Source organism: Pseudoalteromonas luteoviolacea CPMOR-1, assembly GCF_001625685.1.
Taxonomy (GTDB): domain Bacteria; phylum Pseudomonadota; class Gammaproteobacteria; order Enterobacterales; family Alteromonadaceae; genus Pseudoalteromonas; species Pseudoalteromonas luteoviolacea_K.
Map to the genome: position 1 here is coordinate 1 of NZ_AUYC01000038.1, position 57,671 is coordinate 57,671.

At 40.5% G+C, this 57,671-nt stretch carries 47 protein-coding genes (1 of these 47 running past the window's edge); 32 read left to right on the top strand and 15 right to left on the bottom strand.

Features of this window, described 5'->3' with window-relative positions; all coding sequences use genetic code 11:
• Nucleotides 1-86: 86 nt before the first annotated feature.
• On the bottom strand, nucleotides 87-1,532 hold the full coding sequence (gene dgt, locus N473_RS16480; RefSeq protein WP_063368886.1) for a dGTPase: 1,446 nt from the start codon (nucleotides 1,530-1,532) through the stop codon (nucleotides 87-89).
• A 198-nt stretch (nucleotides 1,533-1,730) separates the two neighbouring features.
• Between dgt and N473_RS16485 the strand changes: the two genes are divergently transcribed.
• Nucleotides 1,731-4,529, top strand: coding sequence for a tetratricopeptide repeat protein (locus tag N473_RS16485; protein ID WP_063368887.1), 2,799 nt, complete (start codon nucleotides 1,731-1,733; stop codon nucleotides 4,527-4,529).
• A gap of 390 nt (nucleotides 4,530-4,919) precedes the next feature.
• Entirely contained in the window at nucleotides 4,920-6,092 is a 1,173-nt protein-coding gene (locus tag N473_RS16490) for a hypothetical protein (protein WP_063368888.1), read from the top strand.
• Nucleotides 6,093-6,160: 68 nt separating this feature from the next.
• Here the strand turns inward: N473_RS16490 and N473_RS16495 are convergent, their stop codons facing one another.
• From N473_RS16495 to N473_RS16505, 3 genes are all read right to left on the bottom strand, one after another.
• Complete coding sequence (locus N473_RS16495) at nucleotides 6,161-7,579, bottom strand: EAL domain-containing protein (protein ID WP_063368889.1); 1,419 nt, start codon at nucleotides 7,577-7,579, stop codon at nucleotides 6,161-6,163.
• 163 nt (nucleotides 7,580-7,742) lie between these two features.
• Nucleotides 7,743-8,201 carry a BLUF domain-containing protein gene (locus N473_RS16500; RefSeq protein WP_063368890.1) on the bottom strand — a complete coding sequence of 153 codons (459 nt, stop codon included), beginning with the start codon at nucleotides 8,199-8,201 and terminating at the stop codon, nucleotides 7,743-7,745.
• A 99-nt stretch (nucleotides 8,202-8,300) separates the two neighbouring features.
• Entirely contained in the window at nucleotides 8,301-8,735 is a 435-nt protein-coding gene (locus tag N473_RS16505; protein ID WP_063368891.1) for a hypothetical protein, read from the bottom strand.
• Nucleotides 8,736-9,040: 305 nt separating this feature from the next.
• Between N473_RS16505 and N473_RS16510 the strand changes: the two genes are divergently transcribed.
• The 8 genes from N473_RS16510 (at nucleotide 9,041) to N473_RS16545 (ending at nucleotide 18,267) form a co-directional block, all read left to right on the top strand.
• Entirely contained in the window at nucleotides 9,041-11,290 is a 2,250-nt protein-coding gene (locus tag N473_RS16510; protein WP_063368892.1) for a response regulator, read from the top strand.
• A gap of 161 nt (nucleotides 11,291-11,451) precedes the next feature.
• Entirely contained in the window at nucleotides 11,452-11,961 is a 510-nt protein-coding gene (locus N473_RS16515) for a DUF2938 domain-containing protein (RefSeq protein ID WP_081221234.1), read from the top strand.
• 40 nt (nucleotides 11,962-12,001) lie between these two features.
• Nucleotides 12,002-12,493, top strand: coding sequence for a cupin domain-containing protein (locus tag N473_RS16520; protein ID WP_081221235.1), 492 nt, complete (start codon nucleotides 12,002-12,004; stop codon nucleotides 12,491-12,493).
• A 118-nt stretch (nucleotides 12,494-12,611) separates the two neighbouring features.
• Nucleotides 12,612-13,631, top strand: coding sequence for a low-specificity L-threonine aldolase (ltaE, locus tag N473_RS16525; protein ID WP_063368894.1), 1,020 nt, complete (start codon nucleotides 12,612-12,614; stop codon nucleotides 13,629-13,631).
• Between the two features lie 484 nt (nucleotides 13,632-14,115).
• The gene (locus N473_RS16530; protein ID WP_063368895.1) at nucleotides 14,116-14,727 is read left to right on the top strand and encodes an outer membrane beta-barrel protein; all 612 of its coding nucleotides are present in this window, start codon (nucleotides 14,116-14,118) and stop codon (nucleotides 14,725-14,727) included.
• A 213-nt stretch (nucleotides 14,728-14,940) separates the two neighbouring features.
• Nucleotides 14,941-15,534: a hypothetical protein gene (locus tag N473_RS16535; RefSeq protein WP_063368896.1), complete on the top strand. Its 594-nt coding sequence runs from the start codon at nucleotides 14,941-14,943 to the stop codon at nucleotides 15,532-15,534.
• Between the two features lie 199 nt (nucleotides 15,535-15,733).
• Nucleotides 15,734-16,426, top strand: a complete 693-nt coding sequence (locus tag N473_RS16540) for an aspartate/glutamate racemase family protein (protein WP_063368897.1) — start codon at nucleotides 15,734-15,736, stop codon at nucleotides 16,424-16,426.
• A gap of 146 nt (nucleotides 16,427-16,572) precedes the next feature.
• On the top strand, nucleotides 16,573-18,267 hold the full coding sequence (locus tag N473_RS16545) for a hypothetical protein (protein WP_063368898.1): 1,695 nt from the start codon (nucleotides 16,573-16,575) through the stop codon (nucleotides 18,265-18,267).
• A 46-nt stretch (nucleotides 18,268-18,313) separates the two neighbouring features.
• On the opposite strand, the gene N473_RS16550 is transcribed toward N473_RS16545, so the two are convergent.
• Together N473_RS16550 and N473_RS16555 are read right to left on the bottom strand one after the other, a co-directional pair.
• Nucleotides 18,314-18,505 carry a hypothetical protein gene (locus N473_RS16550; RefSeq protein WP_039610262.1) on the bottom strand — a complete coding sequence of 64 codons (192 nt, stop codon included), beginning with the start codon at nucleotides 18,503-18,505 and terminating at the stop codon, nucleotides 18,314-18,316.
• Between the two features lie 257 nt (nucleotides 18,506-18,762).
• On the bottom strand, nucleotides 18,763-20,982 hold the full coding sequence (locus N473_RS16555; RefSeq protein WP_063368999.1) for a TonB-dependent receptor: 2,220 nt from the start codon (nucleotides 20,980-20,982) through the stop codon (nucleotides 18,763-18,765).
• 478 nt (nucleotides 20,983-21,460) lie between these two features.
• On the opposite strand from N473_RS16555, the gene N473_RS16560 reads away from it, so the two are divergent.
• From N473_RS16560 to N473_RS16570, 3 genes are all read left to right on the top strand, one after another.
• A complete protein-coding gene (locus N473_RS16560) occupies nucleotides 21,461-22,468 on the top strand; it encodes a LacI family DNA-binding transcriptional regulator (protein ID WP_063368899.1) in 1,008 nt (335 codons plus the stop codon).
• Nucleotides 22,469-22,617: 149 nt separating this feature from the next.
• Nucleotides 22,618-23,859, top strand: a complete 1,242-nt coding sequence (locus tag N473_RS16565) for an MFS transporter (protein ID WP_063368900.1) — start codon at nucleotides 22,618-22,620, stop codon at nucleotides 23,857-23,859.
• Nucleotides 23,860-23,873: 14 nt separating this feature from the next.
• The gene (locus tag N473_RS16570; protein WP_063368901.1) at nucleotides 23,874-25,364 is read left to right on the top strand and encodes a trehalase family glycosidase; all 1,491 of its coding nucleotides are present in this window, start codon (nucleotides 23,874-23,876) and stop codon (nucleotides 25,362-25,364) included.
• 263 nt (nucleotides 25,365-25,627) lie between these two features.
• Here N473_RS16570 and N473_RS16575 read toward each other — a convergent pair whose 3' ends face one another.
• Together N473_RS16575 and N473_RS16580 are read right to left on the bottom strand one after the other, a co-directional pair.
• On the bottom strand, nucleotides 25,628-26,992 hold the full coding sequence (locus tag N473_RS16575; RefSeq protein ID WP_063368902.1) for a hypothetical protein: 1,365 nt from the start codon (nucleotides 26,990-26,992) through the stop codon (nucleotides 25,628-25,630).
• 290 nt (nucleotides 26,993-27,282) lie between these two features.
• The gene (locus tag N473_RS16580; RefSeq protein ID WP_152614556.1) at nucleotides 27,283-27,519 is read right to left on the bottom strand and encodes a hypothetical protein; all 237 of its coding nucleotides are present in this window, start codon (nucleotides 27,517-27,519) and stop codon (nucleotides 27,283-27,285) included.
• 268 nt (nucleotides 27,520-27,787) lie between these two features.
• Between N473_RS16580 and N473_RS16585 the strand changes: the two genes are divergently transcribed.
• From N473_RS16585 to N473_RS16610, 6 genes are all read left to right on the top strand, one after another.
• Nucleotides 27,788-28,786, top strand: a complete 999-nt coding sequence (locus N473_RS16585; RefSeq protein WP_063368903.1) for a WD40 repeat domain-containing protein — start codon at nucleotides 27,788-27,790, stop codon at nucleotides 28,784-28,786.
• Nucleotides 28,787-28,933: 147 nt separating this feature from the next.
• Entirely contained in the window at nucleotides 28,934-29,923 is a 990-nt protein-coding gene (locus tag N473_RS16590; RefSeq protein ID WP_063368904.1) for a WD40 repeat domain-containing protein, read from the top strand.
• 54 nt (nucleotides 29,924-29,977) lie between these two features.
• On the top strand, nucleotides 29,978-31,150 hold the full coding sequence (locus tag N473_RS16595) for an NERD domain-containing protein (protein ID WP_063368905.1): 1,173 nt from the start codon (nucleotides 29,978-29,980) through the stop codon (nucleotides 31,148-31,150).
• 147 nt (nucleotides 31,151-31,297) lie between these two features.
• Nucleotides 31,298-32,188: a cation diffusion facilitator family transporter gene (locus tag N473_RS16600; RefSeq protein WP_063368906.1), complete on the top strand. Its 891-nt coding sequence runs from the start codon at nucleotides 31,298-31,300 to the stop codon at nucleotides 32,186-32,188.
• A gap of 58 nt (nucleotides 32,189-32,246) precedes the next feature.
• A complete protein-coding gene (locus N473_RS16605) occupies nucleotides 32,247-35,024 on the top strand; it encodes a response regulator (protein ID WP_231099584.1) in 2,778 nt (925 codons plus the stop codon).
• A gap of 505 nt (nucleotides 35,025-35,529) precedes the next feature.
• Entirely contained in the window at nucleotides 35,530-35,724 is a 195-nt protein-coding gene (locus tag N473_RS16610; protein ID WP_023397915.1) for a (2Fe-2S)-binding protein, read from the top strand.
• 55 nt (nucleotides 35,725-35,779) lie between these two features.
• Here N473_RS16610 and bfr (N473_RS16615) read toward each other — a convergent pair whose 3' ends face one another.
• Nucleotides 35,780-36,244: a bacterioferritin gene (gene bfr / locus N473_RS16615; protein ID WP_063368907.1), complete on the bottom strand. Its 465-nt coding sequence runs from the start codon at nucleotides 36,242-36,244 to the stop codon at nucleotides 35,780-35,782.
• A gap of 12 nt (nucleotides 36,245-36,256) precedes the next feature.
• Complete coding sequence (gene bfr / locus N473_RS16620; protein ID WP_063368908.1) at nucleotides 36,257-36,727, bottom strand: bacterioferritin; 471 nt, start codon at nucleotides 36,725-36,727, stop codon at nucleotides 36,257-36,259.
• A 297-nt stretch (nucleotides 36,728-37,024) separates the two neighbouring features.
• Between bfr (N473_RS16620) and N473_RS16625 the strand changes: the two genes are divergently transcribed.
• The 6 genes from N473_RS16625 (at nucleotide 37,025) to N473_RS16650 (ending at nucleotide 43,700) form a co-directional block, all read left to right on the top strand.
• Entirely contained in the window at nucleotides 37,025-37,531 is a 507-nt protein-coding gene (locus N473_RS16625; protein WP_063368909.1) for a hypothetical protein, read from the top strand.
• A gap of 18 nt (nucleotides 37,532-37,549) precedes the next feature.
• Nucleotides 37,550-38,158 carry a superoxide dismutase gene (locus tag N473_RS16630; protein ID WP_063368910.1) on the top strand — a complete coding sequence of 203 codons (609 nt, stop codon included), beginning with the start codon at nucleotides 37,550-37,552 and terminating at the stop codon, nucleotides 38,156-38,158.
• A 187-nt stretch (nucleotides 38,159-38,345) separates the two neighbouring features.
• Nucleotides 38,346-39,131 (top strand): substrate-binding periplasmic protein, encoded by a 786-nt coding sequence (locus N473_RS16635; protein ID WP_063368911.1) that lies wholly within the window; start codon nucleotides 38,346-38,348, stop codon nucleotides 39,129-39,131.
• 63 nt (nucleotides 39,132-39,194) lie between these two features.
• Nucleotides 39,195-39,776, top strand: a complete 582-nt coding sequence (locus tag N473_RS16640) for a thymidine kinase (RefSeq protein ID WP_063368912.1) — start codon at nucleotides 39,195-39,197, stop codon at nucleotides 39,774-39,776.
• Nucleotides 39,777-39,828: 52 nt separating this feature from the next.
• On the top strand, nucleotides 39,829-41,169 hold the full coding sequence (locus N473_RS16645; RefSeq protein WP_063368913.1) for an ATP-binding protein: 1,341 nt from the start codon (nucleotides 39,829-39,831) through the stop codon (nucleotides 41,167-41,169).
• Nucleotides 41,170-41,276: 107 nt separating this feature from the next.
• Nucleotides 41,277-43,700, top strand: coding sequence for a PAS domain S-box protein (locus N473_RS16650; RefSeq protein WP_063368914.1), 2,424 nt, complete (start codon nucleotides 41,277-41,279; stop codon nucleotides 43,698-43,700).
• Between the two features lie 27 nt (nucleotides 43,701-43,727).
• On the opposite strand, the gene rlmF is transcribed toward N473_RS16650, so the two are convergent.
• Entirely contained in the window at nucleotides 43,728-44,594 is an 867-nt protein-coding gene (rlmF, locus tag N473_RS16655) for a 23S rRNA (adenine(1618)-N(6))-methyltransferase RlmF (protein WP_063368915.1), read from the bottom strand.
• A 121-nt stretch (nucleotides 44,595-44,715) separates the two neighbouring features.
• On the opposite strand from rlmF, the gene N473_RS16660 reads away from it, so the two are divergent.
• Nucleotides 44,716-45,621, top strand: a complete 906-nt coding sequence (locus tag N473_RS16660) for an alpha/beta fold hydrolase (protein ID WP_063368916.1) — start codon at nucleotides 44,716-44,718, stop codon at nucleotides 45,619-45,621.
• A 15-nt stretch (nucleotides 45,622-45,636) separates the two neighbouring features.
• Here the strand turns inward: N473_RS16660 and N473_RS16665 are convergent, their stop codons facing one another.
• The gene (locus N473_RS16665; protein ID WP_063368917.1) at nucleotides 45,637-47,076 is read right to left on the bottom strand and encodes a tetratricopeptide repeat-containing sulfotransferase family protein; all 1,440 of its coding nucleotides are present in this window, start codon (nucleotides 47,074-47,076) and stop codon (nucleotides 45,637-45,639) included.
• 89 nt (nucleotides 47,077-47,165) lie between these two features.
• The gene (locus N473_RS16670; protein WP_063368918.1) at nucleotides 47,166-49,787 is read right to left on the bottom strand and encodes a TonB-dependent receptor plug domain-containing protein; all 2,622 of its coding nucleotides are present in this window, start codon (nucleotides 49,785-49,787) and stop codon (nucleotides 47,166-47,168) included.
• 438 nt (nucleotides 49,788-50,225) lie between these two features.
• Here N473_RS16670 and N473_RS16675 point away from each other — a divergent pair, with 438 nt between their 5' ends.
• Together N473_RS16675 and N473_RS16680 are read left to right on the top strand one after the other, a co-directional pair.
• Nucleotides 50,226-50,591: a hypothetical protein gene (locus N473_RS16675; protein WP_063368919.1), complete on the top strand. Its 366-nt coding sequence runs from the start codon at nucleotides 50,226-50,228 to the stop codon at nucleotides 50,589-50,591.
• Between the two features lie 170 nt (nucleotides 50,592-50,761).
• Nucleotides 50,762-52,126 carry a leucyl aminopeptidase family protein gene (locus tag N473_RS16680; RefSeq protein WP_063368920.1) on the top strand — a complete coding sequence of 455 codons (1,365 nt, stop codon included), beginning with the start codon at nucleotides 50,762-50,764 and terminating at the stop codon, nucleotides 52,124-52,126.
• Nucleotides 52,127-52,171: 45 nt separating this feature from the next.
• Here the strand turns inward: N473_RS16680 and N473_RS16685 are convergent, their stop codons facing one another.
• Complete coding sequence (locus N473_RS16685; RefSeq protein WP_063369001.1) at nucleotides 52,172-53,647, bottom strand: aminoacyl-histidine dipeptidase; 1,476 nt, start codon at nucleotides 53,645-53,647, stop codon at nucleotides 52,172-52,174.
• Nucleotides 53,648-53,921: 274 nt separating this feature from the next.
• Nucleotides 53,922-54,995 (bottom strand): ketoacyl-ACP synthase III, encoded by a 1,074-nt coding sequence (locus N473_RS16690; RefSeq protein WP_063368921.1) that lies wholly within the window; start codon nucleotides 54,993-54,995, stop codon nucleotides 53,922-53,924.
• A gap of 138 nt (nucleotides 54,996-55,133) precedes the next feature.
• Between N473_RS16690 and N473_RS16695 the strand changes: the two genes are divergently transcribed.
• From N473_RS16695 to N473_RS16710, 4 genes are all read left to right on the top strand, one after another.
• Nucleotides 55,134-55,532, top strand: a complete 399-nt coding sequence (locus tag N473_RS16695) for a DUF4440 domain-containing protein (RefSeq protein WP_039610280.1) — start codon at nucleotides 55,134-55,136, stop codon at nucleotides 55,530-55,532.
• 78 nt (nucleotides 55,533-55,610) lie between these two features.
• Nucleotides 55,611-56,846 carry an ATP-binding protein gene (locus N473_RS16700; protein ID WP_063368922.1) on the top strand — a complete coding sequence of 412 codons (1,236 nt, stop codon included), beginning with the start codon at nucleotides 55,611-55,613 and terminating at the stop codon, nucleotides 56,844-56,846.
• Nucleotides 56,843-57,364, top strand: coding sequence for a response regulator transcription factor (locus N473_RS16705; protein WP_063368923.1), 522 nt, complete (start codon nucleotides 56,843-56,845; stop codon nucleotides 57,362-57,364). The genes N473_RS16700 and N473_RS16705 overlap by 4 nt, the downstream gene beginning before the upstream one ends.
• 62 nt (nucleotides 57,365-57,426) lie before the next feature.
• Nucleotides 57,427-57,671 carry the 5' portion of a DUF1761 domain-containing protein gene (locus tag N473_RS16710; protein WP_231099585.1) on the top strand. The gene runs 175 nt beyond the window's last position, so 245 of the gene's 420 nt are visible here — the first part of the coding sequence; its start codon is at nucleotides 57,427-57,429; its stop codon lies off the right edge, out of view.

The following is a 57,671-nucleotide window of genomic DNA, read 5'->3' on the forward strand; positions in this document are numbered from 1 at the left end:
ACAAGTCGTACTATCTTACCTTCGTCGTTGCGGGCTTGCCCCGCAATCCATGTTTGATGAGGCCTTAGCCCTAGATGATAGTTTATTTAATCTGCAACCAATAACGTGCGATATGTGTCATAGGCAAGCTGATCTGTCATGCCACTGACATAATCTTGAAGCAGTCTGCAGCGGTAATAAAACTCATAAATAGGTTGTGTTTGTTGTTCTAAGTGTAGTTTTGTAGTGGCTTTTTGGTAAACCGAAACATACTGACCGGGTATGCGCTTAAGGAGCCTAACTTCAACGGGGTAATCATGACTGTGTTCAATAATACGTTTAAAAGCGGATTCAGAGACATCCAGTAAGCGGCGGTATTCATTTAAAATCCCCGAGGTGATTTTATAACCTTGTAGCTCCAACTCTTCTACTTCAGGGTGACAAAAAACATGTTTTAAAGCGACCTGCTTTAACGCGCGAGTAATCGCATGTTGATGACTGTTATCTTCTAATAATGCTTGATTAAAGCTGCCTTCAAAGATTTCTTCTATATTGTCAATAAAACGCTTTGTCGCATGTTTAACTAACGGGTGAATGAGCTCGACTCGTAAATATATGAAAAACTCGGTACTTAAATTGGCTGGGTTTTGATTCGCTCTTTTTAGGGCTTTGCTGCACGCATGCTCTATCAGGTCTTCATGGCAGCTCAATTGCATGTCTCTTAGTTGATGACGATACTCTTGTTGTAAAAGTATAATCACTTGACCAACACTGAGAAAATTTTTAACTACAGCGTCTTCGATATCTGCTAAGCAGTAGGCGATGTCGTCAGCTGCTTCCATGATATACGCTGCTAAATGGCGATTACCTAAAGGAATTTCTAATTTGTCGCACAGCTGTTTTACAATGGATTGCTCACTAAAATAATACCCCACCTTTTTATTTAAGTAGTTGTTTTTATTGCCACTTAGCTTAGCTGTAGTACCACAGCGCGTGTATTTCAAAATAGCAGCAATTTGAGAATAAGTTAAATTCAAATTAGCCAAAGTGGTTACAATACGAATAGCTTGCGCATTACCCTCAAAGCTGCAAATATCTAGGATCAATGCTGATTGTTGGTTAGTCGGGTTTGTTACGTAATCATACGTTGAATGGGCGGTAAAGTACCGCTTAAACCAATCATTGATTGCGGCTTCGCCAAAGTGACCAAATGCCGGGTTGCCTATATCATGCATTAGGCAAGCCATCTCAACCAAACTTACCAAGGCATTAGCGGTGTCTGTTGTTAAACTGCATTGTAAATCGTTATTTGAATTCAATATCTTAACAATAGACTGAGCAATAAATCGGCCGTTTTGTTGTACTTCAAGGGAGTGAGTGAGGCGGGAGCGCACGGCAGCGTTTCGCTCAAGCGGAAATACCTGTGTTTTTTGTTGCAGACGTCTTAGTGCTGCGCAATTAATGATACGCCCTCTATCGCTTTCTATGCCGATAGAGAGGTCTTGTTGCTCCTTATAAGCACGCATCGCATTTATTCTTTTATTAAAATCCATTTTGTTACCCGCTATCCACAGAGAAGACTTTATTGTAAACAGATTGTTTAACGATGCAAACATATGACCTTTTGTAGATAAGAAAGCGTAGTTAGATGTCAAATAGATTAACCTTGACTAATATTAAGTGTGACGACTTGCAAGTGATTACCTATGCTGGCAGTCTTGGCCTTAGCATCATCATGATTAGATTTTTGTATGAAATTCTTAGTATTAGCTGTTCTTATCACGTTTTTATCTGGCTGCATGGTCAACCAAAACAGCGTCGAACCTCACTTGCTTTTTCATAAACCAAATGATGTGCCCAACGACGCCTTAGTAGCACAAAGCTACTTCTTGCTATCGCAAGAGGCATATCGGTTACAGGACTTTGATTATGAGTTTGAAATACTCAATGAGTTAGCTGAGTATGAATATGGACCAGCCCAATTACAGATCGCAAAAAACCTCTTAAAAGGTCATGGTCAAGACTATGTGCAAGGCAATGCACTCGAGTGGGCGACTAAAGCTGCAGAGCGAGACTATATACCTGCAATTTTATTTTTAGCAAAATGGTATCGCTTCGGTGGCAATGGTGTGAAATCCGATCTTAAAGAGTCAATGACTCTATACGCGCGTGCAATTGAGTTGGGTGAGCCATCGGCTGCGACTGAGCTTGGTTACATCTTTATCAGGCACTGGAAAGAAGAGAAGGGGTACGAAACTGCGCAGCAACTATTTGCTAATGCCGCTTACCAAGGAGATACAAAAGCACTGTGCGGTTTAGGTGTTGTTTACCGAGAGTCAAAAAAGCTAGGTGATTTAGAGAAAGCTAAGGATTACTTTCAAGTGAGTTATGCTCGGGGCTATCAGGAGTGTGCTTTTGAACTTGGGTATTTATATCACAGGTATGTACCTGACACTGCTCAAGCACTAACTTGGTACACAACAGCAGCCAAGCTTGGCTCTAGTGATGCGTTAAATAATTTAGGAATGATGTACAACAATGGAGATGGTGTTGCTATTAATTATGCATTGGCAAAAATGTATTTTGAGCAAGCGATTGAGCATGGCAGTAAATTAAGCTATGGGAACTTAGGTCGTTTGTATGAAGTAGGGAATGGCGTCGTTCAAAACTATGATCAAGCTATTTCGTTATACAAACAAGGCGCACAGAGTCAAGATGCACAATCGATACATAATCTGGGTTCTATGTATAATTTGGGCACAGGGATAGAAAAAGACCGCGATAAAGCACTGACTCTATTTGAGCAAGCTGCGAATTTAGGAAACCGATTTTCTGCATTTAATTTAGCTAATGCATACCTGTATGGTGATGGGAAAGCGCAAAGTAACGAATTAGCGCTTGAGTATTACTTGTTGTCGGCTAAGGCGGGGCATGCGCCTAGCTATTGTTATGCCGCTGATGCTGTATTGGCTGAGAGTTGGACATTAGCAAAGTCTTATTATTTCGAAGGTGCAAAATTAGGACAACAAAATTGCTTAATTAATTTAGTCAGAGGGATGCGCGTAAATCGAGAACAAGATCTGCCAATTGTTGAGTTGTTAAAGTCGTTTGCAAGTCGCAAAGATGTATCTGCCATAGAGGAACTTGGCAGAACTTACCAAAACGGAGACTTTGGCGAGCTGGTTAATTTCGATGCTGCAAAATCATATTACTTACAAGCAGGCGCGCTGGGTGCTGGCGGTGCATTTGCGCATTTGGGCTTTTTATACGAACAAGGTGAGTTGGTTGAGCAAGATCTAGAGAAAGCCGCTTCTTTATATATTCAAGCTGCGGAGGCCGACTCGGCGCTGGGCAAGAATAATCTAGCCACATTTTATCTCAACGGCGTGAGCGTAAAAAAGAATAAGGCGAAAGCTGTGGCGTTATATCAGCAAGCAGTTGAACAAAATCATGCGATTGCAATGATCAACCTTGGTGATTTGTATTTGGCCGAACGTACGAGTGAATCATCACACAAGGCATGTACATTGTTTTCGCGGGCATATGAGCAAGGCGCTGTGAGTGCAATTATACGCTACAGTAATTGCGTGATAGAACAATCGGGCGATGCGATTCTTGCATTTAAATTGCTTGGCCAAGGCGCAGTTGAGGGGTGTCAACTTTGTATCGTAAAACAAGCCGAGTTGATCCGAACCAATAAGATCCCGAGCAATACGGTCGAAGATGCGTTGGTATTGCTCAAAGATGCGGTCAAGTCAGGCAATTCCGCTGCGGCATACAAAATTGCGAATTGGTATGAGTCTGGCGTGTTACACCCTAAAAATATGCAGTTGGCACTGGATTGGTATCGCACTGCGGTCACGCTAGGCAAAATTGATGCTTTAAACAAAGTGGCTGAATTTTATTGGTCTGGAAAAGGCGTTGAAAAAAATGAAGGCAAAGCGTTAGAGGCCATTTCCCAATTGGCCAAAGCTAAAGACTTTAATGTTGCATCTTTTATTGGTGAACACTTTTATCATGGCATAAATGTTGACAATGACTTTATTAAGGCTCGACATTATTTTATAGAGGCGGCTGAACAAAATGATGGTATCGCACTTAACTCATTGGGCGTGATATATCGTGATGGTTTGCATGTGGCTGTTAATACTAAACTAGCACTGAGCTTTTTCGAACGGTCTGCAAATTTGGGGTTACCTGACGCCATGCATAATTTAGGGGCTTTAAAATTATCATTGGACAAAGAAAAAGATGGCTTAACGTGGTTGCTGCGGGCTGCTGATAGGCAGTTTGTACAAAGTTACATTTTACTTGGCGATTATTATACAAGACTAGAGTCCAGTGAAGAATCAGTCCGTCAAGCGCTAAAGTGGTTGCAGTTAGCTGCGAGGGAAGAAGAACCTGAAGGGATGTATAAATTAGCCATATTACTAAAGAAGCAAAATAGCGATGTATACACATCAGAAGCAAAAAAGTTACTCAGAGCTGCGGCTTCAGGCGGTCATGAAAAAGCTGAGTCGATCATTAAAGAGTTTGATGCAGAGCCTTAATGAGGGGGAGGGGGCACTTTTGTTTGTGTACCAGCGAAAAAGAAAATGTATTTGCTAATGTTATTTTTTGCAGTTTCTATCGTTTAATCATAAAGAAGATAAAAAAAGAATAATCTCGCAAAGTAATAATATTAAATATGTCAATTATCTTTGTTAATGGCTTGCTGCTTTATACAAGGCCAGTACTCGATATGGGGGGACATGTTTAAGTAAAGATAGTCCTTTTTTATTGCACTTTTATATGGTTTTATATTCTATAGATGAGAAGCTGTGGAAACAGTACGTTATTTTTATGTATAAATAATGCGGTTACTCATGTATGATATTAATATAAACATAAAGTTAAGTGGCTTTTAAGGATTACGAAGCATTAAGAAAGTTATAGATGAGTTGTCTTTTTTATCGGAAGAACAGCCTGATCCATTTTTCATTGAAGGGTATATAACAGGGTTAGGTTTGACGCCACAAACAGTTTTGCCAAGTGTTTGGATCCCACACCTCTTTGCAGAAAAAGTACCGGAAGACGAATTAGAATTAAAAGCTATAATGGCGTTTTACAATCTTTGTATGGATAAAATCATACAAGGAGTTTTTTCGTTACCAGAAGAATGTAACCTCACTCAGTCTCACCTTAAGAATGCTTTGCTAAATGGTATGCCTTTACCAAGCTATTGTTCTGGCATGCTTTGCTCACTTTCTTTTATAGAACAGGCAGATTTAACTAGCGAGCAATACAACCAATTAAAGGCGTTGCAAACTGTCTTAGAGGGGTTTCAAGGGTATTTAAACGCGTTTAGAGCCTTTCCATCAAATGAACAAGACTTTACAACTGAACTTATCGCTGCTTATCAAAGTCTTGAACCATGCATAAGTAAAACAGCATATGAATTACGGTTTTCGGAGCAATGTATATCGCAAGCCGATGAAGTCAGCTCACTATCTGGTTTTGACCGCAAACAAATAGAAAATCACCTTAATGAAATATTAAGCAAAAATAATGCATCGACACTGAAGTTTATTGATGAACTTATTAGTGTGCTCGAAAGAGAGCTCATTACAACGCATTTTATTGAACAATATGGGAGTGAACTAGAAAATCTCAGTGAGATACAGCCATACCTCATATTGAAAGCGCGTAAAGCACAAATACATTTTAATTTAGAGCATTATGATATAGCACAGAAAGAACTAGAAGAACTGCTTAATCTTGCGCCTAATGACTATTATGAAAACCGCTATCAACTTTATAACTGCTACATTAAACAAGGTAATTGGCATTGTTTGACAACGCTTTTAAACAAGTATAAATCTAACTTATATAGTGAAAACAAGTTAATGGATAGTGCAACGATTCTTCTCAATGAGTATGCTCAACACGGTAGCAATCCAAAAACGAATGCTTTAAAAGAAAAAGTGAAAGGCTTATTTCCTGATATCGTGTCCATTAGTGGTTCTAGCGTTGAAGAAAAGTCTGATTGTGTAAATGAGTATATTAATAAAGGTGGACTAACAGCCTGGTGCTCAGTAGAAGGTAGTTTATTTTGGCTTAAGTCTAGGTATTGAGGCTTCAAGTTAGCCGGCTTCTCCCACATAATGAAAAACCGGCTAAGCACATCTTTTAGAAAAATTAATTAAGCTGCATCTTGTTCTTGCGATAAAAATTCATTCATTGTTAGCGGTACAGATGCGAAGTAACCTTGAATATAGATATTCGGGTAGCGTTTCATATACTCATACTGAAATCTATTCTCGACGCCTTCAACTATCACCGTTTTTCTACTCTGCTGTGCAGTTTTGATCACTGAGTCTAACCTCGGTGCTTGTGCTGCCTTGTCTTGAACATGTGTGATGAACGTTTTGTCAATTTTTACAGCGTTGAAATAACGGCTACTTAGGAGCTCATTGCCATTTTCACCCTTACCAAAATCGTCAATAGCAAAACTAAAGCCTAAGTTAGACATTTTTCTTAACGTGTTAATCGCATTATCACTTAGCTTTAGATCGCTGCCTTCGGTGAGTTCAAAAGTGATGAATGCAGCGATAGATGGCGTGTCCCTAATCACTTTTTTCAAATAAGCAAGTAGGCTTTCATCCTCCAGTAACTTAGCGGATATATTCATGTGAATGGGTTTAAGCTTTTCGTGTGCATCCAGTTTGATCTTCAACATGGAGTAAATTTGGTTGATCACGATTTTGGTGAGCTCGCTATGTAGCTCCGGTTTATCCTCAATCATTGGCATAAAAGCTTTGGGGCCGAGGTTTTTAGTATTTCTCCAACGTATCAGGGCCTCATAGCGCTTCGGGTTGTCAATGTCAGAAGATTTGAATATCGGTTGGAAAACAAGATAAAAGTCATCAGGATTAAATGAGATACTATTCATGAGCTTCAGCAATACATGCTTTCGATACATCTCTGCCTGATAAAGCTTTTCATTATGGAAGAATGTCCCCGTTTGAGACTCCAAAGCATACTTCATTGAAAAAGTTAGCCTTCTTTGTACTTTATCTATGCCATATAAAGACGATTGTCCGGTAAGACTCATAGATGATATTGCGTAATCAATGGGTACTTGCGTGTTATTTACCCACACTTGCTTTGGTAATTTATCGAGGATTTCTTTTTGCTTCGCTTCAGCTTCTTGTTGATCTGAGCCCGTGTCATGCGTAACAAATGCCATCACCATATAATCAGAGTCATGCAGTGCAAGCGCAAACGGCTGACAGGCTTTGCCTACCTCTTTAAACAATTGAGTTAAGGTGTCTTGGTTACTTTCAATGGAGTCAAAAACCGGTGTTTTTCCAAGTTTAATGAGAGAAACGTGGAATTGAGAAAATTTTCTGTCTACCTTCATTAGTTTTTGCATGAAAAACAGATAATTAGGTATGTCGCTTGTGCCATGATACAAAACAGACTTGCTCAGCGCTTCCTTTGCTTTTTTCAGTTCATTTAAGATTTTTAAATCCTTTTTACGCAGTTGGTTTGTTTTTATCAGTGCGATTAAACTAATTGCAGCAATAACGATTGCGATGCTTAAATATAAATTGTCCATAAAAGATAAATAGTTGAGAAATGTGCATTTAAGATTTAAATACACAAAAATGGACGAATTATGTGTTTTTCGGTGTTTATCAGCTTTTTATATTACAGTCCATTACACTACCACGTGAATAGACGTCTATGATTGGTGATAAAGGTGCAACATTAATTCGGAGCTAAGCGCCAAAAGAGCGCTTGATATGTTCTTCAATTTCAAACTCATGATTACGAAATGACTTTAGCAGTTTATAACTTAGCGGCAGGCGACGATGAGGTCTAGTCTCTTTAATCTTGCGGTAAGAGGGTTCTTTGTCTAGGTCAATTAAGCCCATCGCCCATTTTCTAAAGTTACGCTTTCCAATGGGATTACAAATTAGCGCCTCGACTTCTTTGTGCCTTTTATCTTGCTTTATATGCTCAAACAACTGTTCTACCTTAGATTTATCTCCCTCAATGACTTGCATGAAGTGATGTCTATCGTAGAGTAGCATGCCAGATATACTGCTTATTTGATTTGCGGCAGCACATTGTCTTCTTAGTGTTTCTAACTCTGCATCGCTCAGTGGTGTCGTGACGGTGCTGATATAAATGAGCTCAATTAATTCCATAGTACGATTGAGGTTATTGCGATACATACAAAGATAGTCGCAAATATATTGGTTCGCACGAAAACTAGGCATATTTATGGTAGGGAAAAAATTGAGGGAAACGTTCCCTCAATTTTACTGGACGAATTATAGTCCAATCTTGTGAGATACAGTGACTTCACAAGATGCTGAGTTTTGACCAAATGCAGACTGTACAAATAATTGATCGCCTTGCTTAAGGTTTGACAATATTAACTTGGTTGTATCGTAGCGACGTTTAGCAACTTGATCATTCCAAGCAGTAGAATTGTCTTTGTTTACGTCATAGTAAATACTACAGCCACCTACCGCACCGTCATTCGTTACCCAATCAAAATTGATTGTGTAGTTAGAAATGCTGTAGTTGAATTTTGCATTGTTATGTTGGCCATAGCTATCTGTGATATCAATGTAGGTCCATCGTGCTTGAGGTACACCTGGACGAGGTTTCTCGGTAATGTTCACACCTAAACCTGAGTCTGCATATACCGCTGATGTTGCCGATAGCGCTGCTAAAATTAAGGCCACTTTTGTAATTTTCATTCTAAAACTTCCTTTTTAATTTTTAATTAATTTATGCAATTAAAATATTTCATTGCTGATATATTAAATCACGTCGCTAAGGTATCACTTAAAAATTAAATTTTCATTTGTGGATTTGTAACTTTATATTTAATTGTATCAATAGGTCGATTCTCTATACTGAGAAAAATAATCGCTGGGCAGTCCAATTAGACTAGATGCAATAATTTATTGAAGTTTCTAGATATATTTCTTTACTTTGATGCTGCTCTCTCCTACTTTTTTAGTAATCGAATTGATACTTCACTATATTCAAGCGAGGGCTGATGCTGGCGCTATCGACACAAACAATATTGTTGATGTGTGCAGTTGGCATTGTTGCATCGGCAACTGCACTTACCTTTTTATGGATGGCAAATCGCAATATTAAAGCCACGGCTTTTTGGGCAATAGGGCCTTGGTTGCTTGTAGCTAATTTCGGCCTTTTTGCAGCCCAAAATGCACTACCTTATTTTTTTAAACATATTGCGTCTAATTTATGTGGTCAGCTGTCCTTAATCATGATGTTAATCGGTTTGTATTATGCAGTAGATAAGCGTCCTCCCTGGCGAATATTGGCTGCATATATAGCCGGATTCTTAGTGTTGTTAACGGCGTTTACGTTTTGGTTCGACTCCTACGAGTATCGTTTGAAGCTCGCTGTGTTCACAATTTTGTGCACATCCATATGGATGGTGGTTTTTATGCTTGAACATAGAAGAAATCGCTTTGAAGTTTCGGGTGCGCTGGTTGTTTTGGGCTTAGGTTGCCTAAACACCGCGGGCTTTTTTAGGATCAGCGCTCCAATTAATGATGGCGCAACCAGTATCATGACGGATACCAGCATTTATATTCAGTTATTTTTTATTACCATTATGGTCGCGCAACTGGTGTTTAACTTCGGTTTTGCGATCATGGTGGGTGAGTTACATAACTTTGCGATTAAACAAGCGCAGCAAGCATTACTAAATACGAATCATGAATTAGCGATTGCGAAAAAACGAGCGGAAGAAGCCTCTCGACATAAATCAGAATTTTTAGCAAATATGAGCCATGAGATCCGCACCCCTATGAATGGGGTGATCGGTATGTTAGATCTTGTTGAGAAAGAAGGCCTTAATGAGATCCAACATAATTATGTGATGACAGCAAAGTCCAGTGCAGACGCGTTGATGGTGGTGATTAATGATATTCTAGATTTTTCGAAGATAGAAGCGGGTCGACTAGAAATAGAAAAAACAGAATTTGACCTGATCACTGAAAGCGCATCGCTACTACAAACGCATGCACATGCCGCTCATGGGAAAGGACTAGAGCTGGTATTAGATACAGCCAATTTGACGACGCGTTGTGTCAAAGGGGATCCGGTTCGTTTTAAGCAGGTACTTGGTAATTTAATTGGCAATGCATTGAAGTTCACACACAAAGGAGAAGTGGTTGTTACCCTGAGCACTGAAAATCACAATGAAAAAGAAAAAGTGAAGCTGATTGGGCATGTGAAAGATACAGGTATTGGAATTGAATTAGAAAAGCAGAAAAAATTATTTCAGTCATTTTCACAAGTGGATTCAACCACAACAAGGCGGTTTGGTGGAACAGGGCTTGGTTTAGCGATTGTCAAAACCCTGTGTAAATTGATGGAAGGGAATGCATCTTTGCGCAGTGAGTTGGGCGTTGGGAGTATTTTTAGTTTTGAAATCATGCTGGAGCCCGTGGATGTTGAACATACACAGCTAAGTACCCAATTCAATTCAGTGTTAATCATTGAAAGCAATGTTTCAGCTGCGAATGCACTCAAGGGCATAGTCTGTCGGCATGCATCAACGGTTAATATTGCGAGTGAATTAAAAGCGGCTGAATCTTTTATAAATACACAAACAGATCTGGTCATTTTAAGCCGCTATATAAACGGTAAAAAGTCGGAACAGTGGCTTAAAAAAATGAATCTCCAGCCTAATGCGAAAGCCGTGATTTTGACGCTTTTAAAAGATACGGAGAGTAGCCACTATTTTAATGAATGTGGGTTTTACCGCCGGTTTAATAAACCATTCTCACAAAGTGAATTTGAAGGGTTTATGATGTCTATTAAAGGCACTGAGCAAGCACCTTCAATAAATGAAAATGTCTCTTCAAAGGCGTTTGAACAACAGGTCGTGCTACTTGTTGAGGATAACCCAGTTAATCAGCTGGTTGCTAAAAAAATGCTTGATTCGTTAGGGCTAAAAACAGAGCTAGCAAATAACGGACAGGAGGCATTGGATACACTATTAGCAGCTAAACACCAATATCAACTGGTATTAATGGACTGTCAAATGCCTTGCATGGATGGATTTGAAGCAACTCGACGTATCCGCCGCGGTGAAGGTGGGCAGACCTTTTTAAACATTCCAATATTAGCATTAACGGCAAATGCAATGAAAGGAGACAGGGAAGCTTGTATTGAAGCGGGGATGAATGACTACATCACAAAGCCAATTTTGTTAGAACACTTGACTAACGCTCTGTTGCGATTTTTGACTCCGACTAAAGTATATTAGTTTTCTTAACTAACAGTCTGTTTTTTCTTATTGCTCCTTCTTTAAAAATGATTGGGTCATCCATTTTCTATTTTTCCCCTTGACTTAAAGTCGACTTTAAGTGGCATAGTCTTCTTCCTTCTAAATGTCTTATTAACAATGTTGAGGATGAGGAGATTTGTATGTATTTGGAAGAGGGGATGCTTCAAATGATAGGACTATCTATCATCGCAGGCCTTGGGGCTACTGTGTTTATGGATATATGGAGTGAGTGTTTAAAGCGTATTTTTGGTGTTCAATCATTAAATTACGGTTTAGTTGGTCGCTGGGTATTACACTGCCTGCAAGGCAAGGTACTCCATCGCAATATTATGAGTGCTAAGCCTAAAAACCTAGAGGGAGTGGTCGGCTGGATTGCCCATTATCTGATAGGTGTTTTGTTTGCACTTTCTTTTATATTTCTCTCGCACATGGTCAGTAGCTCATTATTAAACCCATGGCTCGCGATATTATTTGGCACATTAACGGTATGTTTTCCTTTTTTTGTGATGCAGCCATGTTTTGGTATGGGCATCGCAGCAAGCAAAGTGCCAAAAGCCAATATAGCGAGGTTAAAGAGTCTTGGGGCGCATGTTTCTTTTGGTGTTGGCTTGTATCTAACACTGTTATGTATCTCGATATTTTATAAGTAATTTTTAATTTTTCCCTAATGTATTTAAGGTAAAGGAATGAATGATGGATAAAGCAGAGAATAAGATACTAGTAAATGGCCCAAATAGCGGATGCTACGTGAAATCGGCTGGCAACTTATACCGCGAAGTTATCAATGGTGAACAGACGGATGGTCAGTTTTCTCTAATTGAGTCAATTATTGAGCCCGGACAAGGTGGGCCATTTCATACTCATGCCAATGAACAGGAGTCCTTTTTGGTATTGAATGGCACATTAACCATATTTGATGGCTCTGATCGGTATGATGCAACCCCTGGCACATTTGTTTTTTGTCCACCAGGTACACTGCGAGGATTTCGAAATGAGACCGATGAGCGAGTTAAGGTATTGATTTTATATACGCCTCCGGGTATTGAAAAAATGATACAGATGGAAGGGGAGGTTTTGAATTCTGCTGAAGATTTTAATTTTGAAGCCACCGAGCAGAGCTTAACATGTCCGAGGTTAAATAAAGCGTTTGGCATTGTTGAAGATAGCCGCCCGTTACCTTAGTTTTTTCGCTCGTGTGCAGTAGGGCTAGTACATTGATTTGTGTGGTTTCATAGTAGGTTTAAAATGATATATTCTACAGTCGATAGTGCAAGTATAACGGACTTAATAGGGAAGCTTTATGATTGATTTTCGCTCTGATACGGTGACATTGCCTTGTAAAGATATGAGGCGTTTAATGAGTAATGCTATGGTGGGTGATGACGTGTATGGTGATGACCCCACAGTGAATGAACTAGAGCAATATAGCTCAGTAAAACATGGATTTGAGGCCTCTCTATTTGTTAGTTCGGGTACGCAGGCTAACTTACTAGCGATCCTTGCACATTGTGAAAGGGGAGATGAATACATTTGTGGCCAAAATGCACATAACTATAAGTATGAAGCTGGTGGGGCTGCTGTGCTTGGTTCTGTGCAGCCCCAACCGATTGAGAACCTGCCTGATGGACGTATTTGTTTAGATAAAGTTGCAGCTGCTATCAAGCCCAACGACTTTCATTTTGCGAGAACTAAAATGTTAAGTCTAGAAAATACCATCGGTGGTAAGGTCTTAGACCTAGGTTACTTAAAAGAAGCGAGGGCATGTACTAAAAAGTATGCGCTTAAGCTTCACCTAGATGGTGCGAGGGTGTATAACGCAGCGATTGCACTAGGAGTGGATGTAAAAGAGATCAGCCAATATTTTGATTCAATGACAGTATGTTTATCGAAAGGGCTAGGTGCACCCGTTGGATCGTTGTTAATGGGCGATCGTGAGTTTATAGAAAAAGCACGGCGACTCAGAAAAATGCTCGGTGGTGGTATGCGACAAGCTGGTATTTTAGCTGCTGCAGGCATATATGCACTGAAAAATAACGTTGATAGGTTGGCTGAAGACCATGATAATGCGCGCTACTTGGCACAGCGCCTTAATGAACTTCCTGGGTTTGACAGTTCATCATATGATGTTCAAACAAATTTAGTGTTTTTAAATGTCGATGAGAGTATCGATATGCAAGCGTTTTCTGAGGTCATGTTTAGCAAAGGCATCAACTTAAGAGCTGGGTATCAAGGTATGCGTTTAGTTACGCATTTAGGCATAAATAAAGACAAAATTGATGTTTTTATAGAGACTGCTAAATCATATTTTAATATTGACTAATCTATCACTTTCAACCAAAACTTCCTCTATAGGGCTTATGTATTTAACAACATAGGCCCTGCGTTCAATATTCTCGATGAATTATTCAACCAATCAACTACGACACTGCCTTTCTGAAGAGAGTGGGATGTGCTTATTAGCGTGTATGCAAGCCAACAATCGAGGCCTAAATTAGTAAAAGTAAATAGCGACATAAATCGCTGAAGACTGTTTTTTATATTTAAGTAATGGTCATTGAGAATGTATTGGAATTTTAAATTAACGTGATTATGTTTTTTAAGATTATGATTTATATGCTTATAATTTATTTCATTCGTCGTCTTGGTTGGTTTTTTTGATGTGATTTTTGTAAATGAATGTAAATGGTAAGTCTGATTTTTTTTAATATTTGGCTTATTTTTGATGTGCCTTTAGACAGTTTGAAACGGTTTTTCTCAGTAAAGAGGTTTAGCATGAATACCAATACTTTAAGGAGTCACTTTACATGAAAAAACAATTATTAATGGCTGCAGTCGCAGCATGTAGTATTAATGCCCAAGCTGCGGATCTGAGCAACACTTATATTGAACTAGGCTATTCAAAATCAGATTTTAAAGATGACATGTATTTTGATAATAAAACAGATTTAGACTTGGTTGGCCATCAAGTTAGCTTAAGCTATGAATTTGAAAATGGCATATATGCTGGTATACATACTAAAAGGCATAAAGATACGTTTCTAATCGCGTTTTTTGACCGAGACATTGACCTCAACGAAAATTTGTTGGAGCTAGGCTATGTAGCTCATGAAACTGAGAACGGGCGACTTTCTGTTGGGGCATTTGCCGGAGAGCTTGAGCTTGAAATTGAAGATAGCAGTAATGATGCAGATCTGTATCGTTTATATACGGGGTATGACTATCGATTTAATCAGTATTTTTCGGCGTTTGCCAAGCTTGGATATGAATCCCTAGATGGCAAGGAAGCGAGCAGTGAAAATGGAATTTGGACCGAAGTGGGTATTCGCGCACATTGGGGCGCATCGAGTTTTTCTTGGGAGTTTTCAGAAGGCAAGCGCATTGAGCAAGTTGCTTTTGTATACCGCTATTCATTCTAACGATTTATCTTAGATTTCTCCTCTGGGTTGGTACACACCATATCAGCCCATTTCTTTATTTCTTCTCAGATAATTGGGTACTCATTATTGAGTCAACAATTTTGACCTAGCAGCTAAGTTATATAGCTTGATAACGATTGAAACACTTTGATACAGACCCTTTGTTGTATCTTCTATACCATTTTTCCTAGCGTTAAATGAAGGAATAAAGTAATGAAAAAAGTGTTATGTATGATGATGTTATCGATTTCAGGGCTAAACGTACAAGCAGCTGATTTGAGCAAAAAATTCATTGAGTTTGGATATGTACAAAGTGATTTTGGAGATAAATCAAAAGTCGAGCCAGATGGTATTAAGCTGGGTTTTGGCTATGAATTTGAGAACGGGCTCTACACCAGTTTCTCGGTAAAACGTCAAGGAGATACGATAGAAAGTGGCCCAAGACAACTAGATATAGACATAGACGAAAATTATTTTGAGCTCGGTTATATTGCATATGAAACAAGTGATGGTCGATTCTCATTTGGTGGAGGTCTTGGGGAAATGGACTGGCATCTGAAACACTACACACTGGAAGGGGATTTTTATCGCTTTTTTACCGAATACGAACACCGCTTTAATGAATATTTTTCGGGATATGCTCGGCTAGGCTATGAGTACTTTGACCCTAAAGGGGCGAAAAATAATGAGGGTGCGTGGGCTGAACTGAGCGTGCAAGCTCACATGGGCGAATCAAGCATTGTGCTGAGTTATTTTGATAGTCAGGGGGTTGATCAACTAGGTTTAACGTATCGTTACGCATTTTAGCTAAATAAAGTAACAGCTTGAACCTGTTCTCTGGGATTGAGGCTTAGTATGGAACACAAAATAATGAGTAAATGCTAAAGATCGTCTTATATTTTTTATTATCGATTGCGGTGTATTCTATCAAGTGTATGTTTATAGTAGTACTGTTTTAATCATGGTTGCAACGTCGCTTAAAACATACATCTAAAAGGAATAAAAAATGAAAACAATAGGTTTGCTTGGTGGCATGAGTTGGGAATCAACTTCTAATTATTATAAGTATATAAATCATGGTGTTAAAGAGGTTTTGGGTGGGCTGCATTCGGCTAAAATAGTGATGAAAAGTGTCGACTTTGCACCTATCGCTGAGCTTCAGCAGGCAAATGAGTGGAGCACAATGGCTAACATGCTCACCCAAGATGCCCAGGACATTGAACGCGCTGGCGCTGACTTTATACTCATTTGTACAAACACCATGCATTTGATTTTTGAAGAGGTACAAGCCGGCGTAGGCATTCCTCTTATTCATATTGCAGACCCAACTGGAGAGCAATTAAAACGAGCTGGCAAACGAAAAGTTGGATTACTTGGTACACAATTTACGATGTCAGAGTCATTTTATAAGGATAGGCTTAAAAGTAAATTCGATATTGATGTGATAGTGCCTGATGAAGCTGACCAAAGCGTAATTCATGATGTGATTTATAACGAACTCTGTGTCGGTGAAATTAAGTCTGAATCTAAGCAGGTATATTTAGAAATTATTGCAAAAATGCAGGCACAGGGGGCTGAGGCAGTCATTTTAGGGTGTACAGAGATCGCGTTGCTTGTTAACGAAAATGATACAGATATCCCGCTGTTTGATACGGCTATATTGCATGCAGGTAGCGCGGTATCAGCTTCATTAAAATGATGAATTTCATTGGTTTATATTTTTATCTTTGAATAATTTAGGAATGTTTTATGTGTATGTATTGACCTTTAGCAATAAATAATTCAAAAGTTAGAGCTTTTATTTTAATTTTGTGTAAAAATTTACTCGTTTTAAAAGGAGTAATTATGAAATTAAAATATCTTTCATGTGCAGTGGCTGCAATGGTCACGAGTTCTTCTGCTATGTCGTTCACTCAATTGGGCGGGGCTGGCGTGATGCCAATTGGGCATGAGTGGCTAACTCGCACCTCTGCATTAGAGCTGATGGGGCAAGATACACGAGTCAGCGATAGCCAAGATCCAAGGTTAAATTGGAATAATGGCTTAGCGAAATCTATAGAGCTAAACGTCGCTCAGCACGAAGTTGAAAGGATCTTATCTAACACCAATGATGATGGGACATACTGGTCAGGGTATGAGGCCATCTTTGCTGCAATTGTTGGCGAACGATGGGTTGATATTGCCGGTTTTAATGTGACAAATGCTAGCGCAGATCCAACAGGACCAAACTGTTTTAATGCCGTTGCGCAAGAGCCCGCAGATTTACAGCAAGATCATTTTATGCGTCGCTATGACGATATAGGTGGTATTGGTGGTGTCAACGCAGCAAAACGTGCGCAAATTCGGTTTATTAATCATTTTGTGAATGCCGCAACTGCTGAGTCTAAAAAGATTAAAGTCTGGGATGGGGGCGGCTATGCCAAAGCCGTTGAAGTTGACCACAATTACTTTTTATTTGGTCGAGCAGTTCATTTATTCCAGGATTCATTTAGCCCTGAGCACACAGTGCGTCTAGCAGTCGATAATTATGAAAAAATTTGGCAAGTGAAGGCATACCTTTGCTCAGAAGGCGCAGAGCAACATACCCATGACACCAAAGAAGCGATTAATTACCAAAGTGGTGACGTGATATGGAAGCCAGAGTCAAGAGGTCAAAGTGGCTGGCAAGCTTATAAGCCTAGTAATATAAAGCCCGTTGCTTTGGTGTCTTTGGAAGCCAGTAAAGATTTATGGGCGGCGTTTATTCGCACTATGGCACTACCGCAAGAAGAGCGAAGAGCAAAAGCTCAGCAAGAAGCACAGCAGCTGGTGGATAACTGGTTGTCATTTGAAGAGCAGGCCATGCTCAATTGGTATGAAGATGAAGCAAAGCGTGACCATACATATGTCTTGGCCCCAGGTGAGCAAGGAAAGGGCAAGTCTTTAATTGATTGTATGACTGAACTTAAAGTGGGCACGACAAGTCAACTTGATCGAGTTGCACAATTAGAGGAAGAGCGTAGACACTGCTTATATAATATTGAAGCCGAAGCTGGTTACAACGATGTCAACGACTCCTTAATTAACATGCCATACAATTGGAAGTGGAAATCACTGACATGGAAAACGCCACCGTCAGATTGGCAACCAAAGCAGCTTAAAGCTGACACGGGTGATATTGTACATATCCACAATGCGAGTAACGGTAAAGCCATTGGCTCACAAAGTGACGAGCAAAAAAACGCGCTTCTATACGTTGAACATGCAACGCCAATCGATTTTATTTTGGTTAAAGGTGAGGGCGGTGACTCTTATTTTAGAACAAGGAATAACGCTGAACTGTTTTTAAGCTATAAAAACAACTTCACAGGTGATGCCAAACTTTGGACGTCGCCTAATAAGGCGTCTTTTCATATTGAGCCTTACGGCACGCGTGTAAATTTGAAAAATAACTTTTGGCAGCAATATGTTTGGGCTGATATTGAGTCTGGGCAAGTGCATTTATCTCGTAAAGGTAATGCAAGTAATGAAAATGCACAATGGTTATTGGTTCAACAATAATTAGTTAGGGTGAGCCCAAAGCTGGAGTTACGCTTTGGGCATTTATTTAGTAATAGAGAAAAGAGTCACAGTGGCACTGTGGATCTTCTTTGAGTAAATCTGCATGTAAATCTATCTTCCTTTGACTGCGTTCATCCCACACGGTCACTACGTGGTTACGTCTATCTACAATTAAAACTTCGACTGGATGGTCTTGATATTCTAACCATTCACCTTTTTGAATTTCTTCAATATTCATAAAGTTCACTCCAGCACTTGCGAAGCATAGTATTGAGCAGCTTTATTGTATTGCTAACAAGTGAAAATCATTAAAATTTGCAAAGAGTATTACTTGTCACTTTGTTACAAGCTGAATGATTACATTATGTAAAAAAGCGCATTAAGTATTTTAAAGTGTAGTTAATGTAAGAAAAAAGCCCAATATAAAGGTGATCCTCATTGGGCTTTGGTCGTTAGTTTTAGGTATGCCCACCGAATTATGGGCGAAATTTGGGATTAGAAGCTATAAGCAACACTTAATTTAACACTACGCGGTAAAATATAGCGCCCGTTCGCTGCCGCAGGGTTACGTGGGTCCCCCTCAGTTAAACCTTGCTCGTCAGTTAGGTTATCAATAGCGACTTGTACCTGTACTTGTTCCATTGGTTCAAGGGTTAATCCGATATCGATTTTTTCATAGCCATCTAAAACTGCACTGGGTGTGTTTTGAATATCGCTATAACGTGAATCAACTGCCGAAATTGTGCCGTAAACTGTCGCGAACATGTCTCCAAGTTCAAATTCATAACTTGGTGTGATACGTAATTGCCAATCAGGGATACGTTGTGACTTGTTACCCGTAAGTGTTGCGTCTGGACTTTGTGCTACTTCGCTATTTTGCAAGGTACCATTTAGATTGACACTGAAACCTGAGTCATGATTGTAATTAAAATCTATTTCAATACCATGCGCCTCAGTGGTAAAACGCTGTGCAGGTAAATCTGGACGAATAGAGAATGACTCACCCTTAACTTCATTTGCAAAAAGTGTTGCAAAGAAGTCCATGTTTTCACCCATAAACTTGTAGCCGACTTCACTTTGTGCAACTTCTTTGATCAGTTCATCACCTGCAGAATAGTCATCAAAGTTATCTCTGAAATCGTCAAAATAAGGCATCTTAAAGCCTTTATTGAAACGGACAAACACACCACTTTGCACATCCAGTTTGTAATCAGTGCCGATTGTCCATGAAGTTTTGCGCGCGCTGTAGTCAACCGATTTTGTGATCACGCCATCAAGGCCTTCATCAACGGTGTAGTCCACTTGGTGGCGCTCATTACGAAGGCCTAAGTCAATCGTTAAATTGTCAGTGGCTGCGTAGCTATGTGTTGTATAAAAAGCAAGTGTTGTGGCATCACCGTTACTGTTGATGTCGTAGTTAAATCCACAGCCATCAAGCGAGTCATTACAGGCGATGCCTGTCAGCATTTCGCCGCCTTGTTCTAAGACATGGTATGCGGTATTACCTAGGCTCCACCAATCTTTCGCTGAGGTAGTTGCTGTGTAAATACCAAAGGCGCTGTTAATTACGCCAAAATCTTTGCTTAGTGCTAAGTCGTTGGTGAAGGCTTCGATATCTTTAAGTACCACCCAACGGCCATAGTCCTGAACACGTGTGTCGGCACCATACTCTTTACCCGTTGCCACGCCTGTTGCGCTTACGCCGTTATCAGCAACTTCGGATAGGTTCATGGCATTGCCTGCCGGCACAAGACCATAAGTATTTGCTTTACCTTGAGTTAAACTAAAGCGGTCGATAAAGTGCCAGTCATTACCAAGTTCCAATGAGATGCTACCACCAGAGACATGTCCGTCCCAGCCTCGACCTTCAGCTAAATCAATGTCCACTTTACCATTACCAGCCGAAATAGTCGCTTGGCGGTTCAGTGTACCAAGTTGAGTATATTTTGCATCGATGCCCGCCTCATTCAGTGGCGTAGGTAGATACCATGCGCCGGTGTCGTCAGTTTGGCGAGTGTAAACGTTGATTTCACCATTCTCTAATTCTTTGGTTAGTTTTATGGTGAATTGATGACCTTTTTCAGAGGTAAAACCTGCGTCACGGATCCCCGATGAGCGTTTGATATAGCCGCCTACCATATAATATAGGTCTTCGCTCACTTCTCCACTTATGACACCATCTATACGTTGTAAGCCATAGTCTGAGGTGGTGTATTTAAAGGTGCCTTCCGTATCTGCTTGACCACGTTTAAGTCGGAAGTTGGTTGTTAACCCCGGTTGTCCATTTGACAATACAGGGTTTGGGCCGCCCCTAAGCCCTTCCATCATTGAAATGGTTTCATCGATACGGAAAATAGACGAATTTTCTAAAAATGATAGCGTTGGAGCAGGGTAAACCGGTGAACCATCCAGACTGACAGTTAAAAAAGGCGCATCACCACTTGATGTGAACCCGCGTACATTAATATTGGCTCCAGATTCGCCACCCGAACTTTCTACCCAAACCCCAGGTATGGCTTTGAATAAGTCAGCTGTACTTTTTGGCGCAAGTCGCTCAATTAAAGATTCATCCACGTTGGTAACGGCGTATGCGGCATCCACTTTACGGATCCCCATACCGCCAGGGGTACCAGAAATAACAATGGTTTCTACCTTGTCTTTGGCTTTATTTTGTTGCTCAGCGTTGGCTACATTTGAATATGTAATTGCGGCCATAACCGCTGCTGCAAGTGCAGAATACTTCTTGCCTAGGTTCACAGGAGCTGCTCCCTTGGTTGTGTCATATGTGTTGTCATAATGGCCAACTTACGCGTTGGCATCGCTTTTCGCCGCATAACTAAACGAAATTGATGATTCATTCAGTATATTTTTAATTGGTTTCTACTGGGCGTTATTTTAAAATAGAGCTTTATGCAAACGTTTGCAATAGGGGCTGCGATATTTTTTTACTTACAGTTTACCTAATGCCGCATGTCCATGCTTTTTTATAACCTGTGGCGTTAAGACGGAGATAATAAAAACAACAGGTTAATAAAAAGTGTGCCTTAAATGAAAATACCTGAGGAGAAGAGTTGTTCACTGTGGATGAATTTTCTCGGTTAGTTTAATCTAGAGGCATGAAGGTTACAGGGTGTTAAAACCCATTAATCATGCTCAAGCATTGCAAAGTGCTTTATGAAGTAGTGAATAAGCTATGCACCAAAAAAAATTAAAACTGGCTGATCTGGCTAAGTTGGCTGGAGTGTCAACCTCGACGGCGTCGCGGGCGCTCAATGATAATCCATTAATTAAACAAGAAACGCGTGAGCGGATCCAGCAGTTAGCTAAAGAACATAATTTTAGCTTAAACGCCGCTGCAAGTCGGTTACGGTTACAAAAAACAAAGGTTATCGCGGTATTAATAAACCTTGATTCGGAAACAGAACAATCGATTGATGATCCGTTTTTACTGAAAGTGGTGAGTGACATCAACCTTGCAGTGAACCGGCAAGGCTACGAGTTACTGTTATCAAACTCGTTTATGGCGGGCGATGATTGGCATGGGTACTTTATTGATGGACGTCGTGCTGATGGTGTCATTGTTGTAGGTCAAGGCAAACAGCAGGCGCTGATAGAAAGTGCATCCAAAGCCGGTATGCCCCTAGTAGTGTGGGGCGACCCCAAAACGGATGCAGACTATGTGATAGTAGGTAGTGATAATTACCTTGGTGGTAAACTAGCGGCGGATCATTTGATTTCTAGAGGCTGTAAAGCACCTTTGTTTTTGGGTGAACCTGAGCATGCTGAAATTGGTGAAAGGTACAACGGCTTTTGTGCAGCGATAGCAAGCAAAGGCATTGAAGGGGAGTGCCAATTATTAAAAATTGATATCACCAGTCAAGCGGCTTACGATGCGATAAATCTTAAGTTGCGTACTGATGGGCTTAATTTTGATGGTATTTTTGCCTGTAGTGATATGGTTGCTTTAGGCGCGATGAAAGCACTAAAAGAGCGATACGTCAGTATTCCAAACGACGTACATATTGTCGGTTTTGATGATATTGCGATGGCAGATGTTAGCTTTCCCTCTCTGACCACAATTAGACAGGATACTAAACAAGCTGGCGAACTTTTGGTAAACAAGTTGTTGGCGCAACTTGACGGTGAGCAGGTGGTATCTAGCCAGTTGGCTATTAAACTCGTTGAACGCCAATCAAGTTAACGTATTGGTGTCAATTAAGTATGAAAATCCAGATGAGAACGTGCTTAAAATGATTAACAGCTATTATTAAATTTTAAAATGCAAACGATTGCATTGTTCGCATATGAGCGCTAGACTGAATTAAACTTACAGTATTTACGAGTCTTTCAATGCACAATATGCGAACTATTTTGGCTATGGGAGCCTGTTACTTTTTATTTGCAATCCTGCTCAACAGTGTTGGCACCGTTATTTTGCAAGCCATCAACACTTTTGGTGTTTCCAAAGCGCAAGCCGCATCGCTAGAAGGATTTAAAGATTTACCGATAGCGATTGTGTCTTTTTTAGTTGCTTCATTTATTCCTCGGGTAGGCTACAAGCTGGCATTATTAGGTGGCTTATCTCTGGTCACTGTGATGTGCTTGATCACGCCAATTGCAGGTAGCTTTTGGGCGCTCAAAGCATTATTTGCTGCTGTTGGCTGCGCTTTTGCGATTGTTAAAGTCTCCGTTTATGCCTTAATAGGCCAAGTCACAGATTCAACAAAATCTCATTCTAGTTTATTAAATACTATTGAAGGTGTATTCATGGTGGGAGTGCTCAGTGGATACTGGGTATTTGCTGCCTTTTTGAGTGAAGATATCACCTCAAATAACTGGTTGAACGTATATTATCTGCTTAGTGCATTATCAATAGCCACAATATGTTTGGTGTGGTTTGCCAAAATTGAAAAGCCGGCAGAGCAAGCATTTGAACCAGGTAGTGCTAAAAATGACTTCTTTGATATGTTGCGTTTAACTTATCAGCCCCTGGTGTTGGTGTTTGTGGTCAGTGCTTTTTTATATGTGTTGATTGAGCAAGGTGTCGGCACTTGGTTACCTACCTTTAATAATCAAGTACTCAACCTGCCCGTTGATGTCAGTGTGCAGCTGAGCAGTATTTTTGCCGCCAGTTTGGCCATTGGCCGTTTGGCAGCAGGTCAAATTTTGAAAAAAGTAGATTGGTACTTATTCCTGAACTTATGCCTTGTAGGTATGGCTATTCTGGTTTTATTGACTTTACCGATGACCAAAGACTTGCCACAAAACCAAATCACAAGTGTATTCGATGCGCCTGTAGCCGCGTATTTAATGCCATTAATTGGACTATTGATGGCACCAATTTATCCAGTGATTAACTCAATTATGCTAAGTAGTCTTGAGAAGCATCGCCATGCTGCGATGACAGGATTAATTGTGGTCTTTTCAGCACTCGGTGGTACGACTGGTTCATTAATTACAGGCTTTGTATTTGAATATATGAGCGGTCAACATGCCTTCTATATGTCATTAATTCCAATGGCTATCATCATGATTACCTTATTTTTATTTAAAAAGCGTGCTCAACAAGTAGCGTGCTCGTCAGCAGTTTAAGTCGAGGAAGAAGAATGAAGTTTGAGCACAGCCGCTTATTTAAGGACGTACAATTGTCGGGGATTTTCAATGATAGCAAAACGTTTGCTGATGCGATCCCAAAGCAATCATGGCAAGCCATTTGTGACTTTTATGAGGAGTTGCAGCCTAAAGATTTAGCTGAGTTTGTAGACGTTCATTTTGAGTTTGCACAGGCACCTGAGCTTGATGCATTAGATGATGTTAGCTCCGTACAAGACTATATTGAGCAGCTTTGGGATAGGTTAACAAGGCAAGTTTGCGATCAAAATACGAGCTCTTTATTAAGCTTGCCCAAACCATATGTGGTTCCAGGAGGTCGATTTAATGAAATTTATTATTGGGATAGCTATTTTACAGCGCTTGGTTTGATGGACTCGGGTCGGGAAACGCTTGTTGAGAATATGCTTGATAACTTTTGCAGTTTGATAGGCTCATTAGGTCACGTACCGAATGGGAATCGTAGCTATTATGCGACGCGCTCTCAACCACCTGTGACGGCTTTAATGGTCGATTTGCTTTGGGATAAAAAAAGCTCTGACAAACAGTGGGTGAAAAAAGTGACGACTGCATTACGTCGCGAATATGAGTTTTGGATGAAAGGGCAAGGTGAGCTTTGTGCAAAAAATAACACCCATGCCCGTATTGTGATGATGCCTTGTGGTGGTTTGCTAAATCGTTATTGGGATAATGAAGCGTTGCCTAGGCCTGAATCTTACCGAGAGGATTTGGAAGACGCAAAGCACCTAACGGCACAGCAGAAACTTTCATTTTATCGAAATATACGTGCGGCTTGCGAGTCTGGTTGGGACTTTAGTAGTCGCTGGTTGAGAGATCCAAGTGATTTAAAAACCATTGCTACAACAGAAATGGTGCCGATCGACTTAAATGCTTTGATATATTTTTTAGAGTTGCAATTAGCTCGATGCTATCTTGCCTTAAGCCATCATGCTGAATATAAAAAATTGGATAAAAAATCAAAATCGCGTGCTGATCTAATAGAACAGTATATGTGGGATGAGCAGGCAAGCTGGTATGTTGATTATGACATCGCTAACAAGTGTCAGCGAGAAGTGCAAACGATGGCTGGTGCCACGGCATTATTTTTCAACTTAGTAAAAGATGATTCCCATGTCTTGCGTATGTCGAAGAAAATCATGTCTGAGTTTTGCAAAGTAGGTGGACTTGTCACGACGCTCACTGAGACTCCTCAGCAATGGGACAGTCCAAATGGTTGGGCACCATTACAGTGGTTTGGTGTTAAAGGGCTTTTAAATTATGGTTTTGAAAAGGAAGCAAAGCTGATTGGCAAAAGGTGGCTTCATACTCTTGAGTCGAACTTTGCTATTAACCAATGCTTGTTAGAAAAATACAATGTCATCGAATTGAATAAAAAAGCACAAGGCGGCGAGTATATCGTACAACAAGGTTTTGGGTGGACAAACGGCGTCGCTTGTAGGTTGTACAAGTTGTTCCCAGATAAGTAGTTTTAGCTACTCTTAGAGGTTGGCACTTCTATGTGCTTGCCTCTGAGTATTGTTTCATCAAGTGCTATGCACTCCTTTGAGCCCTCTATCATTTCACAACACTACCGGAACGGCTGCAAGGTAGTAGTACTTTTAATCTCTTTGAGGAAAAAATTAAGGCAGGTTAAACTCTGAGGTTTATTATGGATTTGAAAAGAAAAAAGCGCCTTAAAAAAGGCGCTTTGGCTCACAATCAAGAGACATACACGTTATACTCGGGAGTATTAGTGTGCGTGTTCGCCTCCTTTTTCAATACCTAACCAAACTAAACGTTCTGGTGTAAAATCTAGCTCAATTTCAACTTTTACTTCAGCTGTTTCAAGGTCATAGCCAATGACATGCTGTGCCGTTGAATCCGTTACGTAAGCAATGTTTTCAGCGCCAGAGAAGGCAATGCTAAATACAGTACCCTCAGGGATCGCTGACAACTCATGCTCATGTACTTTTACTGAGTGTGCAATTTCCCAATGGTGCTCATCACCTTCGGCGTGTTGTTCGAAAATTGTTAAGACACCGGCTGTGTCTAATACAGCTGCATGAGAGCCGTCATAGTTGAAGTTACCACCAGCAAATCTGTGGTTTTCTGTGACTGACCATTCAATCTTTTCGATTTCGCCATGTTCAGCATCAACAACTACAAGCTCAGTACCTGCAACACCAATAAATTGGTGGCTACTTTCATGTCCAATTAAGTAACCGATGCGCTGGTTTTCAACAAAACTTTCTGGGTTTGCAATTTTAGAAGCGACAAACTCGCCATTTTCTTCAGCAATTACGATAACACCGTCACCACAGGCAAAAGACACATGCTCATGGTTTTGCGCACTACCATGAAGCGCTGGACAAGTGACATCGAATACTTTTTCTTGGTCAAAGTGGCCGTCATGTTTGTGATAAACACCAATTTGTGTTGGCAGTGTAGACTCAGTTTGTGGATCGCGAATTGTACTGAATGTGTATTCGCCGCGAGATTGAGCTGCGCCGTGCATGTTTGTTTCGTAGTGAATTTCAGCGACTTTGTCTTTATCACCGCCAAGATAAGCTTCAGAGAAAACAACGACTTCTGCATTAACAGCATCATTGCCACTGCCATCGAAGAAAATTGCAGTGCTGTGCTCGCCGTTAGTAACGTGCGCTGGTTTTACATGGTCAAAAGCAACATCGCTTAATGCAGGTGCTTCTTCATAAGGATGCATGTGGTCGCCATGATCCTCTTGCCAAATACCACCGTCTACAAATTCGACACGACCTTGCTCGGATTGAACTAAAATAGCGTAGCGGCTATTTTCAGTTGCATATACCCTGCTTGCATAGTTACTAGAAGCAAGTTCACCTGCGACTTCTTTGTGCTCAATATCTAGAACATGTACAGAGTTTGACTCTGGAGAAGTTACCAATAAGCGGCCAGCTTCACCAACTGAGTCGTGGTCATGGTCATGTCCATCATGCGCGTGGTCGTCATGGCCTTTGTCTTGCTCAACAGGTTCTACGACTGGAGCATGTTCAATAATAGTTGTTTCTGTGTCACCACAAGCTGCTAGCAATGCTGTTGCAACTGCAACGGAGAGTAATTTGTGTGTGTGTTTCATATTTCTTTCAATTATTAGAGTATTTAGGTTGCAGGAAATGGGTAAAGACGCCTGCTTTTATAATGTTATAAAATAACAATTTGAGATTATGTTATACTATAACGTTGCTGTTGTGCAAGGCGCAATTAGCACTAATTTGAAAATTAGTCCCTAAAAGTGGATCTACGAGTATGTCGATTAAGGCAATTAACTTTGACCACTTAAAAGTGAGTCGATTTATAAGTTATCGATGTGGTGTATTTGCAAGGAACGCGTGAAAGAAGAAGTGAAGGCGGAAAGCCTGTTCACACTTATTCTGATAAAAATATGACTCTAACGGCAATGGCAATAAAAACGATAAGAACCAGAATTATTTCTATTTTGTGTACTAGTGATTTTGTTTTTTGGTTTTTCTTTTCATTTTTGTAAGCCATTTTATACTCCTCATTAGGATGGCGTTTTTCATAGGCAGCATTGGCTTTTTTGGCAAACTCGGAGCGTTTTTTTGGGCTTAAGTTTTGGTTCATCGCGTCTTGATAATCGACCACTTTACCTTTTGATACTCTCGCTCTTGGTGCGCTACACATAATTACCTCGATTCGTTAGCTCCACGGCAATGACTTGCAATCATGCTATGCCGAGTGAACTTCTCGCTACGACTTTTTAATTATAGTACTTTTAGATTGCCTTGTCGTTTATATTTTCTAAATAAATAGGATTTATGTCCGATAATATAGGTAAGAGACTAAAACTTAAAGTTTAGAATATAGCTGTTTTGAGGCGAAACAAGGAGTGAGCAGTATTGGGAGAACGCCTATGTATAAAAGTATCATTCATATCTTATTAACTGCTGTTCTGGTGACTCTGTTGCTTGGATGTGATGGCGTAAGTGAAAATCCAAGGCAGGCTTTTCATCAAGTCAGTGACGTGCCAATAGATCTTGGTGTGTTTTCATCACATGCAGACCTGGTTGCTTTCGTGGCTCAAGGCACATTGAACATTGCAAAGACCGATGGCAGTGGCGTTTTGGCTCAGTTTAAATTGAACGAGACCAAGGTGACAGATATTGCAATATCACAAGACAATCGGCTGTTAGCTGCAAGCTTCACAACGTATGTGGTGGTCTGGGATCTCGTCGACAAGGTGAGGTTAGGCCAATTCGATGTGTCAGGAGAGTCAGAATTCGCAAAAACGTCAAAGATAGCCATTTACGCACACCCAATGCAGTTGTTAGTTGGGATGACTGATGGCACTATCAGTGTTATTGACTTTGAAAATAAACTGACTAAGCGGATTAAGTATCATGATGCCAGGGTGAGTTTTCTCGAGTTAGGTGCACAGCGACAACTCATACTCAGTGCGGGCCATGATGGTGTAGTCAATATTTTAAATGCGAGCACGTTGCAGCCAACATTCGAACACCGGCTGTCAAAACGTGTGACGAGTGTTGCCTATAATTTGTCGCAAAATCTACTTTTTGCATCTGATGCGCTTAATGAGCAAATAATCCTAAGGCCTTTCTCATCAGAGCCGGAGTTAATCAAGCTTGCTTATCGCGAGCGATTCAGGTGGTTTCGTGCTGCTGCATTTAGCCCTGATGGTCAATACTTAGCAACTGGCTCTAGTAAGTCTTGGTGGACATTGTGGGATGTAAATACGGGGCAAGAAATTGACGCTTATGGCATTCAAGCGGCAACTTCTACGGCATTGATCGTTGATATGCACATCAATAAAGAGCGTAAACTGGTCACATTGAACAGCGATGGGATTATTGAATATTGGGATATCAATATCTTAAAAAATTTGACTAGGTAGTGGCGCAGACTTTGCTTATTTTGCCTACAAATCTTGCTGCTCACTGGACTACATCAATGAGAGTAGACAATACACTGTACAAAAAAGTAAAAGGCTATACTATTTGCACAGATTATTTATTGCCCTTTAACTTAGAGAGCTAGAGCCATGTTGTTTAGACTAATCCCATTCCTTTTAATGCTGTTTTTAACAGGTTGTGAGGATGAAATCTTATTGAGTAAAGGCACCATCAGTCAACTGGGAGATAAGGGCGTGCTTATCGGCCATTTTTCACAAGATGGGACTAAGTTAGTTACTATAGATAGCACAAATACTTTAACAGTTTGGGATAGCAAATCGATGACCGAGTTGTTTTCGGTTCCGAAGGATAAAATGCCTGAATTATCTCGGGATGTTGTGTTGTCAAAAGACAATAACATGTTGATTGTTGTCGGTGATAATCAGCTTCAATTTTGGTCTTTGTCAACAGAGAAGCTAGTGACTAAAGTGAGTTTTACGGGGGTAAGTGGGTATGCGCATATTACCTCGGTCTCTTTGTCACCTTCTATGGATAAAATAATCGTGGCCATGTCAGATGGTACGGTAAATATGGCGCACCTGCATACTCAAGTGAATAATCAATTTGCCCCTCATAGCCGACCAGTCATGCATGTTGAATGGGACGACAAAGGGGAGCTGTTTTTAACTGCTGCGCAAGACGGAAAATTAGCTCTTTGGCAATTTGGTTCACCAGAGCCAGTCTTTACCAAAGAGTTTAACCACCGAGTTACGAGCTTAGCGGTGCGTAAAGACTTCTCAGAATTCTTTGTATCGGATGCGTTAGACAATCAGGTTATTGCATCGCTCATTGATGGAGCAGATAAAAGTGAACTTAAGTACATGGCGCGTTTTAAGGTATTTCGCAAGGCGTTATTTATTGAGAAAAGCCGTCTTTTGGCAACCTCTTCATCTAAATCTCAGCTGACAATATGGGATACGCGAAGTGGCAATGAGTTAGGCACATGGCAGATTAATACGGTGAGCTCGGGTGCGACGATTGTTGATATGTATGCACCGACTAAAGAAAAGCTGGTGACTTTAAGTAGCGATGGATTGCTGGAAGAGTGGGCATTAAATATGTTGGCCAACAGCAAGTGACTTAAATCTCGCACTGGGTTGACGTTTAAAATTATGTAATTTAGGTACGGTAAAATGAACAGATGGATTTTGTTTTTACTCATTTATGCTGGTTGTGTGGCGTCAATGCCAACACAGCTCGATGTAAATCAATGTGACAGATATGCCTCGGAGCTGGTGTTTCTGCAAAACAATAGCAATCTGACAGGCTCAGAGCAAGCTCGTATCACACGATTGCTCGAGCGGGTAGCGCACTATTGCCAATCGCCTTCAGACATTGGGCATATCTCTGCTAAAACACATGCTCGACAGCCGGTATATGGAATCGGTCAATTTAAAGACCCGACGGTATACCAGCAGTGGCAGGCCTTTTTTCAAAAGCCCATTATCTGTCATCACGGTGAGCAGAATTTTCAAAGTGCGGTTAAATGCGCGGAGCAAGTTGCCGTACAAAGGCAGGCTTTTGAAGCCCAGTTAGCCAAGAAAAGTCGACAAAATGAACATAATAGACGAACTCAGATTATTGCGGCGACGCCTATTATTTCTGAATCAGTTGCCTCTGTGAATACAATCGATCCAGCTGAATATAAAACTCATCATTCCCCTACCTTAGATATTAATCAAGAGCCTGAGCACTTTGCACGATTTGGGTTTTGGCTAAGCATTGTTTTATGCGGTTATGTTTTAATTGAGCTTGGAAAACGCGCTTTTAATCATACCTCCAGTGCGTCATATAAAACAAAAAAAAGAGGTTTTAGGCGTACTTACGATGCGCTTAGCAGCAAACTAGATAAAAAAAAATATATTATTGTTCCGCGTAGTATGAGCCCACTCTTGCAAGAGTTAGATATTGATGGGGTGGTATTGTCACCGTTTGGCATTTTTACATGTGTGTGCATACATCATGAGGGGGACATTGAGGCCAACATAAGTGGTGAAATGTGGCACGTAAGCAAAGAGGGGAGTTCACAGTTTTTCTTAAATCCATTGAATGCATCAAAAATACGTGCAAGTAAACTTGCCGATTGCATTGGTGCCAGCTGCGGCGTAAGGCACATTGTGGTATTTAATAATGGTGTGCGCTTTTATCCTGGACGGCCCGCAAATTGTTTTGATAATTCGCAGGTCGCCATTGAAGTTATGCGTTACACACAGTGCATATTTAGTTACGAGCAATTGCGTTACTTCGAGCAAGGTTTGTACGCTGCAAGTCACGGGTTAAGCCAATCACGACAAACAGCAAGTTAGATCATGCTTTTAGATGAAAAAAATAGTCTATTTATTTGCTAAATATTGTGATTTTTGATGCGTCTGAAATGAAATAGAGTTACAATTATCGTCCTTTATCATAAGGCATCCTCTAATTTATAGTTACAAAGGTTTCTCAAGTTTCGAATGACCGATCTTACAACTCATGAGGCTTCTCGGAAGCGCTTACTTATTGCGCTTGCATTGACTTGCACGTTTATGGTTATCCAGGTTATTGGTGCATACTTTGCCAATTCCTTAGCCGTGCTGGCTGACGCTGGGCATCTGTTTGTTCATAACAGTTCTTTGCTTATCGCATTGATTGCATCAAGCATTGCTGTAAAACTGGCAAAAAATTTTAACGAAGGCTACAAAAAAGCAGAATACACTGGTGGACTCATTAACGGCGTATTATATGTCTCTATCGCTGTTATTATCCTATTAGAAGCGACAGAACGCATTGAATTACACTCTCAAGGCCACATTCACGAAGTGAATACATTTGTAATGTCTACTATTGCTGGTGTGGGATTTTTATTTCATGGGGTTGCTGCTTGGGTGCTGTACAAAGGCCGTAAAGACAGCATCAATGTGTATGCCGTATTTTTACATTCCTTCTTTGATTTATTATCCACAATTTCTACCTTTGTCGCAGGTATTCTCATTCATTTGACTGGCTGGAATATTATTGATGTTCTTTCAAGTATGCTGATTTCGAGTTTTGTGTTATTCACTGGTTTTAAAGTGATTAAATCTTGCTTGACTGGGCTGCTAAGTAAAGATGGCGCGTTACCTAATGTGAACAAGCTTGAGCAGGCGATTGTGGATACAGAGCATGTTGAAAGTGTGCACAATGTGACGGTATCTAACACAGACGATGAATTAATTGTCGGTGCGCATATTGTATTAAAACACCATTGTACTATTGAAATGCATGATGATGCATGTCGTTATCAAGTTGAAGCACGCTTAAAACAGCTATTTTCAGTAGAAAAGTGTGTACTTCAAATAGAAAGTCACGATTGTCCCCACCATTAAACTTGGCAAATAACCAGCTTTCCTTTATTTTTTAATAGAATATAAAGAGGAGCTGGTATTGCTGAATCAATTCGTTAAGTTACCCAAGGTAATTATTGCACTTTTTTTAGGAGTGGTTGGCGGGATCGCAAACCTGCTTCCTATTTGGTTTTTAGATAGCTCCGAGTTTTTGTTTGGGCAGCTGTTTGTCATTTTGTGCTTACTTGCTTTAGGCTGGCGTTATGCAATCATTGCGGTGGGTATTGGCGCACTGTTCCTGTTGTATCGATGGGGGCACTGCTGGGCTTCTCTTGTATTTCTATTCGAAATAGCGTGGCTGCAAATCTTTTGTATCCGTGCCAACAAACCGCTGTTTATTCGAGGACTTGGTTACTGGGTGCTCTTTGGTGTGCCCATTTTATTTATTGTTGGTAAGTTTGTGCTTGGGTTGACTTTACTGGTTATTTTCACCGCACTTGCCAAGTACCTGATTAATGCAGCGGTTTACCTTGCTATTGTTGATTTGATATCGCTTTTTTTGTTCAAACGAGTTTGGCAAGCAAAAGCTTTGTATCAAATTCTCAACTACATGATCAGTCAATTGATTATATTGGTGGTACTGATCACGACGATAGTGCTTACAAATAGCCATTACAAGCGGATTGAGTACGAAGTCACTGCCCAACTGCAAGACGCTTCTGGCAGTGCATTAAAGCAAATAGATGATTACCTCGAAAGCTATCGTAGAGCCATTATGGTGGCTGCGCAGGATATTCAATCAGGCGTTGAAAAGCAGCAAGTAATTAGACGGCTGGTCGAGACTTACCCTAACTTTAGAACAGCGATTGTGGCTGATCATAGCGCGATGGTCACACATTTTTATCCTAAAGCCTTAAAAGTGAGTTTAGTGGGAGAAGTGCCTTCGGTGGCTGATCGTGAATACTTTCTTCAAGCACCTTACTACCCTAACGGTTATGTGTCTGGAATTTTTCAAGGTAGAGGGTTTGGTAATGATCCTGTGGTGGCGGTATCTGCTCCGCTTTATGAAGAAGGGGAGTTCCAAGGCATTGTCGAGAGCTCACTCTACTTTGAGTCTTTTGAACAGTTTATTCCTAGGGTGCTGGCGCAAAAAGGGCATTTACTGATTGTTGATCACGAAAATAACATCGTTTATAGCTCTTTAAAATCTGATTTCAATATTTTAGATAACATTGCAGATAAGCAATTAGATGAACTCACAGAGACAACCGATCAAATCTATATCAGTAACAATCGAGATGTGTACTACAAGCAAAGTATGCAATCAGACATATTTCAGTGGCGTGTAATTAGCTTAATAGAGCGAAAACACGTTAACTTGGCGGTCGCTTCAGCGTGGATCCAGTCATTTATTTTGGCTTTGTTTATCATTGCCATCAGCAGCTTTTTAGTGAATAGAATGACGCGTGTTTTCACTAAACCCATTGTGGATTTAAGTCATAGTATAAACTCCTTTGACCCCAGCAAGAAACTGTCTGACGTCAATAATACGACAGATGGCAGTTGCTTAGAGGTGATTATTTTACAGCAGCAGTTTTCACAGTTGGCGTTTAAACTCTCGATGAGCTTCACTAAGTTAAATACAGCGAATGAAGAAAATGCACAGCTCAACCGTAAGCTACAAGATTTTAATAAAACGCTCGAGTTGGAAGTGCGGCAAAAAACCGAGGAATTGATCACTGCACTTGAAAGTGCCAATCGCGCAAGCTCCGCAAAAAGTCAGTTTTTGGCGAATATGAGCCATGAGATAAGGACACCGCTCAATGGCATTATTGGGATGTCTGAAGCGCTGATCCAGTCCGAGCAAGACGTTAAATCAAAAGAGCAGTTAGATATTATTTATCAGTCAGCCCATAAACTGTTACTCATTCTTAATGACATTTTGGATTACTCGAAAATTGAAGCGGGAGCCCTACATCTAGCGAAACAAGACACTGATATTAAAAAGTTTGTCAGGGATATTTCTACATCATTTGAACAATCAATCAAAAAGTCGAATGTCGAGTTTACCTATGTACTATCAGACACAGTCCCTGATGTACTTATCATCGATGACTTACGTGTCGGACAGGTGATTAATAATCTATTGAGTAATGCCGGTAAGTTTACAGAAGAAGGCTTTATTCGTTTTGAAGTGAGCTATCACAATGAGCGGCTTACTTGTAGCATCAAAGATACTGGTGTGGGTATTTCAGAGGCAGCGCAAAAAGATTTGTTTGACGAATTTACACAAGCGGATTTGTCTACAACACGCAAATATGGTGGCACAGGACTTGGTTTGACAATTTGCAAGCGCTTGGTCTCACTGATGGAAGGAAAGCTGACGTTTACCTCTCAAGAGTATCAGGGTAGCGAGTTTTCTGTCGTGATCCCTGCAAAACGAGGCGGGCGAATAGAACGGTCTGTTCAAGACCGCGTTGGTATTCCAAACTTAGACAGTGTGCGCTTATTATTGGTTGAAGATAATCCAATAAACCAGATAGTTGCAATGCAAATGCTGGCAAAAACGGGAGGGGAAATCGTCAAAGCGCAGGACGGCATAGAGGCACTAGATGCTTTAAGCGTTCAAAAATATGATGTGGTACTTATGGACTGTCAAATGCCGAATATGGATGGGTTTGAGTGCACACGCGCTATACGCTCTCAGCCCGATGAATACGGCACGCCATATATTATCGCGATCACTGCTAACGCGTTCAGTGAAGATAGGGCAAAGTGCCTGCAAGTCGGCATGGATGACTTTGTGGCTAAGCCCATTGAATCGTCTGAGCTCTATCAATGTTTGATTAAGTGGCAAGTACAACACTTGCAGAAATAGCTAGACTCTTAATTTTTATCGTTTTCAGAGTTCTGTTTTTTACATTTGGTTAATTCGTTATTTGTTTCAAAGCTTTAAATTCTTGTTTTTGGGAAGGAAATCAAAGGCTGTAATAATGGGGGCGTGTCAGTGATAAGTGGCAGACACGTATATTTTATATCGCTCATACAAGTCAGTGAAATAGTATCATCATTTCGCTTTCAATCTGTCCAACACATTACTTCGATGCACATGAAACAGTCTCGATCCTTTTATGAATTAAATAAACATGTGTATTTGAACACAGTAAATAGATAAAAATTAGGCTAGGCGCCATAGGTTGATTGAAATTTGCACTGTCATTTTACAGCTGGAGGCTTGAACCATTATAAAAAGTGAAATAAAACTCTTTATTGATCAATGCTATTAGTAACTATTCTCATTTTTATGCGTAAGTGAGTTGATAACTATTTTTGTTTAGATTAAACTTAACCTCAATTGATGTAATTGAGATTGGTTTTCATTCATGTATATTTGTATCTGCCACGGAATAACAGACAAAAAAATAGCGCAGACGATAGATGACGGTGCTCGTTCTATGAGAGATCTTAGCAAAGAGCTAGGTGTTGGCACTCAATGCGGTAAATGCTGTAATTGCACAAAAAAGATTTTGAATGAAAAGCTAATCGATATTGTTGATGTGACTGAACAAGTTGCATAAAGAATTGAATAACGAAAAAGGCGCTGAATTAAGCGCCTTTTTTAATGGAAGAAACTTACATTTGTGATTGTAAGTAGTTTTCTTGCCCCATTGTTTTTAGTAACTGTTGCTGAGTCTCAAGCCAATCAATTTGCTCTTCTTGCTCACTTTGAATATGGTCTAAAGCTTCGCGACTGATATAGTCTTGCTTCTCTTCACACAAAGCGATAGCGGCTTGTAAGTCTTTTAAAGAGACTTCTTCAAAAGCATGGTTGGCAGCAATCATTTCAGGTACGTTCTCACCAATGTTTAAACGACCTAGGTCTTGTAGGTTAGGTAGGCCTTCCAAAAACAAAATACGCTCGATAAGCCTGTCCGCATTTTTCATTTTTTGGATCGACACTTTATAGTCTGCTTTATCCAGCTTCATAAAGCCGAAGTCTTTAAACATGCGAGCATGTAAAAAATACTGATTGATACCTACAAGTTCGTTTGCTAAAACTTTATTGAGTGCGACAATAACTTCTCTATTACCTTTCATGTATCAGCCTTCCTATGCAAGTTGCGATTGTAGGTAGTTTTGAATACCGATCTTATCAATTAGACCAATTTGTTGTTCTAACCAATATACGTGGTCTTCTTCAGTATCAAAAAGTAGCTTTTGTAGTACAGCGCGTGATTGATAATCTTGCTCTTCTTCACATGCTTTGATTGCATCTTTAACACATGCGACCACTTCAAGTTCAAGTGTCAGGTCGTTTTCCATCATCGATTTGACGTCTTGACCAATTAATAAGTCGCGACGCTTGGTCATATTTGGTACGCCCTCTAGGAATAGAATGCGTTTAATTAGCCAATCTGCATGTGTTGTTTCTTCTTCCATCTCATGGTTCAAGCGCTCATACAATTTATCAAGACCCATGTCTTCGTACATACGAGAGTGGATGAAATACTGGTCAATTGCAGCAAGTTCATTTGCCAGTAGTGCATTAAATGCATCGATGATTTTTTGTTTACCCTTCATAGGATGTTCCTCAAACTCTGACTTTAGGGGCTATTCTATATATGAGAACTCATTTGTCAATAAAAACCCTTTAAAATCATAGGTTTAACAATTGATTCTTATTCTCATTATCGTTGTCTTTTATGCTTTTAACTGAGGTTGTTATTTAAGCAGTATTTATGTTTGGGTTTGATATGAATGGTATTAGATAAAATAACCACTCGTAAATTATGGTAATAATGCAAATAAAAACAATTTGCATTAAGGTGTTGGTTTTGTTTATAGTTGTCTGGTGTAAAGCAACCTAAGGGGAGCGTAATGGCCCTAATTGAGCAACCAGAAACTTCAGTTGATACTCCATTGGAGTACGCCCTTGCCCCGTGGCAATACGCTATTAAAACTGGCAACGATGCATTCCAGCACGGTAAATTTGATTCGGCCAGAGATAAATATCAAAGTGCTTTAAATCTGGCTGGTCATTTACTTGAACGCTTTTTAAAAAGCGAGGCAAGCGATGAGCAATTAACTGCAATTGAACATTGCTGTCCTGCACTGGTGGTCGCAGCTCATAATTTAGCTGATTGCTTTTTAGCATTGTCTAAGCCTGAGCGAGCTTGTCAACAGCTGATCGAAGTTCATACGGTGATCCTCAACTTAGTAGAAAACGCGTCTATTGAAATCGTTGAAATTGCTTGCCATCACTTACATAAAACGAGGCAGGAGTTAATTAATTTTGCGTCCTGCCATCCTCACCTTCCTGAGTTAATTGAACAAGTTAACATAGCAATGGAAGGTGGTTTTAACCGTCCACATATCGTCCATTAAAGTAAATGAGGAAAAATCATGGCTTTTACATTGCCACAACTACCGTACGCATATGACGCTCTAGAGCCACATATTGATACAAGAACAATGGAAATCCACCATACACTGCACCATCAGACTTATGTTAATAAAGCCAATGCAGCTTTAGAAGGCACTGAGTTCGCTGAGCGTGGTGTTGAAGATCTGCTTGTTAACATTGAATCTCTGCCTGAAAACCTACAAGGTGCAGTGAGAGACCATGTTGGTGGTCATCATAATCACAGTTTATTCTGGACCATTATGTCTCCAGATGGTGGTGACTTGCACGAAGGGGAACTTTCTAAAGCAATTTCAGATACATTTGGTAGTTTTGATGTGTTCAAAGAGCAGTTTACCGCTGCGGCAGTCAGTCGTTTTGGTAGTGGTTGGGCTTGGTTAGTTGTTGATGCTGACGGCGAGCTAAAAGTAACAAGCTCTTTAAATCAAGATAGTCCGCTTATGAGTAACCAGACTCCAATTTTAGGTCTAGATGTTTGGGAGCACGCTTATTATCTTAAATATCAAAACCGCCGTCCAGAATACATTGCTGCATTTTATAATGTAATTAACTGGGCTGAAGTTGAGAAGCGTTACCTAGACGCTAAATAACCCAAGCGATTTTTTCAGTGCCTGGTATAAGCTACATACAAGGCACTTTTTTATTTGTTTATCCAGACACCTAAAGATATCAACAAATCGTTTTATTAAACGACATACAGAACAGGGTAAGCTATAGTATTAAAAGCATCAGGCATGCAACTGCAATGCTTAAACCTTAAAATGAGCTGTGAGCTATATGCGTCTGTTAGCGCTTTTAATTGTATTATTGTGGTCTTCATCATCATATGCTACAACCTTTATCACTTTGTGCTACGAAGACAAAAATATCCCCCCCTTTTTTCTTGGTAGTGGGTTTGAGGTACCGAGTCATCGACCAGGTGCCACGATAGAGATTTTACGAGGGCTTGAAAGCAAAGTTAAAAATGTGCGTTTTAACTTTGTGCGCAAACCTTGGCGAAGGTGCTTAAATGATATCCAAAAAAATAAAGTAGATGCTGTCGTCGCTTCGTATCGCTCTGAAAGAGCATCCTTTCTCAATTTTCCGAAAAATGCCCAAGGTGACGTTGACGAAAGTCTCGCTATAAGTATGTTGGGAACGTGCTTGGTCGGGCAGCAAGGTCTTGGTCAAGACGTGGCGAATAATAACTATCCGATCAGTTTGGCTGTGCCTCGCGGGTATGCTGTTTTACATGCTTTGCATCAGGATTTGTATCGTGTCATTCAAACTGATTCACAAGATGATGCTTATCAGCTAGTGCTCAAAGGATTAGTTGATGGGGCGTTAGGGTTATGCCAAGTTTATAACGAGCAAGTGTCTGGCTTTCCATATAGCGATGTACTTGAACCTATATTCCCTCCTATTGATATTAGTTATGGATATTTGGCTTTGTCGAAGGCGTTTTTACTGCAAAGTCCTGATGTTGCCCAGACACTTTGGCAAGAGTTAGGAGTAATGCCATTACATGAGTACTATTTAGATTATGTCAACAACCCGGTTAATCATAAAATTCCAAGATATTGATTATGGTCAGAATAGGTAAGTTTCTGTAGACTTACGTACACTCGAAACTTTCATTTTACACCTATGGCACAACTTTATTTCTATTACTCAGCAATGAATGCGGGTAAATCTACGACTTTATTGCAATCGGCATTTAATTACCGTGAGCGAGGCATGACGCCTTTTATTCTAACGGCTGCCATAGACAATCGTTCAGGTGTTGGCAAAGTTGCATCTCGAATTGGTTTAGAAGCTGATGCTAGTACATTTGAGCCGACGACGAATGTATTTGAGCTTGTAAATAATGAACACCAAACGCAAAAATTAGATTGTATTTTGGTGGACGAAAGCCAGTTTTTATCTAAAGAGCAAGTTTCTGAATTAACCGATGTTGTTGACTCTTTAGGTATCCCAGTACTGTGTTATGGGTTGAGAACAGATTTTAGAGGTGAGTTATTTGAAGGGGCTCAATATCTATTGGCTTGGGCAGATAAGCTAATAGAACTAAAAACAGTATGTCACTGTGGTCGAAAGGCGAACCATGTATTGCGTTTAGATGAGCACGGTAATGCTATTGCTGACGGCGATCAGGTCGAAATTGGCGGTAATGATCGCTACGTCTCGGTTTGTAGAAAGCATTATAAAACAGAACTTAATAGGTTGTAATTTTAACTTTTTTTGCCATGCTTAAGGCTATCAATACAGACAATTGGTAGCCATGCCTAACTCAACTTTTTCTTTTCTTGCAAGCGAGTCTGCGCAAACAACTCAGACATCTCAGCTTCCTCCATGGAAAGTACTCGTCGTCGACGATGAACCTGAAATACATGATGTGACGATCATGGCTTTATCAAAATTTACCTACGAAGGCAGAGAGCTGTCATTTTTACATGCATACTCTAAAGCTGAAGCAATGAAGCATATGCAATCTGATCCTGAAATATGTGTTGTTCTACTCGATGTAATTATGGAAACAGACAACGCGGGCCTTGAATGTGTTCGCCAAATTAGGCAAGAGCTTAATAATCATGATGTGCGCATTATTTTGAGAACAGGGCAACCTAGTACGATTCCAGAGCACGAAGTGATGCTCAAATATGATATTAATGACTACAAAAATAAAGTAGATCTGACAAAGTCCCGTTTATATATCACGATGACAAGCGCCTTGCGGGCTTTTCGTGATATCAAAAAGCAATCAGACCTAGCGCGTGAATTAAAGGAGCTAAATGAAACTCTAGAAGATAAGGTAGAGAAACGAACGGCTGAACTGCTTGCGTCTAACCGCTCTCTTAGAGAAGCGAAAGATAAGATTATTAGGCAGCAGGCAACATTAGTACAATCTGAAAAAATGGCGTCTGTAGGCTATTTAGCCGCAGGTATGGCTCACGAGATCAATAACCCACTTGGGGCATTGAAATGTAACTTTGCGGTTTTAAAGGATTACATTGATTCTTTATTCGAAAAAGTTGAGGGCTTTGGAGAAAATCAGCTAGCCAGTGACTTTACTGATATAGGTGAGTTGCTCGAAGACAATGCAATTGATTTAAATAGAATTGAACGCATAGTTGCGGCGCTGTCGGTGTTTAATGGTGTATCTGATGAACAACCTAGGGAATATGATTTAAATGAGATACTCACGACGTTTTGTAGTGAGATAACCGACCAAAAGATATATGAAAGCCCACATGATAAAAGTGTTCAGATTATGTGTTGTAGAGAGCAGCTGCTGAAAGTTTTTGAAGCTTTATACCTCAACGCAAAAGAATCGGGTTCGGAGATAAGTGATGTCAAAATAACAGCCAGCAAAAGTGCAGGGGTTGTACGTATTGTGTTCGAAGACACAGGCTGCGGGATCGAGCCAGATAAATTAACACGAATATTTGACCCTTTTTACACCACTAAGCCTGTTGGCGCCAATGTTGGCTTGGGTCTGACGATTGCCTTAATGATGGCTAAAAACCAAGGAGGGGATATTATTGTGGCGTCAAAGCTTGGTATTGGCAGCCAGTTTGAAATTCAACTTCCTGCCGCTGAAGTTGATGAGTCTTTTGACTAAGTGTTGGGGAATAAGCACAATCTGCTTAATTTAAATAGTCAGGGTTTTCTCCTATATTTATTCCAATTGGTGAAATAATTTTAGACTGAAGCGCATATGGAGCTGCTATGTCTCGGACAAGATGTGCAAATTTAGAGAATGAACTGAAAAGATTACGATCTGAGCTTGAGCAAGTTACCTTTGAACGAGATAAATACAAAAAGCTATTCGATGTGTCCGGTGATGCGCTTTCTATTGTTGATCTTCAGTCTGGGACATTCGTTGAGTGCAATACTGCGGCGATTGAAATGCATGGGATCAATAGTAAGGAAGCGTTTTTGCAACTGACTCCTGCTGACATCTCACCAAAACATCAGCCATGCGGTCAATCATCTGAACAGTTAGCGAAACAATATATTAAGAAAACGCAGAAAGAGGGAGCTCAGCTATTCCAATGGACCCATTGCCGCCCCGATGGTTCGACTTTTCCTTGTTTAGTGTCTTTGACATCCGTGCAATTTCACGGTGAGGAACTTATTCTCGCGATCGGAAGAGACATCACAGAAATAGTGCATGCCCAACAAAAGCTTGATGAAGCGCATTCGGATATTAAGCACTATCAGAAGGCATATCAGAGAGAGAAAGAAAAATTTGAGCACTTTGTTAATTTGGCACCCGTCGGCATTGCCATTAATTTTATGCAAGATGGCAGCTTTGATTATGTCAATCAGGAGTTCGGTAACATTACGGGGTATTCTGTCGAAGAGCTGAATCAAATGGACTATTGGCAATTGACGCCGAAAAAATATGAACAGCAGGAGTATAAACAGCTTGAAGACTTGAAAATGAGAGGGCGATATGGGCCTTATGCAAAGGAGTATATTCATAAATCTGGCAAGGTATTTCCAGTCTTATTATCAGGTATCAAAATTACAGATAGCGATGAAATAGATTTTATCTGGTCTGTGGTTCAAGACACTACGCGCCAAAAGGAAGTCGAAGCACAAATTCAGAAAGCGAAAGATGAAGCCGATTCTTTTGCTATTAGGATGCAGCTTGCGAATGACTCAGCTGAGATTGGCGTTTGGGAATGGGATTTAATTTCCAATGAGCTTATTTGGGATGATTGGATGTTTAAGCTATATGGTGTAACGGCAGGGCAGTTTTCTGGTGTGTATGAAGCTTGGGAAAATAGTGTACACCCTGATGATCTCGAATTTGTACGTTCTAAACTGGCTTCAGCTGTACAAGGTGAAGGCGTTTATGAGCCGGAGTTTAGAGTTGTGCACCCAAATGGTGATATAAGGACTATGAAAGCCAGTGCCGAAATCATTAAAGATAAATCGGGTGTGCCAATTAAAGTCATTGGTGTAAATTATGATGTAACAGACAAGGTTGCCGTTATTGAGAAACTTGCTGCAGCTAAGCTAGCTGCAGAAAATTCAGTGAAAGCTAAAAGCGATTTTTTGGCAAACATGAGTCATGAAATCCGAACACCTATGAACGCTATTTTAGGTGGGCTTCAATTACTGCAAAGTGCCGAGTTGGACTCAGACAATAGAAAGACGCTGGCTAACGCCGCTTTTTCAGCTCAAAGTTTGCTCACAATTATCAATGATATTTTGGATTACTCAAAAATCGAATCCAATAAACTTGAGCTTGAAAGTGCGCCCATTTCATTTGTGGATATATTGGATTCTGTAAAATACGATTTAGATACATTGGTCAGTAAGAAGGGGCTCGAGTTTGCCATCATTATTGATAAGCAATTTAAGGACAAGTGGCTTGGGGATTTGGTTAGAATCAAACAGATATTACTCAACCTTGCTTCAAATGCTGTAAAGTTTACGGAGAGTGGGGCTGTAAACATACACTTAGCTGAAACGGTACTGAATGAAAAACCAGCTGTGGTTGTTGAGGTTTGTGATACTGGTATTGGTATGAGCGCGGAGGCTCAAAATTGTATCTTTGATCGCTTTGCGCAAGCGGATACGTCAACAACCAGAAAGTATGGCGGTACAGGGCTTGGTATGTCTATTACAGCGAGTTTAGTTAAACTTATGCAAGGTAGTATTGAACTCAGCAGCGAGCAAGGAAAAGGCACACATATCCGCGTTATCTTACCAATTGATAAAAATACTCAAGCGTCAAGAACCCCCCCTAATAAATCATTATCTCCCCCAGATTTAGCAGGGAAAAAAATACTCATTGCAGAAGATAACAAAATAAATCAGATGCTTGTTGAAATGATGTTAAAAGATACACAAGCAGAATTAATGGTGGTTGAAAACGGCATATTGGCGGTTGATGCTTGTCGCTCTAGTCAATTCGACTTGGTTTTAATGGACATTCATATGCCTGAAATGGATGGCATTGAAGCACAGCAAGTAATAAATGCACACCAGCCTAACTTACCCGTAATCGCCCTTACCGCTAACGTCATGCCGAGTGATGTCCGACGGTATTTGTCTCAAGGGTTTGTTTCTCATATCGGCAAGCCAATTGATATGCGAGCGTTGTTTGGTGTTTTAAATAAAATTTGCTCGAGATGATAGGGAGATGAAAAGTGGGGCAGTTAATTAAAACTGCCATGCAATAAAGCGGCTTTGTTTGTTACCCTGAAGCATTTTTATGATTTTATGACGTTTGACATGGTGTTGTTTTAAACACTTTGTTAGCGCAGGTAAATTATCTTTTTTAGACACTAAACTCGTGAACCAGCCTACTTGTTTACCAAACTGCGCGCTCTCTTTTATCATATTCGTTATGAATGATAGCTCGCCGCCTTTACACCAAAGCTCTGGTGCATGACCGCCAAAATTGAGTTGTTTGGCTGTTTTGCTGATACCTAGGTTTTTCCACTTTCTTTGGGTACCTTGCTGCGCTTCTAGTTCACTAGCATGAAATGGGGGGTTACACATTGTGATATCGAAATAGCTGTCTTTTGTGATGATACCTTTAAATATCGCATTGCTATCGGTTTGTTGCTTTACTTTTACTGGAAGCTTGTTTGCTTTTGCTATATTGTCAGCCACTTTCACCGCTATAGGGTTTATATCACTGCCAACAAATTGCCATTTATACTCTGCACTGCCAAGTATTGGGTAAATGAGATTGGCGCCTGTTCCGATATCCAAGCACTTTATTTTTTTTCCTGTAGGAATGATACCGTCATGGTCATCTGCGAGCAAATCGGCTAGAGCATGGATATAGTCTGCCCTTCCAGGAATAGGTGGACATAAAAACTGTTGCGGCAGATCCCAAAATTTAATCCCGTAATGCCTAAACAACAAAGCTTTATTAAGTAATAGCACTGCACGAGCATCAGAGAAGTCAATGGTACTTTGATTATTTGGTTTGTTGATTATGAATTGAGTCAATTCCGGGGTGGCCTCTGATAAGTCTGACAGATCATAGCCGTTAGCATGTTTGTTTCTAGGGTGCATGATTGAAAATGTATATCACAAAATTACTGCCTGAAATTATACCTTATTTTCAATGTCTCCACTAATGGGTTTACTTTTAAATATACCTACTGGTACGATGAGTAAAAAGTGTGGATATATCATGATAAAACAAGAATCAATACAAGTACCTTTATCACAGGGCAATGCGTCATTACACCTTAGATATATTCATAACCCAGACAAACAAGGGCCTATTGTTTTATGTCTTCATGGTGCAATTGAAAATGGTAAAATTTTCTACACCCACTCAAACAAAGGTTTTGCGCCATATTTAGCAAAGCAGGGGTATAGATGTTTTGTTTTGGATTTACGGGGACGAGGTGATAGCGAGCCTACGATAGACAAAAATCATGATTATGGACAAACAGAATCCATCTTAGAGGATATGCCAACAGCATTAGATTTTATCTCTTCACGATTAGGTCAAAAGCCTGAATATTGGGTTGCGCACTCTTGGGGTGGGGTGATTATGAATAGTGTGTTTGCCCGCTTTCCCAGTGAAATTGAGCATGTGCGTGCATGTGCCTACTTTGGTTCTAAACGAAGTTTATATAACAACCATCCAGAGAAGTTATTAAAAGCCAATATACTATGGTATTGGTTGGCTTACTATTATACCAAAAAGTATGGTTTTTTACCTGCAAAAAAACTGCGATGGGGATCTGATAGTGAGACCGCTAAATCACATAGGCAAAGTGCGCAGTGGGCTCAGATAAGCCCTTGGATTGATAGTGACGATGCCTTTGATTATGGTGCTGCTTTAGAGAACATCACATTACCGCCAACGCTGCATATTGCAGGCGTGAGTGACAAAGCGTTGGCTCAGCCGATCGACATTACAATGTTTATGAAGGAGTCAGGTATTGGGATCCAAGAACTCAAAATTTATGGCAAGAAATATGGCCATAAACATAATTACGGTCATATTGATATGTTAACTCACCCCCATGCCATCAACGACCAGTTTCAAGATGTACTATATTGGTTTGACCATTATAAGGGGTGAGGTAAGCCTTTGTTGTTACGTTGGTTTACCTAATTCTTTTTCAATGTGAGCTTCAAAAATTTGCCATCGACTCAAAGAACGGGTGTGAATAGGCTGCCTGACTTGAGTTTTACTTAACGTCGATACCTTTGCTCGGCTTTTATAAAACTCCATACACTCTGGTTCATATTTTAAATAGATAAAATTAAGAATTTTTTGAATGGTGCGCTCAGGTTCTTCAATTAACTTTTCGTAGCTTACCTCATATATATTTCTTTTTATTCGGGTTGCAAAATGAGACATCACCTGTTGTTCAATATCTGCATAGAGTTCAAATTCAGTGAGCGAGCAGAAATAAGGTTCATTCTCAGCGAAATGGTTACTATAGACAGACCATGCATTGGCTTTAAATTCACGCGTTAAATGTATTACTCGGGCATTAGGAAATAATTTGTATATTAAGCCAACATTTTGAAAGTTAGAGGGTAATTTATTGATCACGGCTTCTTCTTGCACGCGATGTTTTTTTATTTCATCAACATAGACGCTGCGACAGTAGTCCAACATTGATGTTGAGGGGTCATAGATACATTCAGGGAAATTACGCTCCGTACGCATTTCAAGGTAAGGGACGATTTTGTCACTCAGCACAATGCTCTCGCCAATGGTTCCAACCTGAGAGTGTTGAGTAAGGATCTGCTCTAATAGAGTAGAGCCGGTTCTTGGCAAGCCAACAATGAACACGGGAGTAAAGGTTGACTTGACCTTATCAATTGGTTTTGAGAAGAAATCATCATCGCAGGTATCCAGTAAACGGCTGAAAAAAGGCAACATATCAGCGGTTCTAAATGTACATTGAGTGAGCTGCAATTCGTTGGCTTTTTTATAATACTCGAATGCTTCTTTGTTCTCGCCAAGTGCTTGATGGGCTGTTGCATAGGCATGGTATGCAACAATATGAAATGTGGGATGCTCGAATTTATTCTCAAACTCTTTAAGGCGCTCTATTAAAACCGGAATTTCGTCCGGGCGCGCAAGTTGCATGAGTTCAAAAATCATGAACACCGAAACACCAGAAGCAGGGCAGTCTAGCCCTTTTTTAAACACTTGATAGGCATTATCTATAAACCCATGGTCTAAATAGAATTGCCCAAGGTGGTAATGGATTTGTGCATTATGTCGTGCAACGCTAAGCGCGTATTCAAGCACGGTTTTTGCATCGACTGGAGACCCTACCGCGATAAAAGCATCGGCTAATGCATAGAGGGGATCAAGCATTTTAGGCAGGTGTTCACATGCCCTTTTAAGATAATATATGGCATTATCATATTGCTCTAAGCGCATACATATTCTGCCAAGTCCGAATAGGGCTTTGCCATTTTTTGGGTTTTGTTTAAGCACTTGCTTAAACATAAATTCAGCTTCTCTAAGCCTATTTTCTAACAGTAATTCAGTTGCACGGTCTAAAAGTAACATGTTCTTAAGCAGTTTATTTTAATGATAAAAATAAAAAGAGGAAATAGCCATCGCTAATTCCTCTTTTGCTTCTGGGTTACAGATAAAGTTTAGAACGTATAAGTTGCTTTAACATAGTAGAAACCACCATTAATACCAAATGGAGAGGTTTCGTAATATACACCCCCCCAAGTATTTGAAGGCGTCAGTTCAGTAGCACCATCTTCAAGAAAGTCTATGACTTTCTCTGCATCTTGGTCAAAGATGTTATTTGCACCTACTGTTAAGCTGATATTCTCTGTCGCGTAGTACGTTAACTCGGCATCAAAAGTAAAGTTCGGGTCTGCCATGATTGCTGTTGCATCATAGTCAACGTGAACACCTTGATATTCACCAAAGTAGTTGTAGCGAATAAAGCCAGAGAAATCTTCCCATTGTTGTGTCCACGTATAAGTGGCGCGATGTTGTGGTAAGTCATTCTCTAGGCGTTTAACCTTGAAAGCGCCAGTAATGTCAGAAAACTTATCGACTTCAGTTTCATTCCAGTTATATGCCATGCTGAAAGTTGCAAAACCACCTAACAGGTCCATAGAGTAGTTAGCGACAACATCGACACCTTGTGTTGTGGTATCAAAGTCATTAGTAAAGAAAGATACCTGAGCTATACTGTCAACGTTTGGCACACCGTCAGCTTTTAATGCTTCTTTTTGTGCAGGTGTTAAGTTAATTTTTTCAGATTGACTGAGTCTGTCTTCAACTTGGATGTTGTAGTAATCGATGGTTAGGAACAAGTCGCCCGTTTGATATACAAAACCCAATGTGTAACTTTCAGATTCTTCAGGTTGTAGCTCAGTACCACCAAGAATTTCCGAAACCGGGTTTGTTGGTGGAAGAAGGGCTGAGTCGACTAATACGCCGCTGCTCAGGTTTGTTTGAACGTTACTAACATTTGCCTGACCCACTGTCGGCGCACGGAAACCTGTGCTAACAGAGCCTCGAACTGACAAATCATCTGTCAGTTGATATTGACCCATAATTTTGAAGTTGGTTGTCGATCCGAATGAGTCATAATCCTCATATCTTAGCGCCCATCCCATTAAGAAGTCGTCTGTGAAAGGCGTTTCAACGTCAACATATGCAGCATAGTTACGTCTAGCAAACTCGCCTGCCGCAGCTGGTTGGAAACCTGGGAAACCGTTCGAACCGATACCAAAGCCTTGTTGTGTAAGTGGGCCTGCAATGAAAGAAGCTTCATCACCTGCAATAACTTCAAAGGTTTCTTCATGCCATTCAAGGCCTGCTGCGACATTTACTTCATAAGCTAGGTCAAAGTCGAAGCCTTTTGATACATCCAAATTAAAGTTTTTCTCTAACTGAATATATTTACCTGGGCTAAACTCCATCGGTGTTTCAGCACCTAGTGAAGCATTCACCGTATTGGTGATAAAGTAACGAGATTCATTTCGTCCGACAGAGCCACTGACATCATAGAAGCCGCCTTCCATAAAGCCTTCAGTAAACTCACCTTTTGTGCCGATGGTCAGTGATGTATCCGTGATGTTGCCGCCAAAGTTAGGTGTAAAGCCGCCTGGCAGAATCTCATTGAATGCAAAACAATTTCTACCTAGCTCTGTGTCTGCTGCAATTTGCTGGTATGCGACGATGTTTGCAACATTATGTATGCGGTTACCATCTGCATCTTTAAGGCTTACGGTTGGACAACCAATGCCTGTACCAACGCCATCTAGGTCAGCAACTAATAAGGTATCGCCGCCATCATTAGAGTAGACTTGCGGACGGGTTTGAGGGTTACGATAATAGAATCCACCTTTTACATCACGTTCTGAATAGTTACCAAACATATAAAATTCAGAGCTATTACTTAATTCAAGTCCAACATTACCAAACAGGGTAATATCGTCTTTTATCTCTGGTGCACCCCAAATCTGTGCTGGATCTCTCACACCTTCTACGTTGGCATTTATATAGGCTTGTGCATCTGGTCTTTGAACGCTTCGACTCGTAGCGTCTGCTTCTTTATATTGAAAGCTTAAATTTACAAAGCCTTGATCAGTGAATGGTAGGCCAACGTTACCTTCAAATGTTGTTGTATCACCATCCCCTTCATAATACTCGCCCTGTTTAACAGAAAAACTGCCGCCTTCTGAAGCATCTTTAAGTACAAAGTTCAAAACACCTGCTATTGCATCAGAGCCATATTGTGCAGCAGCACCATCACGAAGCACTTCGACCTGCTTCAGGGCGACGCTTGGGATAACAGAAATATCTGGTCCTTGTGCACCATCATTGATACCACCACCTAAAAATGCAATAACAGAAGAGCGGTGACGACGTTTTCCGTTAAGTAGAATTAATGTCGAATCAGCAGGCAAGCCGCGTAAGTTAGCAGGTCTCACAAGACTTGCAGCATCACTGATCGGGTTTGCATGGACATTGAGCGAAGGTACTGATCCTTTAAGAAGCTCAAGCATGTCATCGCCACCAGCCTTACTTAATTCATCACCACCAATAATATCAATCGGTACCGGTGACTCTCCAATTGACCTTGGTGCTGCCCTCGAACCAACCACGGCGATCTTTTCTATATCTTTATTGGCGCCTTCTTCTCTGGCATCCGCTTGAACACCAAATGCTAAAAGCGCGGTTGTTGCTGCAGTCGTAGAAATAGCATACTGAATAGCCTTTCTTAGCTTGCATCTCTGTAGTTTCATCCTGTTTCCCCAGTTTTTCTAAATTTTTTGTATACTAAATTGCAATATGCAATATTGTGTTTTCACATAGTTTTAATCAACCAATTAACACGTGTATAAATGTAGCATTCAATTTGTTAAGTTCAATCTTTTGTTTGATTTAATTGTATTTATTTTTAAATAAAACGTTTTTTTAGACGTTTCATGATGGTTTTAACTGTTTTTTGTTAATATAAAAGGTACTGGGATGGATTGTTAATTGCAAGGGAGCGCTATTTTAAATTGGTTTTGTTGATAATTTTAGGATTGTTTAAACCATTTATTTAACACTGTGGCATTTATTATTTTGTGTGAGTGCGATCGAGGTTTAAATGCCACTTTGGTTTGGACCAAATATCCGCACGATTTTTATATAGAAGTTTGCTAGAATGTCAGAAAATAAGCTGATTTTGGTTGTCAATGCGATTGATAAAGGTCGTGCATAAAGCACCTATACGGGTGGCACGAATAAGTAGAAAAAGACAAAGGTTAAGGATCAAACGTACCCTGATTGCTTTGAAAGTAGCCCTAGCGCAAGAAAAGCAAGAAACGGAAGAGATGCTTGATATCTATAAGAGATACACGTTGGGGAACGCAACGAGATCAGAACTCAAAGTCGCTAATAAGCAATTCGTAGATGTTTTAAAAGGTTTAGGCCTAGGCGTGTTCGCCATTTTACCATTTGCGCCAATCACCATCCCTTTAATCATCGCGCTAGGGAATAAGTTTGGTGTAGAAGTTTTACCTAGCTCTTTTGCAATTAAAAAAGCAGACAAAAAGAAGTAACAGCCATATAAAAGCTGATTAAGAGGTTTCGTGTTTTGTGGCGATTTGTCTATTACGTTTAATTGATATTGTGTTTACCAAAATACAGAAAAAACTTACCCTTATAACGGTGAATTGTGTGTCAGTTATTGTTATCCTTGAGGCAATACAACTTAGAATAAGAGGCACGTATGAGTACTTTACTCGTTCATTCCCAAGAAGGAACACCAATTCATCTTACCACAGAAGCAAACCTTGATAGTTGGCTATCAGACCACGCAGAACCGTCAAAAAGCTTTGTATTGGCGACTCGCCAAGAAGGTCAGAATGTATTGCTGATACCTGATTTGACTAGCGGTGAGTTATCAAGTGTTGTCTGTGTTGTTGAGTCGCTTGATGATCAATGGCTCGCTGGAGACCTTGCTAAGCAATTGCCAAAAGGTCTATATCGATTTGTTGGCAGTGAAGATCTAATTGAAAGAGCTGCAACCGGTTATATTCTCGGCGCATATAAATATAACGCTTATAAAAAAGCGGCACCTATTCAAGCTAAATTAGCCATTTCCAATGAGCAACTTTGTAAAAAAGTTTCTGATATTACAACTGGTATATACTTGGTTCGCGATTTGGTAAATACGCCTGCGGCTGACATGATGCCTCAACATTTAGCAGAAACGTTCATTGAATTAACTGAGCAATTTGATGCTGAATTTAAACAGTTGATTGGAGATGAATTACTTGAGCACAACTACCCAACTATTCATATGGTTGGCCGCGCTAGTGATAACAAGCCTCGTTTGTTGGATTTAACTTGGGGTGATGAAAACGCGCCAAAGTTAACCTTAGTTGGTAAAGGTGTGTGTTTTGATTCTGGTGGATTAGACCTGAAACCTGCTGCGGGCATGCGCAATATGAAAAAAGACATGGGTGGCGCTGCTCATGTTCTTGGACTTGCACATATGATCATGTCGGCAAACCTGCCTGTTAGATTACGCGTGTTAGTGCCGGCGGTTGAGAATGCCGTTTCGAAAAACGCGTTCAGACCTGGTGACGTCATTGTGACTCGTAAAGGGATCACAGTAGAGATTGATAATACGGACGCAGAAGGGCGCTTGGTATTATGTGATGCATTGGCTGAAGCGCAAACTGAAAACCCTGACCTATTGATTGACTTTGCTACTTTAACAGGTGCATGTCGTATTGCTTTAGGTACTGAGTTACCTGGTTTTTATAGTACAGATCAGAAAATCGCTAATGACATCATTGCTGAGGGCTTGGAGCATAATGATCCAGTATGGCAACTGCCTCTGTTTGATCAATATAAAGGTCTTTTCAAAAGCGATATAGCAGATATTTCAAACTGTGGTTCGACACCTTTTGGCGGCTCTATCACAGCTGCGCTATACCTAAAAGAGTTTGTTGAGCCTGAAAATACGCCGTGGTTACACTTTGATGTGATGGCGTGGAATGTTCGTCATTTGCCAGGGAGACCTGTGGGTGGTGAAGGTTTGGGCCTTAGGGCTACATTTTCATACTTACAAAAACGCTTCTCCTAATTAATACACATAAAAACGGCTCTTATGAGCCGTTTTTTTTACTATTTAAGCCGTTTTAACTGGTATGTTTGAAAGTAATGCTTTCATTTGTTGCCAGTATAAGCCGACAGATTCAATATGTACTTTCTCATCAGGAGAATGAGGAAACTTAATGGTCGGGCCGAACGATATCATGTCCATCTCTGGATATGGTTCTTTAAATAAACCACACTCAAGCCCTGCATGTATCACCATGATATCTGGCTTTTTACCATAAATACCTTCGTACATGTCTCTGAAGATATGAATTAGTTCTGATTCAGGCTCAGGTTTCCAACCAGGATAAGCACCAGAAAACTCAACTTTGGCACCGGCAAGCTCTGCCAATGAAGACAAAGTACCTTCAACATCTTTTCTACCTGAGTCAATCAAAGAGCGGATCAGGCATAATATTTCTATGCTGTCCGCTTGTGTCGTGATCACACCCAAGTTTAATGAGGTTTCTACGACGCCTTTAATATCATCACTCATTCGAACGACGCCATTAGGGCATGCATTTAATAGGGATAACAGTTGCTGAGTGCTGGCTAATGTCAGTGGATTTAGCGCACTCTCTGTTTGACTAACATTGAAAGTGAGGCCCGTCTCAATAGCTGACAACTCTTGGCGCATGAGAGATTGTACTTGCTCAATATAGGTAGAGACTTTATTGATGTCTGCGTCTTGAATTGCAATGGTTGTGTAGGCTTCACGTGGAATTGCGTTTCTTAAAGAGCCACCTTTGAATTCAACAATTTGGAACTCAATATCTGTAAGGTGATGCTTCAATGTGCGAGCTAACAGCTTATTTGCGTTGGCACGTCCGGTATGAATATCTACGCCAGAGTGACCTCCTTTTAGGCCTTTCAAAGAAATTTCTAAATAAGTCTGCTGGGCTGATTTTTCTTGTCTCTCGATATCAAGTGTTAGGCCAGCATCAATGCCGCCTGCGCAGCCCATGTAGATCTCGCCTTCTTGTTCAGAGTCGGTGTTGAGTAAAATCTCACCCTCTAGCCAGCCCGCTTCTAAACCAAATGCGCCAGTCATACCCGCTTCTTCGTCAATCGTTAAAATGACTTCCAGTGGTCCATGTGCAACGTCATCTGAGGCAAGTACTGCAAGACAAGAAGCCATACCAATACCGTTGTCTGCGCCTAGCGTAGTGCCGTCAGCCGTTACCCAGTCACCGTCTATAAATGGTCTAATTGGATCGGTTTCGAAGTTATGCGCTGTATCATCATTTTTTTGAGGCACCATATCAATGTGTGCTTGCAAAACGACAGGCTTTCTATTTTCCATGCCTTCGGTTGCAGGCTTTTTGATAAAGACATTACCGGTTTTATCGCGACGCGTGGCTAAATCTTTTGAATTCGCCCAGTTAACAATAAATTGAGCAAGTGCTTCTTCATGTTTAGATGGATGTGGGATGGAACAAATTTGGTCGAAAAATTGCCAAACGATTTGTGGTTCGAGTTGGCTAATCTCTGAATGAGGTTTAAACACCATATTCCCCTAATAACTAGCTTGTTGTCAGTAATTTTGATTGTGTAGCAAACACCAGTTGTATATTTACTACTCTAATTGAAATAATCAAAAGCAATTCTAAATGTAAGACGATTATACAGCGTCAAAATAAGGAATTAAGCATTATTTAAAGTAGTCAATGTAACAAAGCAGAGTGTTTAAAGACGCAGTGGTCTTTCGAGTGCTGAAGCACTAATACTATCAGGTATGATGGAGTATTTCGAGCAGTAGCGGATGCTACTGCTCACAGTGATTAAGTATTATTTTTACAAGCTGTGACGGCATCTTGAACGAGCTCAAGTCCTGATTGTTCACAAGGTGTAAATGTATAGTCTGAAGTTGCGAGAGGTGTAATGCGTTCACCCCACTTTATGTAACTTGCAGCCCAAGTTAGCCCAGCGCCAAAAGCGGCAGACATAATGTTAGCATGTGGCTTGATCATCCCCTGTTCGACAGCCTCACATAGCGCGATTGCAATTGTTGCAGCTGATGTGTTGCCATACTTGTCGATGTTGACAATCACTTTTTCGTCTTCGATATCTAACTTTTTCTGTATTGCTTGGATAATACGAAGATTAGCCTGATGAGGAATAAGGGCGTCAATGTCATCAAGGTTGAGCTTCGCTTTATCCATAACGTCATCGCACGCCAAGCTCATACCGGTTACTGCGCGCTTGAAGATTTCACGGCCTTCAAACAATAGGTCAGATGGGCCAACTGCCTCATATTTATTTAAGTCTGTTCCGTAGTTGGCTATGTGTAAAATATCTCTATCTTCAGTATCACAACCGGTTTTTGTACCTAGTAAACCGCTTGGTTCTGAGCTCGCTTCCAGTACAACTGCACCAGCGCCATCACCAAATAACACTGCACTGTCTCTTTTAGCCCAGTTGATATACCAAGTCATGCGCTCCGCAGCGACAACGACTGCTTTTTTGATCATACCAGACTGGATCTGTGCAGTTGCATTTTGTAAAGCATAAAGAAACCCAGAGCAAGCGGCATTGGTATCGCAGGCTGCAGCACCGGTAGCACCAATGTTTTTTTGTACCAGAGAGGCTGTATTGGCAACCATAGTTGAAGGTGTACAGGTAGCCAGTAACACTAAATCAATATCCTCACCACTCACATCTGCGCAGGCTAGGGCCTGTTTACTGGCTATGGTGGCCAATTCAGCTGTGCTTACGTGACTAACGCGACGAGCACGGATCCCTGTACGCGTTGTTATCCATTCATCTGTGGTATCAACAATGGTGCTCATTTCATCATTGCTGATAGAAGCTGGTGGTACTGCTTTACCCCAACCTGTAATTTTTGCATATATCATAGTGTCTCTTAATCAAATCCGACCACTGAGTTAATTGCATATTTATAACAAACTATTGATTTGTACACAAAGAATACCTTGTTGAATTGGTACATTTGACTAGAATTGTATGAGAAACAGGTCAGATATCAGCTGTTTATGACTCAGAAAATCACTCAAGAACTACTTGATGAACTCATATCCTTAGAGCGACGCTTACTTGAACCACATGTAAGAGAATCTAAAGAGCGCTTATCTTTGTTATTGGATGATGATTTTTACGAAATTTCTGCCAATGGATTATTGTTTGATAAACGGCATGTACTGTCGCGGTTGCCAAGCGAAAAAGTACCGCAGTTTTATAACCAAGACTTTAGAGGGCAAATGTTAAGTGAGACGATAGCACAGCTTACTTATCATGCGGCCTATCGACGTAATGCTTATTCTAACTTACAGTTTTCTCTCAGAATGTCTTTATGGCGTAACAACGGAGCAGGGTGGCAGTTACTCTTTCATCAAGGTACACCCAGCCCAGAGTTTATTCTCAAATATGATTGAGCATTTCTAGCTCTCGTGCCTTTAAGTTGGGAGGTTGATCGGGTAAAGTACGTCCTCATTTGCTTTTAGGCTTGCTACATGGTTATTGCTTTCTCGCCCCAATCTGCACTTGGACAGCTGCTTTTACTGCGTTCGATTGCGATTGTCTTACAGCTTATTTTGGTGTTAATTTCAATTTTATTGCTCGACAAAAGCATCCCCCATCAGCCTGTTTTTACGGTGATAGCATTAGAGTCACTGTTTCAACTCGTTAGCATTGTTTTGTATCGTAGAAGCAGAGAAATTTCAGAAAGGGCCATGACTTTACAGTTGATGGCAGACATCGTCTTTTTATCTGTTTTACTGTCTTTTTTAGGCGGTGCAAGTAACGCTTTTGTTTCATTATTACTCTTACCTTGTATTATAGCCGCGGTTACCGTTTCAATTGGTTACGTGTTATTTGTATCAGCGAGTGCGTTGCTCTCATATGGTTATTTGTATTTGGCCGTGACTATGCCAATGCATCACCATGGTATGCATATGGGCGAGCACTTGCTAGGCATGTTTGTGAATTTTGTTTTCATGGTGGTTGTAACAGTCGGTGTTGTCGCAATACTTGTGAAGCGCATTCGAGAGAGAGAGGCGCTTTTGGCTAAAACGCGCGAAAAGCAATTACAGCAAGAGCAGCTTTTAGCATTAGGTAGTGCCGCTGCACAGGTAACGCATCAACTCGCAACGCCAATTGCTCATCTAAATTTATTGTTGGAGGAACTTCGCGAGGACTTCCCTGAGCACCCTGCTGTCTCTGAGATGTATGGACCGCTTTCGCAGTGTCGTATTCAATTAGATAGTTTTAGAGAGCAAACAGAGCTGCTTAAATTGAAGCGTCAAGAAAAGGCGCAATCTACACAATTTGTCATAGCGCAACTAGAAGAGTTAATGACGCTTCAATATCCAGAACAATCTTTGTCAATTGTTGAAAAGACATCTTCTGTTGAGATTAATGGTGATCCGATGTTAGTGCCTTCATTGCTAAATTTGATTGTGAATGCGGCAAAAGCAAATGAACGTGCTGATAAGTATCATATTGAATTGACAGCATATGCAGAAGGGGAGAGATGGTATTTATTGATCAAAGACGAAGGGAAAGGAATTGCCCAGAAGAAGTTAGATGATTTGGGCAAATCTATTGTCGAAAGTGATACTGGTTTTGGTATGGCGTTGTTGTTAACTCATGCAACGTTAGAGAGAGTAAATGGTGAATTACACCTTGAAAATTTGGCAGAAGGTGGTGTCCTGTCTACCGCTGTATTACCGATAGTAGGTGTATCATGAGGTTATTAATTATTGAGGATGATGTCGCCTTTTCAAATACGCTCGCGAGGCGGATGGCAAAGATGGGCTTTGAGTGTCAAGTAGTGAATTATGAAAGAGATATTTTATCTCAGTGCAGCGCGTTTTTACCTGAGTATGTGCTGCTAGATATGAAGCTCGAGCATTCATCTGGTTTGCAGCATATCGCACAAATTAGAGAAGCGCTTCCCAACTGTATATTAGTTTTGCTAACTGGTTTTGCCAGTATCGCGACCGCGGTTGAAGCGATAAAGCTGGGAGCGGATGATTATCTGACAAAGCCAGCGGACACGAAGTTGATCGCAAAAAAACTACTTGGTGAAGAGGTGGCGATAGAAGACACATTTGAGTCAACAATGTCACCAGAGCGATTGGAGTGGGAGCATATCCAACAAACATTGCAAGCAAATGAGGGCAATGTGTCGGAAACGGCTCGTCAGCTCAATATGCATAGAAGAACTTTACAGCGCAAGTTGCAAAAAAGGCCAGTATCAAAATAGTCAACTTTGGCTCTTACATTGCTCAATTGATAGATTTTAACTAAATTGAAAATAGTTGAACAATGGGGCAAATGCTAATGTATGTATTCGAAGTTAATATAGTGGCAGTACTGTTAGCTGCATTGAGCTCTTTTTTGCTCGGAGGCCTGTGGTATTCTCCATTGATGTTCCAACAGGCGTGGTTAGAAGGGGCAGGGTTAACTGAACTCGACTTAAAACACGCCGACCATAAAGCCATATTCTTAGGCTCATTTATGCTCTGTATTTTGGCTTCGGTTGCTGTCGCGATGTTAGTTGGAAAAGGCCC

Bases quoted from the DNA above. Each gene is read 5' to 3' on its own strand.
- N473_RS16495 (WP_063368889.1), bottom strand. From the start codon at position 7,579: ATGGACAATTTATATTTAAGCATCGCAATCGTTATTGCTGCAATTAGT.
- N473_RS16640 (WP_063368912.1), top strand. From the start codon at position 39,195: ATGGCACAACTTTATTTCTATTACTCAGCAATGAATGCGGGTAAATCT.
- N473_RS16600 (WP_063368906.1), top strand. From the start codon at position 31,298: ATGACCGATCTTACAACTCATGAGGCTTCTCGGAAGCGCTTACTTATT.
- rlmF (WP_063368915.1), bottom strand. From the start codon at position 44,594: ATGCACCCTAGAAACAAACATGCTAACGGCTATGATCTGTCAGACTTA.
- N473_RS16625 (WP_063368909.1), top strand. From the start codon at position 37,025: ATGGCCCTAATTGAGCAACCAGAAACTTCAGTTGATACTCCATTGGAG.
- N473_RS16660 (WP_063368916.1), top strand. From the start codon at position 44,716: ATGATAAAACAAGAATCAATACAAGTACCTTTATCACAGGGCAATGCG.
- N473_RS16590 (WP_063368904.1), top strand. From the start codon at position 28,934: ATGTTGTTTAGACTAATCCCATTCCTTTTAATGCTGTTTTTAACAGGT.
- N473_RS16680 (WP_063368920.1), top strand. From the start codon at position 50,762: ATGAGTACTTTACTCGTTCATTCCCAAGAAGGAACACCAATTCATCTT.
- N473_RS16510 (WP_063368892.1), top strand. From the start codon at position 9,041: ATGCTGGCGCTATCGACACAAACAATATTGTTGATGTGTGCAGTTGGC.
- N473_RS16700 (WP_063368922.1), top strand. From the start codon at position 55,611: ATGGTTATTGCTTTCTCGCCCCAATCTGCACTTGGACAGCTGCTTTTA.
- N473_RS16535 (WP_063368896.1), top strand. From the start codon at position 14,941: ATGAAAAAAGTGTTATGTATGATGATGTTATCGATTTCAGGGCTAAAC.
- bfr (WP_063368907.1), bottom strand. From the start codon at position 36,244: ATGAAAGGTAATAGAGAAGTTATTGTCGCACTCAATAAAGTTTTAGCA.
- N473_RS16650 (WP_063368914.1), top strand. From the start codon at position 41,277: ATGTCTCGGACAAGATGTGCAAATTTAGAGAATGAACTGAAAAGATTA.
- N473_RS16675 (WP_063368919.1), top strand. From the start codon at position 50,226: ATGCGATTGATAAAGGTCGTGCATAAAGCACCTATACGGGTGGCACGA.
- N473_RS16645 (WP_063368913.1), top strand. From the start codon at position 39,829: ATGCCTAACTCAACTTTTTCTTTTCTTGCAAGCGAGTCTGCGCAAACA.
- N473_RS16550 (WP_039610262.1), bottom strand. From the start codon at position 18,505: ATGAATATTGAAGAAATTCAAAAAGGTGAATGGTTAGAATATCAAGAC.
- N473_RS16545 (WP_063368898.1), top strand. From the start codon at position 16,573: ATGAAATTAAAATATCTTTCATGTGCAGTGGCTGCAATGGTCACGAGT.
- N473_RS16485 (WP_063368887.1), top strand. From the start codon at position 1,731: ATGAAATTCTTAGTATTAGCTGTTCTTATCACGTTTTTATCTGGCTGC.
- N473_RS16505 (WP_063368891.1), bottom strand. From the start codon at position 8,735: ATGAAAATTACAAAAGTGGCCTTAATTTTAGCAGCGCTATCGGCAACA.
- N473_RS16555 (WP_063368999.1), bottom strand. From the start codon at position 20,982: ATGGCCGCAATTACATATTCAAATGTAGCCAACGCTGAGCAACAAAAT.
- N473_RS16560 (WP_063368899.1), top strand. From the start codon at position 21,461: ATGCACCAAAAAAAATTAAAACTGGCTGATCTGGCTAAGTTGGCTGGA.
- N473_RS16515 (WP_081221234.1), top strand. From the start codon at position 11,452: ATGTATTTGGAAGAGGGGATGCTTCAAATGATAGGACTATCTATCATC.
- N473_RS16570 (WP_063368901.1), top strand. From the start codon at position 23,874: ATGAAGTTTGAGCACAGCCGCTTATTTAAGGACGTACAATTGTCGGGG.
- N473_RS16585 (WP_063368903.1), top strand. From the start codon at position 27,788: ATGTATAAAAGTATCATTCATATCTTATTAACTGCTGTTCTGGTGACT.
- N473_RS16610 (WP_023397915.1), top strand. From the start codon at position 35,530: ATGTATATTTGTATCTGCCACGGAATAACAGACAAAAAAATAGCGCAG.
- N473_RS16575 (WP_063368902.1), bottom strand. From the start codon at position 26,992: ATGAAACACACACACAAATTACTCTCCGTTGCAGTTGCAACAGCATTG.
- N473_RS16520 (WP_081221235.1), top strand. From the start codon at position 12,002: ATGATGGATAAAGCAGAGAATAAGATACTAGTAAATGGCCCAAATAGC.
- N473_RS16540 (WP_063368897.1), top strand. From the start codon at position 15,734: ATGAAAACAATAGGTTTGCTTGGTGGCATGAGTTGGGAATCAACTTCT.
- N473_RS16630 (WP_063368910.1), top strand. From the start codon at position 37,550: ATGGCTTTTACATTGCCACAACTACCGTACGCATATGACGCTCTAGAG.
- N473_RS16595 (WP_063368905.1), top strand. From the start codon at position 29,978: ATGAACAGATGGATTTTGTTTTTACTCATTTATGCTGGTTGTGTGGCG.
- N473_RS16530 (WP_063368895.1), top strand. From the start codon at position 14,116: ATGAAAAAACAATTATTAATGGCTGCAGTCGCAGCATGTAGTATTAAT.
- N473_RS16565 (WP_063368900.1), top strand. From the start codon at position 22,618: ATGCACAATATGCGAACTATTTTGGCTATGGGAGCCTGTTACTTTTTA.
- N473_RS16635 (WP_063368911.1), top strand. From the start codon at position 38,346: ATGCGTCTGTTAGCGCTTTTAATTGTATTATTGTGGTCTTCATCATCA.
- N473_RS16695 (WP_039610280.1), top strand. From the start codon at position 55,134: ATGACTCAGAAAATCACTCAAGAACTACTTGATGAACTCATATCCTTA.
- N473_RS16705 (WP_063368923.1), top strand. From the start codon at position 56,843: ATGAGGTTATTAATTATTGAGGATGATGTCGCCTTTTCAAATACGCTC.
- ltaE (WP_063368894.1), top strand. From the start codon at position 12,612: ATGATTGATTTTCGCTCTGATACGGTGACATTGCCTTGTAAAGATATG.
- bfr (WP_063368908.1), bottom strand. From the start codon at position 36,727: ATGAAGGGTAAACAAAAAATCATCGATGCATTTAATGCACTACTGGCA.
- N473_RS16670 (WP_063368918.1), bottom strand. From the start codon at position 49,787: ATGAAACTACAGAGATGCAAGCTAAGAAAGGCTATTCAGTATGCTATT.
- dgt (WP_063368886.1), bottom strand. From the start codon at position 1,532: ATGGATTTTAATAAAAGAATAAATGCGATGCGTGCTTATAAGGAGCAA.
- N473_RS16500 (WP_063368890.1), bottom strand. From the start codon at position 8,201: ATGTATCGCAATAACCTCAATCGTACTATGGAATTAATTGAGCTCATT.
- N473_RS16665 (WP_063368917.1), bottom strand. From the start codon at position 47,076: ATGTTACTTTTAGACCGTGCAACTGAATTACTGTTAGAAAATAGGCTT.
- N473_RS16690 (WP_063368921.1), bottom strand. From the start codon at position 54,995: ATGATATATGCAAAAATTACAGGTTGGGGTAAAGCAGTACCACCAGCT.